This is a genomic window from Azospirillum brasilense (assembly GCF_007827815.1).
Classification (GTDB): domain Bacteria; phylum Pseudomonadota; class Alphaproteobacteria; order Azospirillales; family Azospirillaceae; genus Azospirillum; species Azospirillum brasilense_C.
The window spans coordinates 1-55,564 of record NZ_VITH01000017.1; the positions used below are offsets into that span (position 1 = coordinate 1).

A 55,564-nucleotide genomic window follows, 5' to 3' on the forward strand; every position below is an offset into this window, starting at 1 on the left:
TACGGGCTGCACGCCCACGTCTTGCCCGCCGCGGTGCAGGCCCGGCACTGGCAACCGGACATCGCCTTTCCGTCGCTCGCCACCACGCCCGGCTACCTCGATCTGGGCTTGCCCTGGATCGGCCCGGCGTTCCGCCCGTGGCGCAACTTCGCCTACGAGTGGGGCGACCGGTGGGACGACCTGTCCGACGTGACCGAGGTTCGGCGCAGCGGTCAGGATTTCGTGGACCGCGGCCCGAAGCGCCGCGTCCTGACCTTTGCGTTCAAGGCGCTGACCGAGCCGGAGGCGAAGGTGGCCATGGCCGAGCTGGGGCGCATCGCCGGCACGTCCGGCCAGGTGCTTTTCATCCAGCAGCCGAACGGCCCCTACCAGGGGCGCCAAGCCATCATCGGGCGCCTCGTCGAGGTGAGCCCGATCACCCAGCCCAACTTCGCCCTTTACGAGCGGGTCTTCCAGATCCGTCAAAGCCTGTGAGGAGGCCCCATGCTCTATGATCGCGTTGAACAGACCTGGAATTTGACCGGGACCGGCCCGCTATCCCTGATCGCGCCGTCCGACGCCAGCCGGCGCAGCTTCGTCCAAGCGGCCGGCAACGGCGCACAGGTCTTCTACTGCATCGAGACGCTCGACCAGACGCAGTACGAATACGGGATCGGCACCTGCACGGCGGGGTCGCCGGACATCCTGACCCGGACGACGGTGCTGCTGTCCAGCAACGCCAACGCGCTGGTCAACTTCCCGGCCGGAACGAAGCGCGTTTTCAGTTGCCTGCCCGCGGCCCGTTCCGGCATCGGCGCGACGCCGCTCACCAGCACATGGGCGGCCGGGCTGTCCGGAAATGGATGGCGCCGCGACCCGCTGGGGAAGATCGTGCAGTGGGGCACCAACTCGTTCACCAATTCCACCCCCTATCAAACGCAGAACATCACCTTTCCAATCCTCTTCCCGGCGGGGCTGTACTGCGTCATCCCGGTTAATGGCGACATCGCAGCCCAGCCAAACATGCTGGTCGGCGTCGCCGAGCGCTCGCAATCGTCTTTCAATATTCGGGCCAGCATCACGGGAATATTTCGGGTCGATTGGGAAGCCCGCGGAATTTAAGGAGGAAGTCCATGTACTATTTCAGCAACGGCGGCTTCTACCACACCGAAGTGCACGGCGACGCCATTCCGGCCGATGTCGTGCCGGTCACCGACGACGAGCACGCGGCGCTGTTTGTCGGCCAAAGCGAGGGCAAGGTAATCGTGGCGGACGCCGACGGGCGCCCGGCCCTGGCCGACCCGCCGCCACCACCCGAACGGACCTTGGACGAGCGGCGCGCGACGGTCGCGGCGGCGGTGGACGCCCTGCGCGACCAGCACATGGCCGAGGGTGCCGAGCATGGCGGCAAGCGCTTTGCCCTGGATGGCACCAGCCGGACCGACCTGGGCGGGATGGCCACCACGGGGGCGCTGGTGCTGATGGGCGCGCTGGACTGGCCTGCGGACTACGCCACCGGTTGGATCGCCCTGGACAACACGCGGCTGCCGCTGCCGACGCCGCAGGACGGCATCGCCCTGGCCGCTGCGGTCGCCGGCCGGTACGCCGCGCTGGTGCAGGCCGCTCGCACCATCAAGGACGCGGTGCTGGCCAGCGACGAACCGGAAGCCATCGACATCACCGCGGGCTGGCCGGAATAGGCCGCGACAACACTCCAGCCCGATCCGTCCGACCCGGCGCCCGCGAGGCGCCTTTTCTATGCCCGCGCCGTGGCGCCGGGCTGCAGGAGACCATCCATGAAGCTGCCCCACGTCGTCGCCCTGGCCGTCATCGGTACCGGCCTCCCCGCCGCGGTCGCCCTGGCCGACGATCCCACCGTCAACGGGCTCATCGGCTCCACCATCCAGGCCCTGACCGGCGCGCATCCCTCCGTGCAGGCCGCCGCTATCCTGTCCGCCGCCGGCCTGCTGGGCTGGCGGATGTGGCTGCAGCGCCCGCAGCCGGCCAGCCATTCGATCGACGAGGTGTTCGCGCTCCTGAACAGCCTGTCGGAGCGGCTGGACGGGCTGCAGCAGCGCATGGACACTCACATCGATCAGCACGACCGACGGGTGGCGTGATGCCGGAGCCGGCCACCCAACCCGACGCCCAGGCGGTCGCCGACAAGGCCCTGGCCGACTGCGAGGGCAGCAAGGACGACGCGCTCCTGCTGCTGGCGCACCTCCTCATCAACGCGTGCCGGGGCATGTGCTCCGGCTTCCAGCGGATCGGGGCGGCTCGGCGGCCTGCCAGCTGACCACCCTCTATCGGTGCCCGGCGCGCCGGCAAAAGAATGGCGGCCACAGAGAGCCGCCAAGGTTCAGCTAATTCCTGCCGTGGATAGCAGATCGCGCGACGGTAGACGCGTCGGCTCTTTAAAACAATTCCAATGAGGAAGTAACCCATGAACACCACGCTCTCCGGCGCGGCCGAAGCCGTGCGCCTGCCCATCGTCGTCGGCGCCGCGCGCCCGCTCGGCCCGAACGACATCGCCGCCGCCGCCGCCGCCCTTGGTGTCGAGGAGGCAGCCTATCGTGCCGTCCTGATCGTGGAGACCGGCGGCCGCAGCGCCTACCGGCCCGACGGCCGCATGCCGATCCTGTTCGAGGCCCACATCGCCTACCGCCTCAATGGCGGCGTGACGGTGCCTGGTCTGGCGGAACGAAGCTGGGACCGCGGCCTCTACTCCAGCACGGCGGCCGGCGAATACGACCGGCTCACCCGGGCCTGCCAGCACCGGGCCATCGGGCCGGCGGTCGCCCTGAAGGCGGCGTCCTGGGGAATGCCGCAGATCCTGGGCAGCAACCATGCCCTCTGCGGTTTCGGCGACGTCGAGAGCTTCGTCCGGGCCATGGCGGACAGCGCCGTCGCCCAACTCGCCGCCTTTAACTCGTTCGTCACGGCGCGCGGTCTGCTGCCGGCCCTGCGGAGCAAGCGCTGGTCCGACTTCGCCCGAGGCTACAACGGGACGGCCTTCGCCGCGAACGCCTACGACGAGAAGCTCGCCGGCGCCTATCAGCGGGTCCGAGGCGCCGCGGGCGACGGCGCGCTGGGGATCGGCGACGTCGGGCCGGACGTGGCCGCCTTGCAGCGGGCGCTCCAGCGCTGTGGCTTCCCAGTCATCGTGGAGGACGGCGACTTCGGCCGGCGGACAGCCAACGCGGTCGAGCAGGTCCAGGCCGTGTACCGGCTGCCGGTTACCGGGCGGGTGGACACGCGGACAGCTATCGCGCTGGGGCTGGTGTGATGAGGTGGTGGGTGATGGGTAAGACAACCGACGAGGGTGGGAGACGGTGACTGGGAATGTTCCGTTTGTAGTCGGACGGGTTCGGTGGGTCCGATGCGGCGGACGCCCCTTGCTGCCCCTCTCGGAAAAGCCTGCATAATCCACATGAGCCCCATCGCGTCGCAACGTGACCGTCTGCATCCTGGAGATGTTAAGGTTAACGTCATCTATTATTTTTTGGTGCCATATAAGGAAGTATTTTGATTCGAGGTAGATATGAGTAAATTAGTGCCCTTATATGGACGCTATAAGCTCAATATACCTTTAAAAGGGGCTCGTTATGGCTTCGCCGCTCAACCCAGTTGGCACGTCAATCGTGGGAACGAACAATAACGACACGCTGACCGGTTCGAGCAGCGACGACATTCTCCTGGGATTGCTGGGGGCTGACCGGCTCGTGGGGGGCGCCGGAAACGATACGCTTCGCGGTGGACTCGGCACCGACGCTATGGATGGTGGTGCAGGCGACGACTGGCTGGTTGTCGCCGATACCTTCCAAGGATCGGAAAACTCCGGCTACGCGGAGTCGTATGTCGGAGGGAGTGGCTACGACGTCATTCTGGCGGCGGGAAATCTTGCCAACTCCACAATGGAGGGGATTGAAGAGATTCAGCACTTCGGAGGCAATCTCATTCTGCCTTCGACCCTGCCGTCTGAGCTTCGTCTTGTCCGTCCTTTTAAGGCGGAAACTGTCGAAGCGATCACGGTCGGCTACGGAACCGACGGCATCACTGACCTGTCCCAAGTGACGGTGGAGCGGATTCGGGAAATCAGGGTCGCAGGCAAGGGCGTGATGGGCACGGCCGGTGCGGACCTGATCATGAATTACAGCACCGACACGGGGCCGACCCTGCAGGGCGGCGCCGGGAACGACACGGTTTTCAGCAGCTTCAGCGGAAGCGGCGGCCGCGAGATCCTGCTCGACGGTGGCGACGGCGACGATCTTATCGTGCACTTCGCCGGTGGGGCCCCCACCGTCCAGGGGACGATTGTCGGTGGAGCCGGTTACGACACGCTGTTCCTGAACACCGGAACGTTCCTCGGGACCGTCAGCGGCGTCGAGGAAGCTTTGGGAAGCCTGTCGCTGACGCCTGCCGAGTTCGCCAACATCCCCCTTTACCGCGGAAGTTCGAGTTTCGACCGGCTGACGCTGGCGTCCGCCGGGTCTGCGGACTTCAGCGCGGTAACCTTGAAGTCGATTGAGGAAATTGCCGGTAGCAATGGAAACGACACCATCATCGGTTCTGCAGGGGCCGACTCGATCAACGGGGGGCGGGGCGCGGACTTGCTGCAGGGGGGCAACGGTGACGACAGCTTGGTCGGAGGCGGCGGAAGCGACACGCTGGACGGCGGAGAAGGAATTGACACCGCGGTGTTCCCGCAAACTCTGGAAATCGTACCGGGCACTCGCCGCTACCAGATCACAGTGTCCGGATCGGATGTGATTGTCACCGGAGCGGACAGCTCAGGCAACAACAGCGTCGTGACGCTGCGCAATATCGAACGCCTGCAATTCAGGAATGACATCTACGATCTGAACCTGCAGCTCCTCGGCTCGGCACAGACGCTAACGGGCACCGGACTGTCGGAAACGCTGACAGGTGGCGCGTTTTCCGACGTTCTGCACAGCAACGGCGGAAACGATTCCCTGATCGGGGGAGACGGCGACGACACACTCAATGGACACGTCGGAAACGATACGTTGATCGGTGGCGCCGGCAACGACCGCTTGGCGGATTACCCCGGCGGCCTGCTGGGTGGCGGCATCAACCTGCTGGATGGGGGAGCCGGCGACGACATCTTTGAGCTATCCGGAAAGTCGACGGATTTGCCGGACACCGTGCGAGGCGGATCCGGCTATGATGTGCTGATAATAAACGGTGGCTATGCCTCCCACGTGATTGTCGAGGATGTGGAGGAACTGCAACTTTCCGCCAATCAGTTTGTCAGGATGTCGCCTGATGTCATCAATGGCTTCTCGGCGATTATCAGTGCCCGCTCCTCTGGCTACATCCAGCCGATTAGCACGATTGAGCTTGCCCAGGCGGGATTGGTGGATCTGTCGGGCAAGACGGTCCTGCTCGGCACTCTGCGGGGCTCGGGGCTTGCCGATACTCTGATTGCGCCCTCCACCGGAGGAGTCACACTGGATGGGGCGGAAGGCAACGATACCCTCACCGGTGGCGAAGGCAACGACACACTGATTGGCGGGTTCGGGACCGACTCCCTGTCGGGCGGGGCCGGCGATGACCGGTTCATTCTCACGTTTCGCGATGCTGGTTTGGCGGAAACCATCGAAGGCGGATCTGGACACGATGTCCTTAGCCTCTTCGGTGGTGACGACCCTGTCGACAAGTTGCCGTCGGGGACCGCCGATGACTTCTCGCACCTCACTGTCGGCGCGGTGGAGGAATTGTGGATTGGCAGCGACGCCTACGGCGGCAACATCAGCCTGTTGCTGCACCCGGACACCTTAGGCAACTTTGTCCGGTTTGTGGATGCAACGCAGGAGGTGAACAACAACGACTACACGCCGATCACCCTGCGCTTTTCAGCCTCCGGCACCCTCGACCTGTCAGGGACGGAATTGCTGGGTGATTTCCGCTTCGTCGGGGCAGCAGGCGCCGACACCATCACCGGGTCCACAGGCTCGGACATCCTGAGTGGCGGTTCCGGTGACGACCGCTTTGCTGGTGGAGGTGGGCGGGATTCGCTGAGCGGCGATTCCGGTGACGATCGCCTGGAGGGCGGCGACGGCGATGACACGCTGCTCGGCGGCGCCGGCAATGACACGCTGGTCGGCGGCAGCGGCACCGACGTGGCGGTGTTCAATGGTGCCTATGCCAACTATGAAATCACGCGCGATGGCGGCACGCTCACGGTACGCGACAAGATTGGGAGCAACGGCACCGACACCCTATCCGGCATCGAGCAGCTTACCTTCAGTGACCGTACAATCGCAGCCCCGACCGGGCCGGCTCCGCGGCTGGACTTTGACGGGAACGGTCGTGCGGACCTTGTGTGGCAGAACGCACAGGGCGGCCTGACGCTGTGGTCGATGAACGGGGCGCAGGCGACGGCGACCTTCATGGGCGACGCCGGTTCCACCGACTGGCGGCCGGCCGGCTTCAAGGACTTCTCCGGCGACGGCAAGGCGGACATCCTGTGGCGCTCGCAGTCGGCGGGCATCATGTCGCTGTGGACGATGGACGGCCAGGGCGGCGTGGCGGCGGTCAGCGCGGTCGGCGATCCCGGCTCGACCGACTGGCAGGTGGCGGCCACCCAGGACTTCACCGGCGACGGCCAGACCGACATCCTGTGGCGCTCCGCCTCGCAGGGCATCATGTCGCTGTGGACGATGAACGGCACGAGCGTGGCGGCGGTCAGCGCGGTCGGCGATCCGGGGTCCACCGACTGGCAGATCGCCGCGGTGGAGGACTTCTCCGGCGACGGCCGGCCGGACATCCTGTGGCGCTCGGCCTCGCAGGGCAACATGTCGCTGTGGACGATGAACGGCACCCAGGTGTCCAAGGTCAGCGTGGTCGGCGACCCCGGCTCGCTCGACTGGCAGATCGCCGGCACCGCCGACTTCACCGGCGACGGCCAGACCGACATCCTGTGGCGCTCGCAGAGCACCGGCACGATGTCGCTGTGGGAGATGCACGGCACCGACGTCTTCAAGGTGCAGCCCGTCGGCGACCCCGGCTCGACCGACTGGCAGATCGCCAAGCTCGACGACTTCACCGGCGACGGCCAGACCGACATTCTCTGGCGCTCGCAGAGCAGTGGGACGCTGTCCCTGTGGAGCATGAACGGTATCACCGTCCAGTCCGCACAAATGATGGATGCCGCACCTCAGCAGGGTTGGAGCTTGCTCTAAAGGTGCCCTGCAGGGACTGGTCTCATTAAGTTAGATCCCGGTCCCCGACAAGAAGCGTCCGAACACGTAGTTGATAAAGGCCGTCCCAAACCGAGCGACCTTCCTCACTTCAAGCCGCCCGGCATCCCGCCCGGCGGCTTTCCCTTTTTCCTGTGCCCCTATACCCGAGATCCTCAGCCCCAAGCTGGTCCGCCATCCAGTTCGGGCGCGGGATCTACGCTACGGTGAATGGTGTCATGAAGGAACTCGACGGACTCAAGAAGCGCCGGGCGGCGGAGAAGGCGATGTTCGAGGCCGACTGATTTTTGGACGGATATCGCGTTGGGGGTGGCGTGTCAGAAGGCCGGCAGTTCGACAAGCGATAGTGCTCAGCGGTACGGCGCGTGATAGAAAATTGAGCCTACCTCGTGCGAGATGAGAATGAGAACGCCTCCAGCTTTTGTAGCTTCCCGAAACGTCTTTTTCGGGCTGATGTCACTACTCTCCATTGTGGCTCTGACTGCACCGGCGGCTGCGGAACCGGCCTACGGTTTCGCACCAGGGGACACACTGCCGATCTTCACATTCCACGGCGAGGACGGTGTGCGTCACACAACGGCGGAGTTTCGTGGCAAGTGGTTCCTTTTCAAGCGGGGAGCCGAATGGTGCATGCCGTGCATCGGAGAGCGGCCATCGGTCGAGAGCTTCATGAAGGCCCACCCTGATGTGCCTGTCGTAATGATCGTTTCCCCGCGTCCCAGCGAGACCGACCTGGAAGGGGCGTTCCAACGCGACCTGAACTATCAGCGGCGTAAGGGGCTGCGTACGGACTACATTGCCGTGTCTGACAGCCGCGACCCAGCACCCCGCGACCTTCCATCGCCGAAGTCCGTCACCGACCTCCCGTTGACTGTCGTCGTCGATCCGCAGGGCGTTATCGCCGCGTTGTGGACCAGCACGTACCAATACCAACGCCACTTCATGAGGCATGGGATCGTCGGCAAGGCTGAACCAGAGTTCCGGGACTACGTCGAGGCTTTGCTTTCGTGTAAGGGAGCTAAAGGGGTGGCTGTAACCTCCACGGCGCTGGAGATTGCGAAGTCGTTCGACGCTTCCTGTTCATGACGTAGGGCCGCCTCGACCACCAGTCCAGCATCGCCGGTCAGCCCCGTAAACCCCGCCCGCCCGGACCTCCGCGGCGGGCTTTTCCTTTTCCGGAGTCCCCATGACCGAACTCCTCAGCCCGAAGCTGGTCCGCCGCCAGTACGGCAAAGCCTCCTGGGCAGGTGCCGCGCGCCAGATCGCACTGAAATGAATAGCAGCCTACGGGAAGTAAGCTGCCACCCATATTGGACCAGCAATCTGATTATGGTGCGCGGCTCAAAACTAACCTCCGCACCGGTTGATCATCCTGTTTCGCTCAATCACGGTCGCTACAAAATTTGCAGCAATCTGCATGGCGAGAGTTCAACACGTCACAGGCTGTGCAACACCATAATTCAGATGGATCGAACGGGATGGTGTTTGTAACCGGATTAATCCCAGCCAAGCTGAGAAGGGTTTTAGGTTTATTATTGTCGTTCGGATGCTTATTGCTCATCGTATTATCTCCTATAACTGCTCGCAACATTACGAGCACTTGCCCCGAAGACATATAAAATCGTTTTTGTCAATAGCTATCGTGCAATCTCGGAAAGCCGCGCCCCAGCTTCAATCCAACAGCGCGTTCCAGGCATCCCACCCATCAGGGCTGAGCCGCCACCGGCCCGGCCCATCGCCGGGCGTGATCAGTCCGCGGTCGTGGCACTCCACCACAAGCCACTCCGGTGCCGCGCAGGGAGCGTCCGCGCTCTGCGTGTAGACTTCCCCAGTGCCGGGATCGGCCGTCAGCAGGAGCATGATCTGATCCTGTGTCAGGTATCCCTGGACCATAAGCCTGCTGCTGTACTGGGGCTTGGGCATGCCGGGCTCCATGACCTGCGCGCCCGGTCAGGATGCGCCTGACGCGCCACCCTGACAATCACCCCGCCGCCCGGCCCCGCCGAGGCGGCTTTTTTCATGCCCGAAGGAGGGGCATCCCCATGCTGCCACTGCTCATCCCCATCATCTCCGCCCTGGCCCCGGTGCTTCTGCCCGAGGTCGCCAAGGCCGCCCTTGGCTCCGGCGACGGCCGGCAGTCGTTCGGCGAAGATGCGGCGCGGGCACTCGACAACGGCGCAACGGAACCGGCGAACCTGAAGGTCGAGTTGGCCGACCCGGTCCTGCCACGGCAGGTCGCCGAGGTGGCGACTGTAACGACTGTGGACGCGGCGTGACGGACGCCGACACACTGGGCAGACCGCCACAGCGGCGCGAACGCGCACAGCCACAACAACACGATCATGGGCGACAGTGACGTGATCAACGGCGAGACCGGGCGGGAGCAGGGACAGCAGCGATTTGGACAAGGAAATCAGAGCACTCAGAGAGGGATGCCGTTCCCTCTATGTGCTCACTGCCGCCGATAAGTGCACTGAGGCTGCACCGAAAACGCGGAAGGACCAGTTCCAGGTGCCGCCTGACACACCTCTCCACTGGCAAAAGGGCTTTCGCCGCAAGCCACTGATCTGTTTATCATGTGAAATGAGCCAGATGGTTCAACTCGTTTTGAATGCGTAAGGAATACTCGGGCTTACACCGCGGGGGTGAAATCCTTTTTCCCGTTTTCTCTAGTAGCAATTTTCGATATTGATGTCCGTAATGACAGTTTTCATAGGGGAGGCGGAAATGCGGTTATTGGCGTTAAGTGTCGCTCTTATGACGCTTTGTACTCCAAAGTTGTTGTGTGCTCAATCAGAAGAAACGACAGACAAAATCTCGCGTGGCATCATGGTCATCCGTGAGTTTTGCGGAACGCAAGGTAATAAATCAAGCCAAAGAGAATTCGTTGGGAAGCTCGAGGGCGGGATAACGCTCAGGAAAATTCCTGGAATTTCCGGTGGCGGCGACTTGAAATACACAGATCAGGAGGCTGAAGGGCTCGCTGGTGCATTGTTTAAGGAACTTACTGATAACGCTACCTCATTGAGCAAGACACAGATAGAGTGCATGAGCCCATTTATATCACGGATTTTAGACGCGATTCTCGGCCCAGCGTCGCGCTCTGATCCCCCTCCTGAGAAAGATCTGAGTTCGTATGAAGTGCCGAATAAAGAAGCATTGTGCAAGAGAATGAATGAGGTGGTAATTTCCTACCGATCTTCATTTCGGACGATAATGATGGGTGAGGGAAATTTCCCTGGGCAGTACAAATCGAAGGTAATTTTACCGAATACACAATGGTGTGCGGTATTTACTCATCCTTTCCGCTATTATTCATGTTCTATATTTTATAACGAGAAAAATAATCACAATGCAGAACTAAAAGAAAAAGCTTACCGTAAAGCAGTTGGGGAATGCCTTGGGAAAAATTGGGCTAGTTCCGATATCGTATCAAACGGTAACGGTGGACGTTCAGGGGCGTTTCAAGGAAATGGCAATGACCCAAAGGTGGAAATTCGCAGCTCAAAAGACAAAGATGGAAATGATCTAGTAATCTATGTCCAACCTCCTGGTTGATATCAGGCAGTTCTAGGGCCTTTTGACATTCATGTGACGAAGGGGGATTCCCGCGACCCGCGGAATCTGGTTCAAGGCTGCCAAACAGGAGGTGGCCTTGGATCGATGGGTGCTGCGGGATGATCAATGGGAGCGGATCGTCCCCCTTCTGCCCGGAAAGGCCGGCGATCCCGGCCGGTCGGGGGTGAACAACCGCCTGTTTGTCGAAGCCGTGCTCTGGATCGTGCGGGCGGGAGCCCCTTGGCGGGACCTTCCCGCCTCATTCGGCTGCTGGAACTCGGTGTTCCAACGCTTCCGCCGATGGGCCAAGGCCGGCGTCTTCGACAAGGTGTTCACAGCCTTATCGGGCGATGCGGACTTCGAGTACGCGATCATCGACGGAACCATTGTCCGGGTGCACCAGCACGGTACCGGCGCAAGGGGGGGACTCAGACTCAGGCCATCGGCCGCTCCCGCGGCGGCTTGACGACCAAGATCCTGGCCGTGGTCGATGCGCCGGGCAACTTTGGGCGCTTCATCCTGCTGCCGGGCCAGCGGCATGACAGCGTCGGCGTCGAGCCGGTGTTGGAAGGCATCGAGTTCTCCGCCTTGCTGGCCGACAAAGCCTTCGACAGCAACGCCATCCGCGCTTTGGTCGCCGAGCGTGAGGCGGTCGCCGTCATCCCTTCGAAAGCCGACCGCTCCGCGCCCATCCCTCACGACACCGAGATGTACAAATGGCGTCACTTGGTCGAGAACTTCTTTTGCAAGATCAAGGAGTTCCGCCGCATCGCCACCCGCTATGACCGCTCCGCCACCAACTTCATGGCCGCCGTCCACATCGTGGCAACCGTCGCCTACTGGTTATGAGTCCGGACCCTAAACTCCGTTCTCACTTTCAGGTATAGGAGACCGCGGCGGGGGCGAGTGCCCTCTGTGCGGAATTCTCCTGGGTAACGGAATTTAGTCCAGAACACAACCATAAGCATTTTCCTAAAGGCTATGCAGTGGCTTGGCCAACTCACGGCACTGCTTCCAGCATCTCCGCCACGTCGATCAGCCGGGCTGACCCGCCGCCCGATAGCGGCCTTCCCGCGGCTACGTGATGCGCCGCACGAGCGCTGTGCTCATCGAGCCGCCGACCTGCTGGGCGTGGCCGGGTTGGTTTATGGCGCGCTGTGCGACCACCGGGCGCCCGCTACGGCCTGATCCGCCGCAGTCTTTATCTCCATCAAGGAATCCACCATGAGCGCCATATTCCCGGCGCGCACCGTCGCGCCTGGCTTCCGCCTTGTCGAAACCCTGCCGCTGGGCACCAGCACGCTCACCCCTGAGCTTGACGCTGCGCGTGGCCGTCTCTGCGGTGAGCTGGTTGCCCGCGGCGTGACGCCGATCCTGTGCGAGTCCTGGCCGGACCTGCAGGCGCTGAACGCCCGGCACCGCGATAGCTGGTTCCCACTCCTTCCTAAGCCCGCCAGTGCCCCGGCCTTCTGGGTTGGAGCTGCGGATGCCGGCGGGGATATCATCGCCACGCAAGGCGCCGTGTTTCTGGACTGCGCGGCGTCCAGCTTTGGCGAGAGACTGGCCGATCTGTCAGCGTTTCATGACGGCACGCCGCCGGAAGGGGAATGGTCCTTTTGCGCCAGCGAGGCCGCCCACGACGCCCGCGGGCGCGTGGCGTTCGTCGTGGCGGGATGGGTGCGCCCTGATTGGCGCGGGCGCGGCTTGTTCCACCCGATGGCGTTCCTGGCTCGGCTGCTGGCATGGGAGCGGTGGGGCGTGAACTGGTGGTGCGGCTTAGTCGATCCTGAGACGGTGCCGATATGGAATGGCCGCGGAGCTGGCCGGCGGCGGTTGGAGCCGCGCCCGACGATCCTGTACGAGCAAAAGGACGCGGGGCGGTTGCCGCTGCATCTGCTGCGGTTTTCCCGCCCCGGCGTCGTTCTCGATATGGAGGCGCTTCGGAAGACCCCTGGTGGAGCTTAGGCCGCGAGGCAGGACAGGACGGCGCGGCGCCCGGAGTCCTGCCAGCCGTATAGGGCGTGCGTGTAGACCTTCTGATCCGCGGAAAGCCCTGTGATCGTCACCTGATTGAATAGAGGCTCCCCGCCTTCGATGGCTTCCCGATATTGCGGCCCGATGCCTTCGGTGATGGCGTGGTGCGGGTCGTCCAGATCGGGCTTACCGATCTGCTGACGCGCCCATGCGCGCCCGAGAAATTCGACGGTTGGCGCCCCGATGTAGCGGAACAACAATGGGCTGTTCGGTCCGTCCGATGCGAGGAAGGTGCAGCGCACCAAAAGGCCCGTTCCCTTCAGGAAGGAGAAAATAGACGGGGAAAGGGTTTTCTGGGTTCGGCATTCATTAACAATCCAGGACTGCCAATCTGCGGCGGCATGGATCGGGCGCCGTTCAATGGTCACGTCTTTCGAGGAAGCGGGGCGCCGTGCGCCCCGGTCCTGGTTCGGGAAGGAGATGACGGACATCAGGCGGCTTCCTTCTTGTAGGCGTCGGCCATCGCGGCATAGATCGCGCGGGCCTGCTGTATGTCGATCCCGGCGGCGGCAGCGCCGGCCTCCAGCATGTTCACGGTGGGCGCCGTGGGGAGGGAAAGAGCCTTCTCCGCTTCACCCTGGAAGGCCGTGATGGTGTCCGCGAAGGCGTCCGGCTGCTGGGTGGGGGCCGGCGCCGCAATGTTCAGACGCGAACCACATTCAAGGTGCTGGATCAGCTTCCAGAGCATTCCCCCGCCGGAACAAGCAAACTGGTATCCGTTTTCCAGCGGTTCGCCGTAGAACAGGGCGCGGTCAACCTGAAGGGTTTCCTCGGTGTCATGGAGGATCAGCTTCAGGTGGGCGGCCATCCCTGCGGCGGTCTGCGGCATAAGGGACTCGATCCTGTCCCATGCCCCATACTTCGCATCGCAGACGGCTTCAAACCGTGGGTCCTTCTCGTCTCCGATGTCTTCGATCTGCCGATAGGCGTCCACGAACGTTCGGTACACCGAGAGGAGTTCCGCGTCCGGGTCAGCGAAAACGACGGCACCGCAGGTCAGGCGTTGCGCCCCTTCCAGGGCCGTGCGAATGAACTGCGGAAGCAACCCTTCCGTCCGACCATGGGAAATGTAGCTGTAGACGCAGCCCTCAACCTCATAAGTAAAGAACCGCAGCTTGGCCGCAACCCCCTCAGTCGTGTGGGCCGGGAGCTCCGCTATTGTGTTGATAAGGCGGTTGTACTCCGTAACAACTTCATCAGGAACATCGTCCTCAACGGTAGTGTCGTTCATCTCGTCGTAGATCTGCTGAGCACGAGCGGCGGAGGACAGAAGTTCCGCGTCGGGGGCGACCGTGGCGCCCTGCGCGACCAGTAGAACGGAGCGGTTTGCCTGCTTGATCAAGAAGGCGCTCCTGGCCTCCATGACCGCGGCGACGGTCGAATAGGCTCCCTGAAGAAGGCGGAGTTTGTCGGCGGTATCCAGGGTGATCGGGGCGACATCTTCGTCCTCGTCATCGCGGGCGTACCGGATTACGGCCAACGCATCGCGCAGGGTGGCCGGCGGTTGGGCAGCGGCAGCGGCGTCCCGAAAGCGCTTGCAGATGACGGAGAAATCGGCTTCCGGCTCTCCATCGCCCAAGATTGACTCATACCCATACTTGGCGATGTGGGCAGCCTCGTCAGACGAGTAGCGCTCGTATGCATCCGCGAACGGCGCGGTGCTGTCCAGCAGCAGCGCACGGAGCGTTTCCATGGAGGTGCGGGGGCATGAAGGGGTGTGCTGGGCCATGACTTGCCTCTGCGGCGTGTGGTCGCTGCTCCTTCCCGCATCGTCGTGCGGCGCTTCGCCGACATGGTCTTGGAGCGGGAAGAGGAAGGTATCGGGCATGCTCGCCTCCGTGATGGGGATGGAATGGAGTGGAGCGTCCCGAGGGCGTGCCCCGGTTAGGGGCTTCCCTGCCTCATGCGCTCGCTGGGCCAAACGTTGGAACGGATAGTTTTCGGCGCGAGTCGTGCTCTCGTGGTCGCCGGAACGTTCGTTCACGTGTGAAAGCGGCAACTCGGCAGTATGGCGGTGCTGGTCGCCGGCAAGGTTCAGGTGTTCACGCCCGGTGGGCGCGTTGGAGAGTTCCATGCCTGTTTTCTCTGGTTAGGCGCTGCCGCGTTTCGCGGTGGTCAGGCGCGTGCCGTTCAGAAAGGGCCTTCCCGACGGCTTTGTATTGGTGTGGGCTTCACACCACTTCTTCGAGCTTCAGGACGCCGTGGCAGCTTCGCCGTGGCCGTCCTGCCGGTTCTCCTTCAGCGCAGCACGGATCAGGGACGAGATGTCCCCCAGCGCATCCCGGATCGGGGTGGGCGTCGAGTGCAGGGCCTTGCGGTCGGCAAGGATGGAGTCCAGCTTGTCGGCGACGTCGCCCAACAGCAGCGCGAACCGCTCCACCTGGGGCGTGGGGGTGACGAGCGACATGGGGGCGACCTCTTCGGCGTGGGTGGCGGTGGCGCAGATGCCGGCTTCGGCGAGCGCGTTTTCCAGGTCCACGACATGCGGGTTGGTCGCGCCGTCCCGGTCCCGGAGGACCTGGGCGATCTTGGCGAGCTGGCGCAGGACCAGCGGCATCGCCGCGACCATGCCGGCCAGTTCCGCCCGGCGCGGGCCGGTGACGCTGACTGTGCCAAACCCGTCGAAGGCAACGGCAGCGTGGTCGGCTTTGTGGATGGTGACCGGGCGCGGCGGGATGGCGCCGGCCTGGGTGGCGTTGAACATCGCGGTCATGGCGTGTCGGTCCTCCTGCAAATCAGGCGCCTGAGGCGATCAGGACCGGAAGGGGCGCCCATTAAGCGTTGCGTTGTACCTTCCGATAGGTACAATGTATCGACGTAGGGGGTATCTCGTCAATACATAATCGCAATGCATAGGTACAGGGTACACACGCATGATCACGGGCACCCAAATTCGAATGGCGAGAGCTGCCCTCCAGTGGGGTGTGCGTGACCTCGCTAAGCAGGCTGGGGTGACGCCGAACACAATCAGCAGAATCGAGGGAGGCGGCGACGCGCTTACTGGGACGATGGGGAAAATCCAGTCGGCTTTGGAGGCTGCCGGGGTCGAGTTCATCCCCTCCGGCACTTACCAGGGGGAAGGCGGACTGGGCGTGCGGCTCAAGGAGCAGGCGCAGGGGTAGGTTTGCGCCACGGCAATGCACACAGGGCCTAAGTGTTTCCTACCCGGCAAGTTGGCAGGATGGAAACACTTATAGAATTGGCGCAAGTTGCTCGAAGGGAAACGCTTATGAGCCGCGGGCCGGGGCGCATTCAGCGGGGGATCGAGTCGGCAATCGACGCAGATCCGGACAACGCCTTCACGACCGAAGACCTGTGCGAACTCGTCTACCCAGGGGTAGAGGCTGAGAAAAAGCACTGCGTGGCCGTCCTTCGGGCGATGCGGGGGGTTGCCGAGCGGCGCGGGTTAGCGCTCTGGCGCTCTGAGCGAGTTGGGGGGACGCTGATCCTGCTCAATCCTCTCAACGTGGTGTCCTATGCGATGGCGCGGCTGAAGGGCGATTTTGCGTACCACTATCGCTACAAGTTCATTCCCGGTGGTGGCTGGAAGGAAGCGCAGTTACGGTCGCTTCTGGCGCCCGGTGGGCGAAACCACAAAGACATCATTCCCGGTGGGGCATGGCACATCCAAGTGGAGGTGGAGCGCGCCAGACGATCCGGTGATGGGGCTGGGGTGCAGCAATTGGCTGACGAACCTAACCGTAGCATTGAGAAGCAACTGAAGGTTCTGAGGGGGTAAATGATCTACCAAAGGTGGTGAAGAGGCCCGGAGCCTCAGGAAACAGCCTCCTTTCCGACTCTTGCTGTTGCCGATGTGTATCATAGCGTTTGCTGTGCGTGTCTGACGGTCACAAACTGTTTAGATTTTCTCTTCACACTCTCCCCGGTGGCGCTTAATGGAAAGCGCTCTCTTAAAATACGTAGACGTATTCACTGGGGGAAATCAATGATCCGTCCTCTCGTCGCGCTGGTCGCGCTTCTGGGAACATCTGCCTGCGCCTCGATTACCGCAGGTACAACCCAATCCGTGGAGGTCAATACGCCTCCGAAGGGTGGGGCCGAATGCAAGCTGGCGAACGAGAAGGGGTCGTGGACGGTGCCGAAGACGCCCGGTTCCACCACCGTCACCAAGGCTTACGGTGACCTTACCGTGTCGTGCCAGCATCCAGACGGATCGAAGGGCTCGTCTGCTGTTCAATCCTCCACGGCGGGCGCGGCATTCGGCAACATCCTTGCCGGTGGTATAATCGGAGCAGCGGTCGATATGGGATCTGGAGCAGCTTACGTTTACCCGTCCTCCGTCAGCGTGGCTATGACCCCGCCGGAGCAGCCTGTCGCGCCAACTCCCGATCCGGTAGCCCTCCAGCCAGCCCGACTCGCCAAAGACGATGCGGAACGCATGTTGCGAGATCTGGCCGACCTGAAGGCGAAAAAGCTCATCACCGAGGCTGACTATCGCGAACGCTCGCAGGTGATCCTGGCGAAGATGTAATCGCGGCGCGGCTGGGCCATCGCTCAGCCACTAAGCCCGCGTGGTTGAGGTGAGGGAGGGGGACGAGGGATGGCGTGGGTATCGGCGTCTCGGGACGTCATAGGAGAACCGATCGTTGTCCGGTTCGATGGGCTGGATGCGGATCGGCACGAGATCGAGTTATCGGCTCTTGGCGAGTCCTTGAAAGGAATATCGCGGGTTGTTGGTGTCGCTGCCAATTTCGCCGCAACGGACAAATTCGTTCAGCACAAAGACGCCCTGTCGGTCCGTGTGATCACCCGCGCGCCAGAAGCCAAATGTTTTGAGGTCATGGTGTGGGTGAAATGGGCCGCGGAGCAGCCCTTAATTTCCGGGACACTAGCCACTCTCCTTGCGACTCTGATAACCTATATCATTGCCAGAGCCGCCAGACAGCGGGAAGAGATGAGGCAGCTACGCGGCGCGCTGGAAACAGCCATCAAGGAATTGGGCCACCGCGATCAGCCTGTTGTGGACAGGCTGCTGACTACCATCGACAAGATGGCGGAGGCGCTCAAGCCTGCTGTGAAGCAGGCCGTAGCTCCTGTTGGCGAGACGGCTGGGAGGCTGTCAATCGGCGACGCTGCTGGGCGGCAGGTTGCTGTGGTCGGGCCCGCTGAAAAGCAGGCCATTATGGCAGACGAGCCCATTGAGGTTACAGACGAACAGACGTATCACGTTCTCATCACAGAATTGGACATGGAAACCGGTGGGTGCAAAGTGGCACTTGCAGACGAGCCGGAGGCTCGCTATGCCGGAAAAATCACTGATCCGGCGTTCTCTATTCCAAATAATCCGTACGCGCTCGCCATGGCGGCTCGCCAACCAATATCGGTCAAGGGGAAAGCGACGATAAAGGACGGAGCAATCGACCGGCTTTTCATCAGCGACACCGCTTGACCAGCACGCGAAATCACGTCACCAGGGCGCCTTCGGGCGCCCTTCGCGTTTCCGGGCTAGGGCATCCATTCGATCTCGAACCGAACCCACCCCTTCATCCCACAATGGGCGCAGCGGAGAAGCGGCGCAAGTCGGCGCAGGTTCGCATCCGGCCCAGCGCTGGCAGCCATGGCAAATGGATCAGCCCTGGCCTTATGCTGACACGCCTCACAGACGACCGTTAGCGCGGCCACCGGGCGCACGAGGTCACGCAGACGGATCGTGTAGAAGGGCAGGACGGTTCCGTTGTTCTTGCTGCGTTCTCCCATGGCTGTGAGGATGGGGCTGCCATAGCCAGGGGTCAAGCGCCGCTCTGTCCATTCCCCATCCGAGGCTGAGCGGCGACAAAATAGCCCCGAGTCGTGACTGCGCCGGAGGGGATAGCCCCACCCCCATGCACCATACTGATGCAGCCGGCTTGTATGTGCCCGGCGCGGAGCAAGTTTATGTCAGCGACAATCGTCGCTCAAGCCGGAAGCCCGAGTCGTCTCCCTGGAACAAAAAATGAACGCGGGGTCGTCGCCGTGTTGCATCCACGTTGCACGGAATTTTTGGCAAGGCTTGTAAGCCGTTGATTTCTCAGTGAATCGGTTTGCAACCCCTTGCAACACAAAACCCCGCCGTTGGGCGGGGTTAAGTACCTGAATTCTCAGGGAATTAGGTGGCTGGGGCGCCAGGATTCGAACCTGGGAATGGCGGTACCAAAAACCGCTGCCTTACCGCTTGGCGACGCCCCAACCGAACGGCGCGATCAGCGCCGGAAGGGTCGGGACCATAAGCGGAAACCCGACCCGATTGCAACAGCTTCGTTGACCCTTACCGCCCCTCCCGACGCCACGCCATCAGCAGCGCGCCCAGCGCCAGCGCCAGCACCGCGGCCACCGGCAGCAACGGCACCTCGGACACCCCCGTCACCGTGAAATCGCCGTTGGCGCGCAGGCCGATCCAGTCGTTGCCGGTCTGCGCCCGGTCGGGGCGGGTGCGGCGCACGTCGATGCCGGGGCGCACGCCGCCCTCGGTGTCGGAAATCCAATGCACGCCGCCGCCGGTCTCCTCGGCGACGCCCGACAGGCGGTCGCCGGTGGAGCGCACGTCGGCCAGTTCCGGCGGGTTGACGGCGCCCACCACGGCCAGGGCGGTGCGCTCGCCGTCGGTGATGCGGTAGATGCCCGGCTCGCCGGCGACCACGGTGGCGCTGGCGCGGCCGGTGCGGTCCTCGGTCATCTCCAGAGTCCGGGTCTCGTCGGACGGGGTGGTGAGGGTGATGCTGCGCGGGTCGGGCTCCAGGGAGCGACGCTCCACCGTGATGCGGTTGCCGTCCACATGGGCGCGCAGGTCGTTCTCCTCCAGTTCCGGCTCCTTCATCAGCCAGTGGGCGAGACGGCGCAGAAGCTCGGCCTGCGGGCCGCCGCCCTCGAAGCCGCGGCTCCACAGCCACATCTGGTCGGACGCCAATTGCGCCACCCGGCCCTTGCCGACGCGGTCGAGGATCAGCAGCGGCCGGTCGTCGGCGCCGTTCATCACCACCGCGCCGTTGCCCGGCACGACCTCCACCTGATGGAACCAGCGGCCCCAGCTCGGCTCGCCGTCCGGGCGGTCGCCGGGCAGGCCGGCGGTCACCGGATGGCGGCGGCCGACCTCCGTCACGGTCGGCTTGAAGGGGCGGTCGATGGCCTGACCGGTCGGCTCCGCCGGCATCACCTGGCCCAGCGGCGTGCGGAACAGCGACAGCGGGGTGGCGTAGCCCTGGCCGGACGCCTCCAGCAGGGCGCCGCCCTTCTGCACGTACTCGGCTATGTTCTCCAGATACATCTGCGGCAGCACGCCGCGCCGGCGGTAGCGGTCGAAGATGATCAGGTCGAACTCGTCCAGCTTGATCTCGAAAAGCTCGCGGATCGGGAAGGCGATCAGCGACAGCTCGCGGATCGGCGTGCCGTCCTGCTTTTCCGGCGGGCGCAGGATGGTGAAGTGGACGAGATCGACCGACGGGTCGGCCTTCAGCAGGTTGCGCCACGTCCGCTCCCCGGCGTGCGGCTCGCCGGACACCAGCAGGACGCGCAGGCGGTCGCGCACCCCGTTCACCACCACGGCGGTGCGGTTGTTGGCGAGCGTCAGCTCCTGCCGCGCCGCCTCGACCTCCATCTCCAGCACGTTCTGGCCGCCGTGATTCACCGGCAGCTCCATGTGGAAGTCCTGGCCGACGGGCACGCGGATGGTGCGCGGCGGCCCGCCGTCCTGGCGCAGGGTCACCGCCGCGTCGGCCGACTGGCGGCGCGGCATGTCGTCGACCCGGATGGTCAGCTCCACCGGCTTGCCGACGAGGCCGTAGGCCGGCGCCTGGACGATGGCCAGACGGCGGTCGCCCTCGTCGCGGTTGCCGGTCAGCAGCGTGTGCACCGGGCCGATCTCGGCCAGCCGGGCGAGGTTCTCCGGGACGTCGTGGACCTGCCCGTCGGTGATCAGCACAGCCCCGGCCATGCGGCGGCGCGGCACGTCGGCCATGGCCCGGTTCAGCGCGTCGAACAGGTGCGTCTCGTTGATGGCGGAGGCGCCGGATTCCGCGTCCCCGGCGCGGACCACCCGCAGCTCGAGATCGTCGAAGGCCTTCAGCCGCTCGGTCAGGCGCTCCAGTTCAGCCTCGGCGCGGGCGCGGCGGTCGCCGATGTTCTGGCTGGGCGAGGCGTCGAGCACGACCACCGCCACGTCCTTGATCGGCTCCCGCTTCTCCTGCACCAGCGACGGGTTGATCAGGGCGAGCGCCAGCACCGCCACCGCCAGAGCGCGCAGCCAGACGCCGCGCGCCCGGCGGACGACGGCCAGCGCCAGGATCGCCAGCGCCACCACGAACAGCGGCACCAGGAAAATCCAGGGCAGCAGCGGCGCCAGAGCGATGGAGGTTCCGTCAAGCAGGGTCACTGGCCGAGCCTCTCAAGGATCGCGGGCACATGGACCTGATCGGCCTTGTAGTTGCCGGTCAGCGCGTACATGACGAGGTTGACGCCGAAGCGGTAGGCCATCTCGCGCTGCCGCTCCCCTCCGGGGACGACGGCGTAGAGCGGTTGGCCGTTGCGGTTCGCCGCCCAGGCGGCGGCCCAGTCGTTGCCGCCGATCAGGACCGGGGACACGCCGTCGTTGGCGCGGCCCTCGCGCGCTTCGATCCACAGATTGCCGCCGTTGTAGCGGCCGGGGAAGTCGTTCAGCAGGTAGAAGGACTTGGTCAGCACATGGTCGGGCGGCACCAGGGCCAGCGGCGGGATGTCCAGCCCCTGCACCATGCCCTGGAGCGCCTGGTTGCCGCCGACTGCCCCCGCCGACTGGTCGCGCGTGTCGAACAGGATGGTGCCGCCGTTGCGCATGTACTCGTTCAGCCGGGCGCGGGCGTGGTCGCTGAGCGCGCGTTGCCCGCCGGACACCGGCCAGTAGAGCAGGGGGTAGAAGGCCAGCTCGTCGCTTTCCGGATCGACGCCCACCGCCCCGGCGGCCTCCACCGCGGTGCGGCGGGTCAGCACGTCCACGAGGCTTTCCAGCCCGGCGCGCGAGGTGTCGTCCACCGCGCCGTTCCCGGTGCGCACATAGGCGAGGTAGGTCTCCGCCGTCACCTTGGTCGATTGCGCGTCGTCGGCACGGGCGGGGGACCAGGGCGTCGCGGCCATGGGGAGCGCCGCACCCAGCGTCAGCAGGACCGCCGCGGTGGCCCCGGCGCGGCGGCGCTTGCCGCCGAACCCCTTGCCGCCGAAGCGCCAGCCGCCGAGCAGGCCGCGCAGCATCAGGGCGATCAGCAGGTCGATCATGGCGAGCGACAGGGCGATGCCGAGCAGCGCCGGCTTCAGCGCCACCTCGCCCCGCGTGCCGTAGGGGCCGCGGGCGACGCCGCCGGGCATGGCGCCCAGCGGCTCGATCCGCGTCAGCGTGGCGGTCAGGTTGAGGGCGCGGCGGGCCTCCTCGGTGCCGTAAAAGCCCGGCGGGTGGCGCGGGCCGAGCACGTCGGCCCCGGCGTCCCCGGCGATGGGGAAGGCGGCGGCCGGCGGCGGCACCAGCCGGCCGAAGCCGTCCAGCACCTCCAGCGGCTCCAGCGTGCCGCCATGGGCGCCCCCGGCGACGCCGCCGCTCAGCGTCACCAGACGGCGCAGCATGTCGACGAACAGGCCGGACATCGGCAGGTTGGACCATTCCGGGCTGGCGGTGGTGTGGACGAGCACGATGTAGCCGTCTCCGCGCTTCTCCGAGGTGACCAGAGGGGTGCCGTCCTGGAGCCGCGCCCAGGTGCGGTCGGCGAGGTCCAGCGCCGGCTCGGCCAGCACCTGCCGCGAAACGGCGACGTCGTCGGGGATGTGCAGGCCGGCGAAGGGACTGCGGCCGTCGAAGGGCTGGAGCTTCGCCGGCTCCGACCAGGACAGGGCGCCGCCCAGCGCCCGGTCGCCCAGCCGCAGGCGCACCGGGACCAGACGGTCGGGATTCTGGGCCAGCCGCGGCCCGGCGAAGCGCAGCAGCACGCCGCCCTTGCGCACCCAGTCCTCGATGGTCTGGGCCTCCTGCCCGGTCAGGGCGCCGATGTCCGACAGGACGAGCACGGCGAGGTCGCGCTTGAGAAGCTCGTCCGGCTCGCCGCGGCGCACCTCGTTGTAAGGGGCCAGCGCCCGTTCCAGATAGTGCAGGTCGGACAGCAGCGGCTGGTTCTCGCCATTGGCGCGGCCCGAGGCCAATCCGACCGGGCGGCGGCGCCAGCGCTCGTCGAGCAGGACGGTGGCCCCGGCGGTGGTGTCGTTCTCCACGCGCAGGCTGGCGGCGTCGTTGCGCAACTCCGCCGGCACCTCGAAGCGCACCTCGCGGGTGAGCTGCCCGGCGTCGAAGGCGACGGGCTGGCGGGTCAGCAGGCGGCCGTCGGCCCCGGACAGGCGCACGGTGACGCTTTCCGGGCGGGAGGCATCGGCGCGCACCACGCGGGCCGTCAGACCGGCGCCCTCCGACGACGGCGGGAGCAGCAGGTGGGGTGGCTTCTCCGCGGAATCGTCGAGGATCTCCAAGGAGCCCATGCGCTGCAGCGTCTCGGCGAGGCCGCGGGCGGTGCGGTCGCCGATGCCGTCCGACAGCCAGACGGTGTGGGCGGAGCCGCGCGCGGCGAGGCCGCGCACCGCCTCAAGCGCGCTGGCGCGGTCGGTCGGCCAGGGGTGTGGCTCCAGCGCCTGGATCAGGCGGCGGGCTTCCGAGGCGGGCAGGGGCGGGCTGGCCTTCACCGCCTCGCCCCCGGCGGGACGGGCGGTCGGCAGCAGGACGACCGGGCGGTTCTGCCGCTCCGCCTGCGACACCAACTCCTCCATGGCGGCGCGGCGGCCCGTCCAGTCGCGGCCCGACGCCCAGCCGTTGTCGACCAGAAGCAGCAGCGGACCGCTGCCCGGAAGGGCAGCGCGCGGGTTCAGCAGCGGCCCGGCCAGCGCCAGGATCAGCAGCGCGGCGACGATCAGGCGCAGGATCAGCAGCCACAGCGGGGTGCGGGCGGGAGTCTCCTCGCGCGCCGTCAGGTCGCGCAGCAGCCGGATGGCGGGGAAGCGCACCACCCGCGGGGCCGGCGGTGTGACGCGCAGCAGCCACCACAACACCGGCAGGACGGCCAGGGCGGCCAGCACCCACGGAACGGCAAAGGCGATCGGTCCGAAACCCAGCATCGGCGTCTACGCTGTTGGAGGATGGGGAATGGCGGGCGAGGCGATTGCCCCCTCCCTAACCCTCCCCCGCTTCGCAGGGGAGGGGATTTTGCGTACTGGCCCTCCCCTGCGAAGCGGGGGAGGGAGGGACCCGCGAAGCGGGAGGGTGGTGCCAATACGCCGCCCCACCTAAACCGCCTCGCGCGCCAGGGCGCCCCACAGCCCGAGCAGGGCGGTCTGGGGCGGCCGGTCGGTGCGGTGGACGGCGTAGGTCCAGCCGGCGGTGCGGGCGAGCGCGTCCAAGCCGTCCTGGTGGGCGCGCAGCCGCTCCAGGTAGGTCTCGCGCACCGCCTCGACCCGCGGGACCAGCAATTCCTCCTCGCCCTCGAAGCCTTCGAACTCGACGCGGCCCTCGTAGGGCAAGGTCTCCTCCGCCGGGTCGAGGATCTGCAGCAGATGGCCGCGCACGCCGCGTCCGGTGAGCGCCGCCACGGTGGCGTGGATCTCCGGCAGCGGCGACAGCAGGTCGCCGACCAGGACCACCTGGGCGTGGCGCGGCAGCGGTTCGGGCCGCGGCAGCGCGTCGGGGGAATGGGCGTTGCGCGGGTCGGTCATCTGACCGGCCATGCGGTTGAGGGCGAACTTGCCATGGTCCGGGCGCTGGCCGGAGTTGAGCAGGCCCACCCGCTCGCCGCCGCGCACCAGCAGGACGGCGGTGGCGAGGGTCAGCAGGTCGGCGCGCTCCCGCTTGGTCGGCAAGCCGTTTACCGAGCGGTAGTCCATGGAGGGCGAGCGGTCGCGCCACAGCCAGACGGTCTGGGCTGCCTCCCACTCGTTCTCGCGCACATAGACGGGCTGAGTCTTGCCGGACTGCCGCCAGTCGATCATCTGCGGCGAATCGCCCGGTTGGTAGCGGCGGAACTGCCAGAAGGTCTCGCCCAGCCCGACGCGGCGCCGCCCGTGCACGCCCTGCGCCACCGTGGAGGCGACGCGCTCCGCCGCGACCAGAAGCGGCGGCAGGGTGGCGGCCAGCCCCTCCGCGCGCTGCTGTGCCCGCAGGGTGGTGGCGCCGAGGGCCCCACGGTCGGATGTCGAAGAGGCCATCGGCGGGTCCTTACGACAGCGGGGCGCAGAGGCGGTTGATGATGTCGTCCAGCGTGATCCCGTCCGCCCGCGCCGCGAAGTTCAGCGCCATGCGGTGGCGCAGCACGGGCTTCGCCAGGGCCACCACGTCGTCCAGCGACGGCGCCAGCCGCCCGTCCAGCACCGCGCGGGCGCGGGCGGCGAGCATCAGCGCCTGACTGGCGCGCGGGCCGGGGCCCCAGGCGACGTGGCGCTGCACCTCCGGCAGGTCGGTCGCCTCCGGACGGCCCCGCCGCACGAGGTCGAGGATGCCGTCGACGACGCCCTCACTGACCGGCACGCGGCGGACCAGCCGTTGCGCCACCTGGAGGTCGGCGGGGGAGAGCACCGTCACCGCCTGCTCGTCCAGTGAGCCGGTGGTGGCGATCATCATCCGCCGCTCGGCGTCGCGGTCCGGGTAATCGACGTCGATCTGCATCAGGAAGCGGTCGAGCTGGGCTTCCGGCAGCGGGTAAGTGCCCTCCTGCTCCAGCGGGTTCTGGGTGGCCAGCACGTGGAAGGGCTGGGGCAGGGCGTGGTACTGGCCGGCGACCGACACGCGCCGCTCCTGCATCGCCTGGAGCAGGGCGGACTGGGTGCGCGGGCTGGCGCGGTTGATCTCGTCGGCCATCAGGAGCTGGCTGAACACCGGCCCCGGAAGGAAGCGGAAGGAGCGGCGGCCCTGCTCGTTCTCCTCCAGCACCTCCGACCCCAGGATGTCGGCGGGCATCAGGTCGGGCGTGCACTGGATGCGCTTCTCGGCGAGGCCCAGCACGGTGCCCAACGTCTCGACCAGCCGCGTCTTGGCGAGGCCCGGCACGCCGATCAGCAGCACGTGGCCGCCGGCCAGGAGCGTGATGAGGGTGAGGTCGACGACCTCCTGCTGGCCGAAGATGATCCGGCCGATGCGGTCGCGGACGTGGGTCAGCCGGCCGCCCAGCGCCTCGATCTCCGCCATGAGCTGGTGCGGGTTCTCGCCGGCGGGAAAGCTCTGACTCGGGTTAGCGGCGTCGGTTGCGCTCACGTCTCTGCTCCCGTTAAGACCATGCACTCGGTGGGCAATCCTGTCCGCCCCATCATGACAGCGGGGGTCGAAACAGCCATCGTGGCAAATCCGCCAGTCCGGACCTATGTGACGAGTATGGCGAAATTACGTTGCGCGGCCAGTTCCCTCTGTGCCCCTCAGGCCCGAAAAAGACGAGAAGGCTAGCGATGAAGGTCGGCAATGACGGGGCGAATGACAAGCGCCCAAATGATACGCGCTCCGGCGGAGCGAGTGGCGACAGCCTCCCCCCCGCGCTGCCCCTGACCGCGCGGGAACAGCGGTTCGACATCCGCATCGCCCGCGACGGCACTTGGTTCCATGAGGGCGACCCGATCCGGCGGATCGAACTGGTCAAGCTGTTCGCCACCGTCCTGCGGCGGGACGAGGCCGGCGACTTCTGGTTGGTCACCCCGGTCGAACGCGGGCGGATCGTTGTCGAGGACACGCCGTTCGTCGCCGTGGAAATGGCCGCAAGCGGACATGGAGACGAACAGGTCCTGTCATTCCGTACAAATTTAGACGAATGGGTTGAATGCGGCCCCAATCATCCAATTCGGGTCGTCCACAATCCTGAAAATGGCGAGCCGACGCCCTATATCCTCATAAGAACCGGGCTCGAAGCGCGAATTCTCCGGCCGGTCTACTACGAATTGGTGGACCGGGCCGATACGCGCGGCCATGATGGTGAGGCTGAGGTGGGGGTATGGAGCAAGAAGGTCTTCTTCGCGCTGGGCAGGCTGCCTGGCGGGTGAGTCTCGATGAGGTCCGCAAGCGCTTTCCGGGAAGCGCCGCCGCCGATCTGCGCCCGGTCAAGGTGCGTGGCGACCATGATCTGAATCCCGGTTTCGAACCCTCGCAGGGCAAGCTGCGGGAGGCCGCCGTCCTGGTGCCGCTGGTCGACCGTCCGGAGGAGCTGACGGTCATCTTCACCCAGCGCACCGCCAACCTGACCGCCCATGCCGGGCAGATCAGCTTCCCCGGCGGGCGGATGGAGAGCGACGACCGCGACCCGGAGGACACCGCCCTGCGCGAGACCGAGGAGGAGATCGGGCTGGGGCGCGACCACATCGAGGTGCTGGGACGGCTCGACACCTATGTGACGCGCACCGGCTTCCGGGTGACTCCGGTGGTCGGGCTGGTGCGCCCGCCCTTCCAGGTGACTCCCGACCCGACCGAGGTGGCGGAGGTGTTCGAGGTGCCGCTGGCCGCCATCCTCGACCCGACCAACCCGCAGCGCCACAGCCGCGAATTCCAGGGCGCGCAACGCTATTTCTACGCCTTCCCTTACCAGCAGCGCTTCATCTGGGGGGCGACGGCGGGCATGCTGGTGAATCTCTGCGACGTCCTGCGCGCCGAGGGGCTGGGCGAGGGGCTGGGGTGCGACGGCCTGGGGACCGATCGCCGGGGCGACCGGCCCGCCGGCGGACCATCATAAGGCGGGCGGCGCGGTGCTGCGGATCTTCCTGACGGTCATCCTGCCGCTGGTCCTGCCCACGGCCGGTTACGCCCTGTATGTGCTGGTCGTCGAGCGCCGCCGCCGCGAGGCGGAGGAGGCGCACACCCCGGCGCCGTGGTGGGCGACGGCGCCCTGGCCCTGGCTGGTCTTCGCCGGGGTGGTGGCGATGGCGGTGACATTGGGCTCCGTCGCCCTGACCAGCGGGGTGGCGCCCCACACGCCCTACGCCCCGGCCCATGTCGAAGACGGGCGGGTGGTCGGCGGTGGGGCGTCTGGCAATTGAGCGTCTCTGGCAATTGAGTGCCTTGCGGGCTAGCCTGCCGCCATGACCGTCAACGCCCGCATCGCTCCCCAGCCCTGGATGACCGCGCCCGAGACGCGCGCCGTGTTCGACGCCCTGGCCGCCGGAGGGGCGGACGCCCGCTTCGTCGGCGGCTGCGTGCGCGATGCGTGGCTGGGCCGCAAGGTCAAGGACATCGACATCGCCACGCACGCGCCGCCGGAACGGGTGATGGCGCTGCTGAAGGCCACGGGCATCGGCGCCATCCCCACCGGGATCGAGCACGGCACCATCACCGCCGTGGTCGGGAAGGCCCATTACGAGATCACCACGCTGCGCCGCGACGTCGAGACCTTCGGGCGCCACGCCCGCGTCGAGTTCACCGACGACTGGCGGGAGGACGCGGCCCGGCGCGACCTGACCATGAACGCGCTGAGCTGCACGCTGGACGGCTGCGTCTACGACCCCTTCGGGGGGCTGGCGGACATGGCCGCCGGGCGGGTGCGCTTCGTCGGCGACCCGCGCCAGCGCATCGAGGAGGACGTGCTGCGCCTGCTGCGCTTCTTCCGCTTCCACGCCCATTACGGGCGCGGCGCGCCGGATGAGGCGGCGCTGGCCGCTTGCGCGGAGATGGCCCCCTGCCTGCCCACTTTGTCCGGGGAACGGGTGCGGGGCGAACTGTCCCGCCTGCTGGCGGCGCCCGACCCGGCGTCGGCCTGGGCGTTGATGATCCGGCTCGGCGTGATGGCGCACCTGTTGCCGGACGCCGTGCGCACCGCCCGGCTCGACGGTCTGGTGCGGCTGGAGCACGATCTGGACGAGCCGCCCGAGGCGGTGCGCCGCTTCGCCGCCGTGCTGGACGCCGATCGGGCGGGAGCGCTGGCCGTGGCGCATACTTTGCGCCTGTCCAACGCCGACCGCGATCGCCTCGCCGCCCTGACCGAGCCGCCGATGGCGGTAGCTCCCTACGATGGTCCGGTGAAGCGGCGGCAGGCGCTCTACCGGCTGGGCGACGCCGGACTGTACCGCGATCTCGTGCTGCTGGCGGCGGTGGACGCTCCCGGCCCGATGACGCTCGACGCGGTGAAGGCGGCGCTGGCGACCGCCGAGGATCTGCCGTCCCTGGTCCTTCCCATCGCCGGGCGCGACCTGCTGGCCATGGGGATGCCGCGGGGCCCGGCGGTGGGCGCGCTGCTGAAGCAGGTCGAGGCGTGGTGGATCGCCGAGGATTTCCGGCCGGGACGGGACGAGTGTTTGGCGGAGGCAAAAAGGCGGTTGGGCAAACCCTCTCCCGCCCCGGGAGAGGGTGCCCGCGCAGCGGGCGGGTGAGGGTGCCGGCAAAGATCAACGCACTATTCTCGGCGGTACCCTCACCCTCCCGCCGCTTTGCGGCGGGTCCCTCCCTCTCCCGGGGCGGGAGAGGGGATTATAAAGGTTACGGCCACTTCACCTCGGGCGGCATGCTCATGAGGATGGCCTCGGTGTTGCCGCCGGTCTTCAGGCCGAAGGTCGTCCCGCGGTCGTAAAGCAGGTTGAACTCGACGTAGCGGCCGCGGCGGATCAGCTGGTGCTCGCGCTGCTCCGGGGTCCAGGGCCGGTTCATGTGGCGGCGGACGAGGGCGGGGAAGACCTCCAGGAAGGCCAGCCCGACGTCGCGGGTGAAGGCGAAGTCGGCCTCCCAGGTCCCGGAATCCAGATTGTCGTAGAAGATGCCGCCGACGCCGCGCGCCTCGCCCCGGTGCGGCAGGAAGAAGTAGCGGTCGCACCACTCCTTGTAACGCGCGTAGCAGGTCGGGTCGTGGCGGTCGCAGGCGTCGCGGAAGGCGGCGTGGAAGTCGGCGGTGTCCCGATCGTCCGGCACCATCGGGGTCAGGTCGGCGCCGCCGCCGAACCAGCCGAGGCTGGTCACGATGTGGCGCGTGTTCATGTGGGTGGCCGGAACCAGGGGCGAGCGCATGTGCGCGACGAGGCTGATCCCCGACGCCCAGAACCGCCCGTCCTCCGCGGCACCGGGGATGTTGGCGCGGAACTCCGGGCTGAAGGTGCCATGCACCGTCGAGACGTTGACCCCCACCTTCTCGAACACGCGGCCGCGCATCACCGACATCACGCCGCCGCCGCCCTCGCCGCCGCCATGGTCGGGGCGCTGCCAGGGCTTGCGCTCGAAACGGCCCGCCGGCAGGTCGGCATGGGTGCCGGTCAGCTCGTCCTCGATCCGCTCGAACTCGGCGCAGATGCGGTCGCGCAGTTCGGCGAACCAAGCGCTGGCCTGGGCCTGACGGGCGGTTCTGATGTCCATGGCGTCGGTGGGGGAGGTGGTCATGGGCGGGCGTCCGGCGTCGGTCAGGGCGAAGGGTGGGGCAGGGGGGCGTGCAAGGGGCTCGGCCATGCGGCCGTCTGCCGCAGCGCTTCACCCAACACCATCGCGGCACTCAGCGCAACATTCAGCGACCGGGCAGGCGGCATCAGGGGGATGACCAGCCGGGCGTCGGCGGCCTCGTGCACCTCGTCGGGCACTCCGGCGCTCTCGCGACCGACCATGATCCGGTCGTCCGGGGCGAAGGCGAACCCGGTGTAGGGAACGGCGCCGCGGGTGGTCAGCAGCACCAGCCGCCCGGACTGCGGCAGTGCTTGGTAGGCCGCCCAGGAGCTGTGCCGGACCAAGGCCAGCTGGTCGATGTAGTCCATGCCGGCGCGCCGCAGCTTGCGGTCGTCCAGAACGAAGCCGCAGGGCTCGATCAAGTCCAGCGGCACCCCGAGTCCCGCCGCCAGACGCATCAGAGTCCCGGCGTTCTGGGGAATGTCCGGTTCGAAGAGAACGAGGCGCATGAAATTCCCTTTTGGTTCAGCGAAGTCTAATGGTGCACCGCAAAGCGCGACAAGTTGTCCCGATGACAAAACCTTTTCAAGGCGTTGCCGCGACTGTATACCGCACCCCGGATACCCGGGACATACAACCCCGGTCGACGCGGCGCGCACCCACCCACCCAGTGAGCGGACATGCCCGTCAAGTCGTGATAAACACTGGTCCACGTGTCATAGGGCGCTTCGGCGCGCCGCGTATGCCTTGAGGAGATTAACGCTTATGGCTCAGACCACGCATCCGCCCGGGACGGGTGGCCACGCGGCCTCCGGCGGCGAGGGGGCTTCCCGCCGTGATTTTCTCTACCTCGCCACCGGTGCCGTGGGTGCCATTGGTGTCGCGTCGGCCGTCTGGCCGTTCATCGACAGCATGAACCCGGCCGCCGACACCCTCGCGCTGGCTTCGATCGACGTGGATCTGGCCCCGGTCCAGGAAGGCCAGGCGATCACCGTCACCTGGCGCGGCAAGCCGGTCTTCGTCCGCCACCGCACCGCGAAGGAGATCGAGGAGGCCCGCACCGTCAACCTCGGCGACCTGCGCGACCCGGCCGCCGACGACGCCCGCGTCAAGAAGCCGGAATGGCTGATCGTCGTCGGCATCTGTACGCACTTGGGCTGCGTGCCGCTGGGCCAGAAGCCGACCGATCCGCGCGGCGACTACGACGGCTGGTTCTGCCCGTGCCACGGCTCGCACTACGACACCGCAGGGCGCATCCGCAAGGGTCCCGCCCCGGCCAACCTCGTCGTTCCGCAGTACGCTTTCACGAGCGACACCGCGGTCCGGCTCGGCTAAGCGGCCCTTAAGGTTCTGGAGACCCCAAGATGGCTCAGGCTCACGCCCCCCAGTTCAAAAATCCCGTCGTGAAGTGGATCGACAGCCGCCTGCCGATCTTCACGATGCTGGACCATGAGTACAACCAGTATCCGATGCCCCGGAACGTCAACTATCTGTGGGCGTTCGGTGCCATCGCCGGCATCATGCTGGTCATCATGATCGCCACCGGCCTCGTGCTGGCGATGCAGTATGCGGCCAACACGCACATCGCCTTCGAGTCGGTCGAGCGCATCATGCGCGACGTCAACTACGGCTGGCTGCTGCGCTACGTCCACGCCAACGGCGCGTCGATGTTCTTCATCGCCGTCTACATCCACATGTTCCGCGGTCTCTACTACGGCTCCTACAAGGCGCCGCGCGAGATCCTGTGGATCCTCGGCGTGTTCATCCTGCTGGCCATGATGGCGACCGCCTTCATGGGCTACGTGCTGCCGTGGGGCCAGATGAGCTTCTGGGGCGCCACCGTCATCACGAACCTGTTCTCGGCCTTCCCGCTGGTCGGCGACCCGATCGTGACCTGGCTGTGGGGCGGCTTCTCGGTCGACAACCCGACGCTGAACCGCTTCTTCGCGCTGCACTTCCTGCTGCCGTTCGTGCTGCTGGGTCTGGTCGTCCTCCACACCGCCGCCCTGCACGTCTCCGGCTCCAACAACCCGCTGGGCATCGACGCCAAGGGCCCGCAGGACACCGTGCCGTTCAACCCGTACGTCACGGTCAAGGACGGCTTCGCGGTCGTCGTGTTCCTGATCTTCTACGCGGGCTTCGTCTTCTTCGCCCCGAACTACCTCGGCCACCCGGACAACTACATCCCGGCCAACCCGCTGGTCACCCCGGCGCACATCGTTCCGGAATGGTACTTCCTGCCGTTCTACGCGATCCTGCGCGCGATCCCGGACAAGCTGGGCGGCGTGCTCGCCATGTTCGGCGCCATCGCGGTGCTGGCGGCCCTGCCGTGGCTCGACACCTCCAAGGTGCGCAGCTGCAAGTTCCGTCCGATCTACCGCCAGTTCTTCTGGATCCTGGCCATCGACGCCCTGGTTCTGGGCTACGCCGGCGCGATGCCCGCGGAAGGCGTGTGGCTGCTGGTCGCCCGCATCGGCACGGCCTACTACTTCTTCCATTTCCTGATCCTGCTGCCGCTGCTGGGCAAGCTGGAGCGTCCGCTGCCGCTCCCCGCCAGCATCTGCGAACCGGTTCTGAAGGGCGGTGGCCGCGTTGCCGCCGGCGCCCACGCCAAGCCCATGGAGAAGGCATAATGCGCTCTCTGAAGTCTGCCATCCTCTCCGCGGCCGTCGCCCTGGGTCTGGCCGGCGCCGCGCAGGCGTCGGAAGCGGTGCACATTCCCAAGCAGGAGTGGTCGCACAGCGGCGTGTTCGGCACCATCGACAAGGCCTCGGCGCAGCGCGGCTTCCAGATCTACAAGGAAGTCTGCTCGACCTGCCACTCGGCCAAGCTGGTCCCGATCCGCACGCTCGCCGGCATCGGCTTCAACGAGGACGAGCTGAAGGCGATCGCCGCCGGCTATGAGGTCCAGGCCGGTCCGAACGACGCGGGCGAGATGTTCATGCGTCCGGGCATCCCGGCCGACCGCTTCCCGTCGCCGTTCCCCAACGACAACGCCGCCCGCGCCGCCAACAACGGCGCCCTGCCGCCGGACCTGTCGCTGATGGCGAAGGCCCGCGTCGGCGGCGAGGACTACCTCTACGCCTTCCTGACCGGCTTCGAGGAGAACCCGCCGGAAGGCGTGACCCTGATGCCGGGCATGAACTACAACAAGTACTTCCCGGGTCATCAGGTGGGCATGCCCAACATCCTGATGCCGGACGGCGTGACCTACGCCGACGGCACCCCGGCGACGGTGCAGCAGCAGGCCCACGACATCAGCACCTTCCTGACCTTCATCGCCGAGCCGCACATGGATGCGCGCAAGCAGATGGGCGTGAAGGTGATCCTGTTCCTGATCGTGCTGGCCGGCCTGATGTACGCCACCAAGCGCAAGCTGTGGAGCACCCTGCACTGAGCCGTGTCCCGGCCCGGTGTGGATGATTGAAGACTGGACAGGGCGCCTTCGGGCGCCCTGTTCTTTTGTGGCCGAGGCTTTTACCGACGACCCCATTTCCAGGCGAAGGTGGTGCAGATGACCGACAGTCTGATCGACGAGATCGTGGATTTCTGGTTCGACGAGGCGACGAAGCCCTACTGGTTCCGCCAGTCCGACAGCTTCGACCGGGCGGTGCGCGACACGCTGCTTCCCCATCACGAGGCGGCGGCGGCGGGCCGCTACGATCACTGGCTGGAGGATGTGGACGGTTGCCTGGCTCTTTGCGTCCTGCTGGACCAGGTGCCGCGCAACGTCTTCCGCGGTTCCCCGCGGGCCTTCGCGACCGACGGCAAGGCGCTGGCGGTGGCCCGCCACGTGGTGGAGCAGGGCTACGACCTGGAATGCAGCGGGGACGAGCGGATCTTCCTTTACCTGCCGTTCGAGCATCAGGAGGACATGGATTGCCAGGATCTGTCCTGCACCCTGTTCCGGGAGCGGGTCGGCGATCCGGAGGTCGTGGATTACGCCGAGCGCCACCGCGCGGTCATCGCGCGCTTCGGCCGCTTCCCGCACCGCAACGCCGCGCTTGGCCGCGCGACGACGCCGGAGGAGGAGGCGTTTCTCAAGGAACCAGGCTCGTCCTTCTGACGGCCCCGCCATCCTGGACCCGCGGCTCCAGCCAGCGCTTCAGCGCGGCCAGCAGCTCGGGACGGCGCACGGGCTTGGGCACATAGTCGTTCATGCCGGCGGACACGCAGCGCTCGCGGTCCTCGGCGAAGCCGTGGGCGGTGACCGCGATGATCGGCACTCCGGCGCGGGGGCCGGTCAGCGCCCGGATCGCCCGGGTCGCGGCGATGCCATCCACCTCGGGCATGGCGACGTCCATCAGCACGGCGTCGTAGGGCGTTTGCGCCGTGGCGACGGTGGCGATGGCCTCCGCCCCGCCGTCGGCGGTGTCCACGGTGAAGCCGGCCTTGCGCATCAGCGCCGCCGTCAGCAGCCGGTTGGTCGGGCTGTCGTCCACCACCAGCAGGCGGCCGCCGTGCGCCATGGACCAGGCGATCAACCGGTCCTCCGCGGGCGAAAGCCGCAAGGACGAGGAGCCCGACGCGGCGCTCGGTGCCGGCCCGGTGTCGGAGGACTCGTCCGACGGTCGGTGCAAAATGGTGTGGTCCACGACGAGCCTTTGGCATTTTGCAATTCAATTTGCGCCGGACCGCCGCAGACTCTCGGTTTCCCGAGGGGATAAGATGGCCGGCAGGCTCAACCAAGCAAGCAACGGGCCAGTTGGTTACGAGATCGAACTTTTCCCGCCACCCGCGATCGGGGGAATGCGGGAACGCCAGCGTGGAGAGGTTATGATGGGATTGGTTGATCGGCTCTGGGTGGCGTTCGCGGCCCTGAACGGTGCGGTTGCGGTGGGTGCCGGCGCTTATGCCAGCCACGGGCTGGCCGGCGATCCGCGCGCGCAGGAGCTGTTCCGGTTGGCCGGACAGTATCAGATGTGGCACGCGCTGGCCCTGGTCGCCCTGGTCGCTCTGCTGCGCACCGCCGATGGCCCGGCGCGCCTGGCGCTGCGCCTGTCGGGCTGGCTGTTCGTGGCGGGAATTCTGCTCTTCAGCGGAACGCTCTACGCGACCGCCACCAGCGGCCCGCTGCCCTTCGCCATGACCGCCCCGACCGGCGGCAGCGCCTTCATCGTGGGCTGGCTGGTGCTGGCCCTGGCGGTTCTGCTGTTCGGGCGGCGCTTCCTCGGGCGGGTCTGAAACGAGAAGGGCGGCGCTCAGGCCGGGGCGCTGCTCGTTTCCTCGGCGGAGGTCGGCGACCCCTCGTCCTTCTTGCGGGTGACGGGTGCGCAGAACAGCTCATGGAGAGTCGCCATGATGGTCTGCGCCTCGTGACCGTTCAGCGAATAATAGATGTTCTGGGCGGCGCGGCGCGTCCGCACCAGCTTGTCGCGGCGCAGGCGCGCCAGATGCTGGGACAGGGCCGATTGGCTGAGGTCGACCAGCTCCTCCAACTCGCCGACCGACTTCTCGCCTTCGGTCAGGTAGCACAGGATGAGCAGGCGGCGCTCGTTGCTCATGGCTTTGAGCAGCGTGCTGGCCCGCCGTGCGTTGCTCTGCAGATCGGCAATGTTCATGAAACGACCGTTTCTGTCGGCGCCAAGCAACAGCGAACCGTTGCGCCCAACCCTTGCGCCGCAGCACCGCCGTTTATCGTTCGTGTTCAATCATATGGAAGAGTGTACCGCGCTGTCTACCCGTGGATGTCCCGTAGTCGAAAGAATGTTCCCCGTTCCGTGAAATCACCGTTCGTCGGGTTGGCGACCTTCAACGGGTTGAAGCCGCGCGCGCCGCCGTTCTAGACTCGCCGCCTCGAATCGTTGCGGCGGTGCCCAAAGGCGCCCAAAGGAGTGCAAGGAACGATGGCCGACCAGACGCTCGACGCCAAGGGGCTGCAATGCCCGTTGCCGGTGCTGCGCGCGCGCAAGGCGCTGAAGACGGTGCCGCCCGGATCGACGCTGACCGTCGAGGCGACCGACCCCAGCGCGCCCAAGGATTTCGCCGCCTTCTGCGAAGCCACCGGCAACCGGCTGGCCTCCAGCGTGGAGGAGGGGGGCGTCTACCGCTTCGTGATCGAACGCTGCGCTTGACGTCGCGCAAAGAGGACACGCCTGCACGCCCGCCGCGAAAAAGGGGTGGGGACGGCGGTTGGGGGATGTGACGATAAGCCCCGCAATCATCCTGTACTTTCATTAGCGATCCGGGAAGAATGGGTGCAGGGAAATGCCTCGAACACGAACGAAAAAGACAGAAAAGCATGTTCACCACCCTGTTCACCCACGCCGCCTGCCTGGACCACGACACAGGGCTGGGCCATCCGGAGTGCGCCGACCGGCTTCGTGCGGTTCTGGCGGCTCTTGAGACCGAAGAATTCTACATGCTCGAACGGCAGGAGGCGCCGCTCGCCACCCTTGAGCAGCTGTCGCGCGCACACCCGCGGGAACATGTCGAGCGTATCCTCGCCCTGGTGCCGGAGCTGGAGCATGCGGGAATCGACGCGGACACGGTGATGTCTCCAGGTTCGGGCGAGGCCGCGCTGCGCGCCGCCGGCGCGGTGGTCGCGGCGGTGGACGCGGTGGCGTCGGGCCATTCGCGCAACGCCTTCTGCGCCGTGCGCCCGCCGGGGCATCACGCCGAATACGAAAAGGCCATGGGCTTCTGTCTGTTCAACAACGCCGCGGTCGGCGCCTATCACGCGCGGGCGGCGCACGGGCTGCAGCGGGTGGCGGTGATGGATTTCGACGTCCACCACGGCAACGGCACGCAGGACATCTTCCAGCGCGACCCGGACCTGCTCTACTGCTCGACCCATCAGTCGCCGCTCTATCCCGGCACGGGCGACGCGGGGGAGAAGGGCGAGTATGGCAACTGCGTCAACGCGCCGCTCGCCGCCATGTCCGGCTCGCCGGAGTTCCGGCACGCGATGACCCACATCATCCTGCCGGCCATCGACCATTTCAAACCGGACCTGCTGATCATCTCGGCCGGGTTCGACGCCCATTCGCGCGACCCGCTGGCCGGGCTTCACCTGACCGACGACGACTTCGCCTGGGCCACGCGCAAGCTGGGCGATCTGGCCCGCACCCATTGCGGGGCGCGCATCGTGTCGGTGCTGGAGGGCGGCTACAACCTGCGCGCCCTGGCCACGGCCACCGCGGCGCACGTGCGCGAATTGATGTATTGCTGAGCTTTCTGATTCTCCCGGCCGATTCTTCCGGCTAGGCCCGTGGTGGGAGCGTGATACGCCCGCCGCGGGCCTTGCGCATTTGGGGGCTGAGCCATAATTTCGGTTTTCGGTCCCATCGCGGGCACCCCATCGTATGGATCATTCGCCGGATGGATCATGGCTGACGCAGCTCACATACCCCCCGACATCGCCGCCCTCAGCTTCGAGGACGCGCTGGCCGAGCTGGAGCGCATCGTGCGCCAGCTCGAAGACGGGCGCGGCAAGCTCGACGACGCGATCTCCTCCTACGAGCGCGGCACCGCGCTGAAGCGGCATTGCGAGGCGAAGCTGCGCGAGGCCCAGGCCAAGATCGACCGCATCACCGTTGCCGCCGACGGCACCCTCGGCACCGAACCCGCCCGGATCGACTGACGTGCAGACCGACCTCAAGACAGCCATGGCCGACATGGCGGCGGATGTGGAGCGTGCGATCCTGCACCTCCTGCCGACGACCGACCTTCCCGAATCGCGTGTGCTGGAGGCGATGCGCTACGGCTGCCTGAACGGCGGCAAGCGTCTGCGCCCCTTCCTGGTGTGCCAGTCCGCGGCGCTGTTCGGCGTCAACCCGGACTGCGCGCTGCGCGTCGCCGTGGCGGTGGAGTTCGTCCACAGCTACTCGCTGGTCCACGACGACCTGCCGGCGATGGACGACGGCGATCTGCGCCGCGGACAGCCGACCGTGCACCGCAAGTTCGACGAGGCGACGGCGATCCTGGCCGGCGACGGGCTGCTGACCTACGCCTTCGAGGTGCTGGCCGACCCGGCGACCCACGAAGACCCGAACGTGCGCTGCCAGCTCGTGGCGGCGCTGGCCAAGGCGGCCGGGCCGCACGGCATGGTCGGCGGCCAGATGCTCGACCTGATCGCCGAGCATGAGACCTTCGACCTCGGCACGACGACGCGGCTCCAGCGCATGAAGACCGGCGACATGATCGCCTTTTCCTGCGAGGCCGGCGGCATCCTGGGCAAGGCCCCGCCGCCGCAGCGCCTTGCGCTGCGCGCCTACGCCCACGACCTCGGGCTGGCCTTCCAGATCGTCGACGACCTGCTGGACATCGAGGGGACGGAAGCCGAGACCGGCAAGTCGGTCGGTCGCGACGCGCAGGCCGGAAAGGCGACCTTCGTGTCCATCCTCGGGCAGGACCGTGCCCGCTCGCAGGCCGCCATGCTGGCCGTCCAGGCCAAGGCGCACCTGGAGATCTTCGACGGGCGCGCCGATATCCTCAAAGCGGTCGCCGACTTCGTCGTCGCGCGGCGGACCTGAACGGAGGACGTTTCCAACGTGACCCTCAACGACAAGACGCCGCTTCTCGACCTCGTCCGCACCCCCGCCGACCTGCGCGCGCTCAAGCCCGAGCAGCTCCGGCAGGTGGCCGACGAGCTGCGGACCGAGACCATCAGCGCGGTGTCGGTGACCGGCGGTCATCTGGGCGCCGGGCTGGGGGTGGTCGAGCTGACCGTCGCCCTGCATTACGTGTTCCAGACCCCCGCCGACCGGCTGATCTGGGACGTCGGGCATCAGTGCTACCCGCACAAGATCCTGACCGGGCGCCGCGACCGCATCCGCACCCTGCGCACCGGCGGCGGCCTGTCGGGCTTCACCAACCGGTCGGAGAGCGAGTACGACCCGTTCGGTGCCGGCCACAGCTCCACCTCCATCTCGGCGGGGCTGGGCATGGCGGTGGCGCGCGACCAGCTGGGCCGCGACAACCATGTGGTCGCCGTGATCGGCGACGGCGCGATGAGCGCCGGCATGGCCTACGAGGCGATGAACAACGCCGGCTCGGCGAACAGCAAGCTGATCGTCATCCTCAACGACAACGACATGTCCATCGCGCCGCCGGTCGGCGCGATGAGCGCGTACCTGTCGCGGCTGATCTCGTCGAAGCCCTATCTCAGCCTGCGCCATCTGGCCAAGGACATCGCGGAGCAGCTGCCGCGTCCGCTGCGCACGGCGGCGCGCCGGGCGGAGGAATACGCCCGCGGCATGGTCACCGGCGGCACGCTGTTCGAGGAGATGGGGTTCTACTACATCGGCCCGATCGACGGGCACAATCTGGACCACCTGCTGCCGGTCCTGCAGAACGTGCGCGACGCCGACGACCATAAGCCGGTCCTGATCCACGTCGTCACCAAGAAGGGCAAGGGCTACGGCCCCGCCGAGGCTTCGGCCGACAAGCTGCACGCGGTCGCCAAGTTCGACGTCGTCACCGGCGCCCAGTCCAAGCCCAAGTCCAACGCCCCGACCTACACCCGCGTCTTCGCCAATGCCCTGATCGCCGAGGCGGAGCGCGACCCCAGCGTGCTCGGCATCACCGCGGCCATGCCCTCGGGCACCGGGCTCGACCTGTTCGGGCAGCGCTTCCCAGACCGCTGCTTCGACGTCGGCATCGCCGAGCAGCACGCGGTGACCTTCGCCGCCGGGCTGGCGACCGAGGGCTTCAAGCCCTTCTGCGCGATCTATTCGACCTTCCTGCAGCGCGCCTACGACCAGGTGGTGCACGACGTGGTGCTGCAGCGCCTGCCGGTGCGTTTCGCGCTCGACCGCGCCGGTCTGGTCGGGGCGGACGGGGCGACCCACGCGGGGGCCTTCGACGTGGCCTATCTCGGCTGCCTGCCCGACATCGTGCTGATGGCGGCGGCGGACGAGCTGGAGCTGATGCACATGGTGGCGACCAGCGCCGCCATCGACGACCGCGCCTCGGCGCTGCGCTACCCGCGCGGCGAGGGGGTGGGGCTGGAGCTGCCGGAGCGCGGCGAGGTTCTGCCCATCGGCAAGGGCCGCATCCTCCAGGAAGGCACCAAGGTCGCGATCCTCAGCTACGGCACGCGTCTGGCCGAGGCGCGCAAGGCGGCGGCGGAACTTGGTGCCCGCGGCCTGTCGACGACGGTGGCCGACGCGCGCTTCGCCAAGCCGCTGGACGAGGAACTGGTGCGCCGTCTGGCGTTGGAGCATGAGGTGCTGATCACCATCGAGGAGGGCTCGGTCGGCGGCTTCGGCAGCTTCGTGCTGCAGCATCTGGCGATGGCCGGCCTGCTGGACGGCGGGCTGAAGATCCGCCCGATGGTCCTGCCCGATCGCTTCCTCGACCATGACAGCCCGGCCAAGCAGTATGAGGACGCCGGTCTCGCCGCGCGCCACATCGTCGCCACGGCGCTGCAGGCTCTGGGGATCGAGGCAACGGCGGTGCGGGCCTGAGTCCGTAGGAAAAGCGTCGCCGCCCGGCCCTGACTCCAACCCTGGACGAAGGAGCTAATGCCATTAGCCTAAGGTTGGGCGAGGCGCTTTCTCTGGTGCGGATGGGACCGCTGTCTTACAATTCGAAAACAATAGATAATTAACGTATCCGGCGGGACTGGGTGTTGTCGAACATGCCTCAGGTGTTTGCAGCGGGTGCTGGGCGCGCATCCGACGAAAACGGCGCTTCGGCTCAGGATGGTCCGGGGATGTTCCGGTCCATCGTTGAGTCGTCTTCAACGCCGACCGCCGTGATCGACGGAGCGTCCTTGCGTTGTCTTTACGCCAACGCCACCATGCGCGCCCTGGGTCTGGAAAAAGGGCATCCGCTGGCGGACCGCTTCCCGGAGGCCACCGCCGAGCGCGTCGTCGAGGCGCAGGGCAGCGGCGAGACGGTTCGCCTGCGGATCACCGGGCCGGACGAGGTGTCCTGGAACCTGGATCTGGCCGCGCTCGACGGCGGGCCGTCTCTGCTGGCCACGCTGCGTCCCGCGGAATCCGAATCGACCGAGACCGCCCACCACCACGCGCGGGAGGTCAGCCACCGGGTCAAGAACACGCTCCAGCTCGTCTCCAGCCTGCTGACGCTCCAGACCCTGTCGGCCAAGGACCCGGACATGCGCCGCGCCTTCCAGGAGGCGTGCAGCCGCATCGGCACGGTGACCCAGGCGCACCAGCGCGTCCACGCCGCCGCCCGCGGCAGCCTCGTCGATTTCGGGGCCTATCTGAACGACGCCTGCCGGGAGATGGAAAGCCACTTCGCCGTGGGCGGGCCGGAGCGCCGCATCGCCGTGACGGTGCAGACGGCGATGCTGCCGGTGGACACCGTGATCCCGCTCGCCCTCATCGTCAACGAGCTGCTCGGCAACGCCACCAAATACGCCTATGCGGCGGGCAGCCCGGGGGAGATCGAGGTCAGCCTCGTGCCGCGCGAGGAGGGAGGGCGGCGCCTGACCGTCGCCGACCACGGGCGCGGCCTGCCGCCGGGATTCGAGGTCGCGCGGGCCGACTCGCTGGGCATGAAGGTGGCGCGGGCCTTCGCCGGCCAGCTGAAGGGAAAGCTGCGCGCGGAGCCGAACGGCCCGGGCACGCGCTTCGTCCTCGACCTGCCTTTCTGACCGTCCGCCGCCGTTGACGGCTCATCGCCTCTTGCCGAACGCCGCGTCCTGCGCCATGCATCCACCCTTGTCGACGGGAGAGGTGTGAGATGGCGCGGGTGCGTGCGGATGTGACGCTGGTGGAGCGCGGGCTGGCCGAAAGCCGGGCCAAGGCGCAGGCGTTGATCCTGGCCGGGCTGGTCTACTCCGACACCAAGCGCATCGACAAGGCCGGCGACACGATCGCCGAGGACGCCCCGCTGTCGGTGAAGGGGCAGGACCATCCCTGGGTGTCGCGCGGCGGGCTGAAGCTGGTCAAGGGGCTGGACGTCTTCGGCATCGACCCCACCGGCCTGACCGCCATCGACGTGGGCGCCTCGACCGGCGGTTTCACCGACGTCCTGCTGAGCCGCGGCGCCGCCAAGGTCTACGCCGTGGACGTCGGGCATGGGCAGCTCGCGTGGAAGCTGCGCAACGACCCGCGCGTGGTCGTCCTTGAGAAGACCAACGCCCGCCACCTGACCAGTGCCGAGATTCCCGATCCCGTCGGCGTCGTGGTGTGCGACGCCAGCTTCATCGGGCTGGAGGTCGTGCTTCCCGCCGCCCTGTCCCTGGCCGTGCCGGGCGCCCGCCTCGTCGCCCTCATCAAGCCGCAGTTCGAGGTCGGCAAGGGCCGGGTCGGGAAGGGCGGGGTGGTGCGCGAGCCGGAACTGCACCAGGAGGTCTGCGACCGCATCCGCGGGTGGCTCGACGCCCTGCCGGGGTGGCGCGTTCTGGACATCACCGAAAGCCCGATCACCGGCCCCGAAGGAAACAAGGAGTTCCTGATCGGGGCGGTGAAGGACCTCTGATCCGGATGGAACCGTAAACCGTTGCGGGACCGCCCCTGCGTCGCACCTTGAGGACAGCGGCCTCCTCCTTCAGCCGCTAACCCGGCGGTTGTGCTCCGGTGCCGATTGCTGCTCGAACAGGCGGCGGTACAGACCGGACGGGCGGTGCAGCAGGGCGGCGTGGGTTCCCTCCTCGACGACGCGACCCTGGTGGAAGACCAGGATGCGGTCCAGGCTGCGGACGGTGGACAGGCGGTGGGCGATGACGAGGGCCGTGCGGCCCTGCATCAGCCGTTCCATCGCCTCCTGGATCAGCGCCTCCGATTCCGAATCCAGGCTGGAGGTCGCCTCGTCGAGGATCAGGACCGGCGCGTCGGCCAGGAAGGCGCGGGCCAGCGCCACCCGCTGACGCTCGCCGCCGGACAGCTTGACGCCGCGCTCGCCGACCAGCGTTGCGTAGCCCTTGGGCAGGCGCGTGATGAAGTCGTGCGCGTTGGCCAGCCGGGCCGCCCGCTCGATCTCCGCCGGCGTTGCCCCAGGGCGGCCATAGGCGATGTTCTCCGCCAGCGAGCGGTGGAACAGGATCGGTTCCTGCGGGACGATGGCGATCTGCGAGCGCAGCGAGGTCTGTGTCGCCCCCGCCACGTCCTGCCCGTCGATCCGGACCTGCCCCCCGGTCACGTCGTACAGCCGTTGGATCAGCTTCACGAACGTGGTCTTGCCCGAGCCCGACGGCCCGACCAGCCCGATCCGCTCGCCCGGCCGGATCGTCACCGACAGGTCGCGGTAGAGCGGCGTCGTGTGCCCGCCATACTGGAAGGTGACGCGGTCGAAGCGCACCTCGCCGGCCGTGATGCGCAGGGGCACGGCGTCCGGCCGGTCCTCCACCCCCAGCGGTTCGGCGTGGATGTCCACCAACTCCTCCATCTCGTTGATCGAGCGCTGGAGATGATTGATGTGCATGCCGATGTCGCGCAGATAGCCATGGACCACGAAATAGGTCGTCAACACATAGGCGACGTCGCCGGGCGTCGCCTGCCCCCGCCACCACAGCCACAGGGCGGTCGCCACCACGGCGCTGCGGATCAGCAGCAGGACGGCGAGCTGGGCCGTGCTGTGGCGGGTGTGGCGGGTCCAGGTGCGGCTGGTCCGGCGGCTCCATTTTCCGACCACCTGGGCCAGCCGCTCGTCCTCGCGCGGCTCGGCGCCGAACGCCTTCACCACCGCGTTGCAGCCGATGGCGTCGGCCAGCGTGCCGCCGAGCCGCGTGTCCCAGGCGTTGGACAGCCGCGCCGCCGGGGCGATGTAAAGCGTTGCGAAGAGCACGGTCAGCCCAATGTAGACCGCCGTTCCCAGAGCGATGACGAGCCCCATCACCGGCCATTGCAGACCGAGCAGCAGCATCGTTCCCGCCAGCACGACCAGCGATGGCCACAGCGCCAGCAGCAGCGTGTCGTTCAGCGTGTCGAGCGCCCACATGCCGCGCGTGATCTTGCGGACGATGGAGCCGGCGAAGCTGTTGGCGTGCCAGTCGGTCGAGAAGCGCTGGACGCGATGAAAGCTGTCCTGGCCAACGTCGGCCATGATGCGCAGCGTCAACGGGATGACGGCGCTCCAGGCGATGTGGCGCAGCACGACCATGCCGGCGCCGAGTCCGACCATGGCGGCGAAGGCGCCGACGGCGGCGTCGCGCGCCGTCGCACGGTCGTCCGGCAGAAGGGCCAGCGCATCGACCAGACGGCCGGCGAACAGCGGCATGAAGACGTCGGCCAGCGTCGCCAGCGCGATGGTGCCGGCGATCAAGGCCACCAAGGGCTTCCGGCGGCTCCAGTGACGGAAGGTGAAGGCAAGAACGGCGCGGATCGCGCCCGTTCGGCCGGTGCGTTTCAAAACAGCCATAACTCAGTCCGGCGCAGGAACGCGCCGTCTCCACGGCGGGCGGACCATGACGCGGCCATGGCTATGGCGCGATCAGGGCCGGGCGGCGCCGTCCGATGAATGGGAAAAATCGATGACCGTTGCCGGGCCAAAAAGCCCGCGATCGACCCTTGCGGTTGGGCGACCTAACGGTTGACCGGTGCGGGAGATGTCAGCAAGCAGATCGTACGCATGCAGCCTCCCAACTTTCAGAAATAAAACCGGACCGTTTGGATAACAGGCTTTGCGGAGCGCGCCAATACGCCTTTTGTAATAGTTGGGCTGCGCCGTCGGACTGCACCCCCGGACCGCGTCACGAGCGTCGGAGGGGAACCCTTTGCACAGCAAAGGGTTGATGTCGCGCTACGGGTCGCGTCAATCGGGCATGGTGGTAGCGGTGAACAGCGGGATTTTCCCGATTTCTCCCGTTGGCCAACGAAACGGCAGGCGAGCATCTGTCCCACCCGACCCGTAGCTTTTCCCTTTCCGGCCGGCATGCTCGCGGCGACAGGGCCGAAGCGAAGGCGGGTCGCGACGCCGGCCTCCGCGACCGGCCGGCTCAGGCCCTTGCTGTCTTCCGTTCGCGCACGATCGAGCTGAAGCAGGATCGCACCAGGTCGCGATCGTGCTTCAGCTCGATCGGACGGAGTGTGAACAGGACGCTCGCCATCGCCTGGTAGAATTGCATGTAGGACCAGTTCAGCCCGGCGCCGAGGACGGCGCCGGTGATGGGAACGGCCTGCAGCGCGACCTTCGGCACCACCGCGCCGGTGTAGCGGACGGCGACACGGGTGATGACGTCGGCCAGTTCCATGGTGCCCATGCGGGTGGCCAAACCGACGGCGCCGACACGGGTGGCGAAGAACGCGAGGTCCGCGTCATCGTCCTCGTCGAGCGGTCCCCCGTAGGCGAACGCCTCCAGGCAGGTGGCCTGCACGTCGACATCATCGAGGTTCGCGCCTTTCGAGCGGGCGACGTCGGCGATCGACCGCAGGATGGTGACCGTGGTGACCGGCAGCTCCACCAGCACCGCCGGCAAGCCGAAGAATCCGCTGACGCCACCGGACACGGCGGCCAGCGCGCCGTACCACCGGCTCGACGCCTCGCGTCCGGCCTCCTTGTCCATCCCGCTCAGCGCTGCCTGCTGCGCGTACTCCAGCGCCTCCCGCACCTTGTCGGTCACCACCTGCTTGAAGCCTTCCGGCAGTCTGTCGAGACCCTGCTCGATGGTGCTCCCCAGGGTCGTCATCAGGGTGATCAGCGCGCCCTGCGCGGCGAGATACTCGTCAGCCGCGCGGACCAGGGTGTCGTACTCATCGTCGCTGAGCAGAGCGCAGGCGTTGGTCTGGCGGGCAAGCATGGCGCCTTGCGGCATCGTACATCCTCCACACGATCGGGGGTGTTGGACAACGACGCGATCCCGCACCGGGTTCCGCCATCATAGCCGGACCGGACGTCTCCTGCTCGCCGCCCGCCGCTGCGCGCCGCCGACCGGTGCAACGGAACCTCGCGGGCCGTGGGTTCGTCCCCCTCGGCCCGCGAGAGCGCTTCGTCATACTGATGGTGCCCCGCTCAATTCCGTTCGGTGTCGGCGACGAAGGGACCAGCGGGAGTGGGGCGCGTCGTTCACCGTCCGCCGATCACCGTACGCCGATGTGCTCCTTCAACAACGCGTTCACCGTGCCGGCGGCCTCCATCTGCACCATGTGGCCGGCGTTCGGAATGACCTCCGCACGGGCGTTGGAGCCGAGCGCCGTCGCGTGCGCCGCGGGGATGATGCGGTCCTGCCCGCCCCACACCACCAGCGTGGGCTTGCCCGCGGCGGCCACCGCCCCGTGCAGGACACCGGCCTGGGCGCCGCCGTCGAACAGGGCCGCGGACAGCGCCCGCAGCGCGCCGTCCACGCCGTCCAGGCGCTTGTACTTCAGGACGTCCTCGGTCATCTGGCGGCTGACGAGGCCGGGGTCGGCGAACAGGGTCTCCAGCACCGGCTTCAGGTCGCGCCGTCCCGTGGCCGCGATGAAGCCCTGGATGTAGGCGTGGTTGATCTCCGGCCCCAGACCGGCCGAGGCGATGAGGGACAGCGACGCCACGCGGTCCGGCGCGTCGAGCGCCGTCCGCATCGACACCGCCCCGCCCATGGAATGGCCGACCAGATGGGCCGGGCCGATGCCCACCGTGTCCATGAAGCCGCGCAGGGCCGCCGACAGGCCGGCCAGCGTCGGGTCGGCCACCGCTTTGGTGGACTGGCCGTGGCCCGGCAGGTCCAGCGCATAGACCGTGGCGCCCTCGGCGAGCGCATCGATGGTGAACAGCCAGTTGTCGAGATCGCCGCCGAAGCCGTGGACCAGCAGCACCGTCGGCCCGCCGTCACCACGCTTGGCGTAACGGAGCGTGCCGGCCGGCGTCTCGGTGAAGAGGTAGCGGGGGGCGGCCTCCGCCTCCGCGCCGTCGTCGCCCTTGGGCACGGCGTAGCCGGCGACGAAGGCGTCCACCTCGGTTTCCGGCACGTCGGGATCGGCCAGCACGGCGATCAGCGCCTTCACCGGATAGACGTTCCCCGGTTCGGCCAGCACGCGGCGCAGCGTGCCGGCCTCGCCGGCCTCCACCACGTTGGTGATCTTGTCGGTCTCGACCTCCAGCAGATCGTCGCCGACGGCGATGGTCGATCCCGGCTGCTTCAGCCAGCCGGTGATCTTGCCCTCCGACATGGACAGGCCCCACTTCGGCATGACGATGGGCTTGATGCGCTCATTCTGCATGAACCGTGCTCCAGATCAGGCCGCGATGGGTCAGGCCGCGATGCTGCGCGGCGAGGTGCCGGTGGGCGACAGCGTCCGCCGCGCCGCCTCGGCGATGGATGGCGCGTTCGGGATGTAGAGGTCCTCCAACACCGGGGAGAAGGGCACCGGCACGTGCGGCGCCGTCACCATCTGCACGCCGGCCTTCAGCGCGCCGAAGGCGTTCTGGCCGACGAAGGCGGCGACGTCCGACGCGATGCTGCAGCGCGGATGCGCCTCGTCCACCACCACCAGCCGGCCGGTGCGCTCCACGCTGTCGATGATGGTGTCCCAGTCGATGGGCGACAGGGTGCGCAGGTCGACGACCTCCGCCTCCACCCTGTCCCTGGCGAGCGCCTCCGCGGCCTCCATGGCGCGGTGGACGGTCAGGCCGTAGCTGACGATGGTCACGTCGCCGCCGTCGCGCAGCACGTTCGCCTCGCCGAAGGGGATGGCGTAGGATTCCGCCGGCACGTCGCATTCCAGGCCGTACAGATTCTTGTGCTCGCAGAAGATCACCGGGTCGTTGTCGCGGATCGACTGGATCAGCAGGCCCTTGGCGTCGTAGGCGTTGGACGGGCAGACCACCTTCACGCCCGGGATGTGGGTGAAGACCGGGGTCAGCATCTGCGAATGCTGGGCCGCCGCGCGGAAGCCGGCGCCGACCATGGCGCGGATGACCACCGGCGTTTCCGCCTTGCCGCCGAACATGTAGCGGAACTTGGCCGCCTGGTTGAAGATCTGGTCGAAGCAGACGCCCATGAAGTCGATGAACATCAGCTCCGCCACCGGGCGCAGCCCGCAGGTCGCCGCCCCGATGGCCGCTCCGACATAGGCGGATTCCGACAGCGGCGTGTCCATCAGCCGGTCGCCGTGCTTGGCGTACAGCCCCTTGGTGACGCCCAGCACACCGCCCCAGGCGTCATCCTCGCCGGGTGATCCGGTGCCGCCCACGATGTCCTCGCCCATGACGACCACGCTCGGGTCGCGGGTCATCTCCAGGTCCAGCGCTTCGTTGATCGCCTGCTTCATGCTGATTTTGCGCGCCATGATGCGTTCCTCCGTTTCGCAGGCTGGTCAGTAGGAGACGTAGACGTCGGTCAACAGGTCGGCCGGGCCGGGCAGCGGGGCGGCCTTGGCCGAGCGGACGGCGTCCTCGATCAGCTCCGTCGCCTCCTTGTCGATGGCCTCCAGCTCGGCGCGGGAGACGACGCCGGCCTCGATCACGCGCTCGGCGAACATCCTGATGCAGTCGCGGCTGGCGCGGATCGCCTCCACCTCGCCCTTCGCCCGGTAGGTCTGGGCGTCGCCTTCGAAATGGCCGAAGAAGCGGACCATGTTGCATTCCAGCAGCGCCGGCCCGCCGCCCTCGCGCGCCCGCCGGATGATCTCTCCGGCCGCCTCGTACACGGCGAAGAAGTCGGTGCCGTCCACCGTGACGCCCGGCAGGCCGAAGCCGCTGGCCCGGTCGATGTAGGAGTCCACCGCCACCGCCCAGTTGCGGGACGTGGATTCGGCGTAGCCGTTGTTCTCCACCACGAAGATGGCCGGCAGGTTCCACACCGCGGCGAGGTTCAGGCTTTCCAGGAAGGTGCCCTGGTTGGACGCGCCGTCGCCGACGAAGCTGATGCCGACCCCGCCGTCGCCGCGCACCTTGGCGGCCAGCGCCGCGCCGCAGGCCAGCGGGGCGCCGGCTCCGAGAATCCCGTTCGCGCCCATCATGCCCTTGGACAGGTCCGCGATGTGCATCGACCCGCCCTTGCCCCGGCAGGCGCCGGTGGAACGGCCGTAGATCTCCGCCATCATCTCGTGCACGTCCACGCCCTTGGCGATGCAGTGGCCGTGGCCGCGGTGGGTGGAGGCGATGCGGTCGCTGTCCTTCAGGTGCATCATGATGCCGGCGGCGCTGGCCTCCTCGCCGGCGTAGAGATGCACGAAACCGGGGATGTCCCCCTTGGCGAAGTCGATGTGCAGCCGCTCCTCGAACTCGCGGATCGTCCGCATGATCCGGTAGGCTTTCAGCAGGTCGTCGCGGCTCAAGGGAAACGGTCCCTGGGAAGCAAGATCGTCGGTCACGGTGTTTCTCCCCTTTTTGGTTTCGAGAGGGCTGGTTTTTAAAGGGCGGCCTTGGAAAGCGTGGCCGGGGCGGGCGCGGGGACGCCGGCCAGCAGCCGGTTCTGGGCGGCGAACCGCATGCAGCCGCCCACGTCGACGGTGCGGAAGGCGTCGTCCCGCAACGTCAGGGACACGCGGTCGCGCGCCGAGAAGGAGACCTCGCGCTCGCCATCCAGCGCGATGGAGCCTGCCTTCACCTCCGGCACGAAGGGCACGCCGGCCGGCATGCGGCGCCAGTCGGTGACGCCGACCGCGGTGACCATCCCCGGCGCGATGGGCGCGCGCAACTCGGTCCGGTAGGTGCCGGCCTGCCGCTGCGCGGGTGTGGCGAGGCGGACCATCAGCCCGCCGCTCTCGTCGCGGGCGACCGGTTCCAGCAGGCCGGCGATGGCGGACATGCCGATCACCTCCGGATCGGCGAAGGTCACGAACAGCTCCCGGAAATTCTCCGTCCGGTAAAGCGCGCGGGCGCCGATGTAGCGCTCCGTCACCAGCGCCACGTCCACCAGCGCGATCTCCCGCACATCGCCGCCGTTGACGCAGACGTCGATGCGCTTGTTCATGGAAAAGGCGATGGGGGCGGGCACTTGGCCGGTCACGGCCAGACCGGTCGCCAGCCCGGTGATGGTCGGCTCCCGGTGTTCGGGGAAGGCGTTGTTGGTGCCGGTGGAGATGCCGGCGATCGGCACGTCGCCGCAATGGGTCGCCACGGCGCGGTGCGTGCCGTCGCCGCCGAGCACGACGATGGCGGCCACGCCGGCCTGCCGCATGGCCGCGGCGGCCCGATGGGTGTCGGCCACGGTGCCGGTCACCGGCATGTCCACGAGGTGGATGGCGGGATAGGGCGCGTCGCCGTGCGCGCGGGCGCGGGCGACGCCGCGCTCCACATGGCCGCGGATGCCGCCCTGTTCCGGCATCATCAGGACGTTGCTCACCCCGCAGGCGCGGAGCGCGGCCAGGACGCGCAGGACGATGTTCGCCCGATCCGTGATCTGCAGGCTCGCCGCGTTGGCGACGACCCGGCGTATGTCACGGGCGGAGACTGGATTGGCGATGATGCCGACAACGGGAACCACGCTGCAGTCCCTCCCAGCTTCTGCGTCGGTGAGCGCGTTGCAGGGGGCGTGCCACTTTGTTTGTGGTGCGGATTGTCTCCGGAATCGCGGAACTTCGGTCGGGTGGGGCGGGGTGGTGTTGCACGACCCGCCCCAGGCGGGTGCCACAGGTGTTGCATCGGTGGAGCGCCCACCCCGGAGGGGGGAAGGGTGTCAGGCCCGATGCGGCGCCACGATCCCATGGCGGCGCATCTGACGGTGGACGGTCGAGCGGTCCACGCCCAGGTCGCGCGCCACCGCCGACACGTTCCAGTGCTGCCGGCGCAGCGCCTCGCGCAGGCGGCCGGCCTGATCGTCCCCCGCCGTGGGGGAGGACGATGGCAGGGCGTCGGCCGGCCAAGCCTCGAACTCGCCGCTGCGATGGACCGGGTCGGGCAGGTCGTCCAGCGCGATCATTCCATCCGCGCAGACGGCGCAGGCGTAGTCGAGCACGTTCACCAGTTCCCGCACGTTGCCGGGCCAGCTGTGGGCGCGCAACGCCGCCAGCGCCGGAGCGGTGATGGCGAAGCCGATGCCCTCGCGGTCCACCCGCTCGGCCAGCAGGCGGTCGATCAGCCAGTCGAGGTCGCCGCGCTGGCGCAACGGCGGCAGGGTGAAGACGGCGCCGTTCAGGCGGAAATACAGGTCGTCGCGGAAGGCGCCGGCCTTCACGAGGTCGACCAGATTGCGGTGCGTCGCCGCGATCACGCGCACGTCCACCGACACGGCCCTGGTCCGGCCGACCGGAGTCACCTCCCGCTCCGCCAGCACGCGCAGCAGCCGGGTCTGCGAGGACAGCGGCATGTCGCCGATCTCGTCCAGGAACAGGGTGCCGCCGTCCGCCTCCAGCACCAGCCCTTTCTTGCCGCGCGCCGCCGCGCCGGTGAAGGAGCCGGCCTCGTGCCCGAACAGCTCGCTTTCGATCAGGGATTCCGGCAGGGCGGCGCAGTTCACGGCGACGAAGGGCTTTCCGGCGCGGACGCTGGCCCGGTGCAGAGCCTTGGCGAAATGCTCCTTGCCGGTTCCGGTCTCGCCGTGGATCAGCAGGCTCATGCGCGTGTTCACCAGCTTCGCGGCCCGCACCAGCATGGACGTCAGGGCGGGATCGCCGCCCGACACGGCCTGGAGGGGCGCCGGCAGGTTCGTTTCCTCGACGGGGCGCGGGCGCGGCACGGTGATGGCCGGCGGCGGCATCGCCTGGGCGAAGAGGGGGGTGCCGCAGCGCTTCAGCCGCAGCGTGCGCTGGTCGGACGGCATGGACCGCACGAACCGCAGGAGGTCGTCGACCTCCGCGTCGAAGACGTCGGAGAAGGACCGGCCGAGCAGCGGCGCGGCGCCGGTCTCGCCCTGGGTCAGCACCCGGCGGGCGCGGTTGTTGAAACCGATGATCCGGCCGGCGCCGTCCAGCGCGACGACCAGATCCGGATCGACCTCCGCGAACTCCTGCGAGGAGGAGAGCTTGACCACCCAGTCCCGCCGGAAGTTGTTGTAGAGATTGGCCGTTTCGATCTTGTGCGCGTAGCCGCGGACCATCTGCAACGCCAGATGCTGGCTGATCTTCGGCTCCGGCGAGCGCAGGGCGGAGATGTCCAGCACCGCCGCCAACTCCCCGCCGCTGTCGTAGACGGGGGAGGCCGTGCAGGTCAGGCCGATGTGGGTGGCGTCGAAATGGTCGGTCTGGTGGACGGTCAGCGGCTCGCCCGTCGCGATGCAGGTGCCGACGGCGCAGGTGCCGGCGCGCCCCTCGTTCCAGTCGGCCCCCAGATACAGCCCGGCGTGGCGCAGGTGGTCGTCGAAGGTCGGGTCACCGATGAAATCCACGGTGATGCCGTTGCTGTCGGTCAGCAGCAGCACATAGCCCATGCCCGCCACCTGCCGGTACAGCGCCTCCAGCCCGAAGCGGGCCATGCGCAGGAACTCGTCCATCGCGTCGCGGTGCACGCGCAGACGCTCGTTCGGCAGAATGTAGGCCTCGCGCGCGACGGCCGGGTCGAGCTTGTGGTCGGCCACGCAGCGGCGCCAGGACTCCTGGATGATCGAGTCACGCCTGGACCCAACCCCTTCGGAGACTCGCAGCAGCTCGTCGATGTGCGCCGTCCGCGCGCTGTCCATCGTCGATCCTCCCCGATCGGCCTTGCCAAGTCGGTCTTGCCAAAATCGGTCTTGCCAAAACCGGCTTCGATTGGTTTGGCAAACCAACATTTTGGCCGCGATGGTACCAACGCGCTCGGGCTTGGCGCAACGTGTGCAAAAGCATCATTCGAGGGCGGACAAATGCGGGGGCGAGACGCGCGTGCCCCGGAAACCCCCGCCGCGTCCATCAAAGGGCGCGCCCCCCCTTCGCTCCAACCCCCTTCGCTCCAACCATGGCGGGCGCGGACACCTTCACGGTCTCAGGTCAGCGGATCGGGCCGGTCCTACAAGCGGTCGTGGGCCACGCGGAACCAATGCTCCGCGTGCTGGCGGCAGGTTTCGGCTTCGACGGCATCGCCGGCCCGCTCGGCGTCGTCGGCGCGGGCCAGCCACTGGGCGTGCTTCTGCTGGGCGGAGCCGTTCACCTTCGGTTGGGTGTGCGCCGGGGCTCCGGAAGCGGTCTGCCGCCGGGCCGGCTTGCCGATCCGCGGTTGCCGACGGGCCCGATCACCCGCCGGATTGTCAAAAGGCATGAAGGTCGATCCTTGGATGGTCAGCGGACCGCGAACAGGAGCGAAGGATCATCCCCGAACGCTCAATCCTGGTTTTCTCTCGTCACGCTGGAAAACGCTCGGAAAGCTTCGGTCACATCATTCATGACCTGCGGGAAGAACGCAACGCGGCCGGCGAGCGGACCCTCGCTGATCGCGGTGGGGCGGGGGAGCGGGCGCGGCAGGGGCAGCGGCTTGCCGGGGTCCCGTTCGTCGGCACGGGGCGGTTCGTAGAAGTGGAGGGCGAGTTGGCCGTTGGGCTCGGCGGCGTAAGGCAGGCCGGGCTCGGTCCGGCGTTCCGCGCCGGGAAAGACATACTGATCGCCCTGGGCGGTCCTTTCCGTCAGCGGCATCCAAGACACCCCTTCGCCCGTTGAAGCCCCGCTCAACCTATCAGCATTCCGCCGGTCCGCTCCAGCGAATACGGTGTACGGTCGATTGCGGAGCGCCGCGCGCCGGCGGCGGGGCTGTCCGCCCTGCCACCGGTGTGGGGCGGGGGGCAGGTCAGACCGTCGGGATCGTTCCGCCGTCGATGACATGCTCCGCGCCGTGGATCGCGGACGCGCGGTCCGAGGCCAGGAAGGCGATGAGTTCCGCGACCTCCTCAGGCCGGGCCGGGCGCCCGAGCGGGATGCCCCCAAGCGCGTCCAGAACGCTTTGCCGCGCGGTCTCGGGTGTTCCGCCGGTGCTGGCCGCGATGCGGGCCATCAGCGCGTCGGCGGCCTCCGTGTAGATCCACCCCGGCGAGACGACGTTCACCCGCACCCCCTTGGGGCCGACTTCCTTCGACAGCGCCTTGCTGTAGGTCGTCAGCGCCGCTTTGGCGGCCGCATAGGCGGTGGTGGAATCATGGAGCGGCAGCCGGTGCTGGATGGATGAGACGTGGATGACCGCGCCGTTGCCGCGGCTGATCATCGGCGGAAGCAGGGCTCGATCGAGCCGCACCGCGGCGAACAGGTTCAGGTCAAGCTCGGTCCGCCAATGATCGTCCGTCAGCGCGGCGAAGCCGCCGCCGGGGGATGCGGAGCCCCCCAGGACATGCACGAGCACGTCGACGCCGCCAAGGATGTCCATGGCCGCCTCCGCGAGCGTCCGGACGCCTTCCGGAGTGGTCAGGTCCGCTTCCACCAACCGTGCGCCCGCCGGATCGCCGGCACCGTGGCGCGCCGCCGTCAGGACTTGGGCCCCGCCCGCGACGAATCTCTGGACGGTCGCCCGGCCGGTGCCCTTGGTTCCGCCGGTGACAACGACACGGCGCCCCTGGAACTCGAGGGGATCGATGCGGGCGGCCATCACGCGATCGCCAGAGCGACGATCGCCCCGTCCTCGAGCTGGAAGCGGAAGGTGAAGCGGATCGGGCTTCCCTTGAAATCGCCCGAGGTCACGCCGTCCACCGCGATCCGGCCATCCTCGTCGCGCCAGGACTCGGGGGTGAAGATCGCCCGGCTGCCGAGGATCGCCGTGCGGATCCAGGTCTTGAGCTGTTCGCGTCCTTCATGCCGGCCGCCATCGTCGAGGACGACCGCCTGCGGTGCGAAGGACGCGAGCATGCCGTCGGCGTCGAGACGGGCATTGGCCGCGACATAGTTGGCGACCGCCGCGGGCAGGTCAACCAGGGGAAGATCATGGGCCATGGGCTCTCTCCGGGAATGTGTTGCGAGGGAGAGAGGGTGCTATTAAGCTTTCCGGATGACAAGAACCGACGAAAAAGTAAGGTACTTACCGGAAGGTAAGCGTGCGTCCTACACGGCGCGGTCGGCGGCCCAGAGCGTGCAGAACGTGCTCCGGGTCCTGGAGGGCCGGTGGAAGCTGGTGATCCTGTTCCAGCTGTTCGGCGGTCAGGTGCGGCGCTTCTCCGATCTTGAGAGGGCCATCCCCGGCATTTCCCAGAAGATGCTGATCCAGCAGCTTCGCCAGCTCGAAAACGACGGCGTGGTCGGGCGCATCGTTCATCATCAGGTCCCGCCGAAGGTCGAGTATCACCTGACGGAGTGGGGCCAGTCCCTGTGCCCGGCGCTTGACGCGCTGCTGGTCTGGGCGGAGGGCGCCCCCGCCGGCCTTCGGTCGCAACTCATCCAGGAAGGGCAGGAGGGCGACGCGCAAAAGCCGGAAGCCGACGCCACATAGTGGGCGCCGGTCCCGGACGTCGCCTCGTCCGGCCGAAGCCTCCATCCCCAGGCGGACTCGGCCGTCAGACGCTCGAGGCCGTCCAGGCGGTGCTGCCGTGCTGGGTGGAGCGCTGACCGCCCGTCGCCACGGCACGGCTGACGATCTCGCCGTCGAGATTGATGAAATAGTCCGCGGTGCGCACGAGTTGCTCCGGCGTCAGGCCGTTGGCCCTCAGCTCCTCCCACATCTTGGCCATCTCATGTTCCGGCCGGCCGAGATAGGAGTCGGTGATGCGGTCCATCAGCTTCTGCTGGTCGGCCGTCACATAGGGCATGTAGCCGCGGTCGTTGACGGGCAGCGCCATCTGGAACGCCGGCGGGTC

General features: G+C 67.3%; 55 protein-coding genes, 1 tRNA gene and 2 pseudogenes (1 of these 58 cut by a window edge). 32 read left to right on the top strand and 26 right to left on the bottom strand.

Features of this window, described 5'->3' with window-relative positions:
- From FBZ83_RS26330 to FBZ83_RS26365, 8 genes and pseudogenes are all read left to right on the top strand, one after another.
- A pseudogene (locus FBZ83_RS26330) lies at positions 1-474 on the top strand (phage head spike fiber domain-containing protein); the annotation flags it as partial.
- A gap of 9 nt (positions 475-483) precedes the next feature.
- On the top strand, positions 484-1,101 hold the full coding sequence (locus FBZ83_RS26335) for a gp53-like domain-containing protein (RefSeq protein ID WP_186466197.1): 618 nt from the start codon (positions 484-486) through the stop codon (positions 1,099-1,101).
- 11 nt (positions 1,102-1,112) lie between these two features.
- A complete protein-coding gene (locus FBZ83_RS26340; RefSeq protein ID WP_145689785.1) occupies positions 1,113-1,679 on the top strand; it encodes a DUF4376 domain-containing protein in 567 nt (188 codons plus the stop codon).
- Positions 1,680-1,775: 96 nt separating this feature from the next.
- A complete protein-coding gene (locus FBZ83_RS26345; protein ID WP_145689786.1) occupies positions 1,776-2,099 on the top strand; it encodes a hypothetical protein in 324 nt (107 codons plus the stop codon).
- Complete coding sequence (locus FBZ83_RS31570) at positions 2,099-2,275, top strand: hypothetical protein (protein WP_186466198.1); 177 nt, start codon at positions 2,099-2,101, stop codon at positions 2,273-2,275. The genes FBZ83_RS26345 and FBZ83_RS31570 overlap by 1 nt, the downstream gene beginning before the upstream one ends.
- Positions 2,276-2,422: 147 nt before the next feature.
- The gene (locus tag FBZ83_RS26350; RefSeq protein ID WP_145689787.1) at positions 2,423-3,265 is read left to right on the top strand and encodes an N-acetylmuramidase domain-containing protein; all 843 of its coding nucleotides are present in this window, start codon (positions 2,423-2,425) and stop codon (positions 3,263-3,265) included.
- Between the two features lie 319 nt (positions 3,266-3,584).
- Positions 3,585-7,184, top strand: coding sequence for an FG-GAP-like repeat-containing protein (locus FBZ83_RS26355; RefSeq protein WP_145689788.1), 3,600 nt, complete (start codon positions 3,585-3,587; stop codon positions 7,182-7,184).
- A gap of 420 nt (positions 7,185-7,604) precedes the next feature.
- Complete coding sequence (locus FBZ83_RS26365; RefSeq protein ID WP_247888484.1) at positions 7,605-8,288, top strand: TlpA family protein disulfide reductase; 684 nt, start codon at positions 7,605-7,607, stop codon at positions 8,286-8,288.
- Between the two features lie 585 nt (positions 8,289-8,873).
- Here the strand turns inward: FBZ83_RS26365 and FBZ83_RS26370 are convergent.
- Both FBZ83_RS26370 and FBZ83_RS26375 read right to left on the bottom strand, forming a co-directional pair.
- Complete coding sequence (locus FBZ83_RS26370) at positions 8,874-9,125, bottom strand: hypothetical protein (RefSeq protein WP_145689789.1); 252 nt, start codon at positions 9,123-9,125, stop codon at positions 8,874-8,876.
- A gap of 191 nt (positions 9,126-9,316) precedes the next feature.
- Positions 9,317-9,619, bottom strand: a pseudogene (locus FBZ83_RS26375) (transposase family protein); the annotation flags it as partial.
- A gap of 310 nt (positions 9,620-9,929) precedes the next feature.
- Between FBZ83_RS26375 and FBZ83_RS26380 the strand changes: the two are divergent.
- The 3 genes from FBZ83_RS26380 to FBZ83_RS26390 all read left to right on the top strand — a co-directional run bounded on the left by FBZ83_RS26380 (position 9,930) and on the right by FBZ83_RS26390 (position 12,725).
- The gene (locus FBZ83_RS26380; RefSeq protein ID WP_145689790.1) at positions 9,930-10,760 is read left to right on the top strand and encodes a hypothetical protein; all 831 of its coding nucleotides are present in this window, start codon (positions 9,930-9,932) and stop codon (positions 10,758-10,760) included.
- Between the two features lie 97 nt (positions 10,761-10,857).
- Positions 10,858-11,609, top strand: a protein-coding gene (locus FBZ83_RS26385; RefSeq protein WP_247888485.1) for an IS5 family transposase whose coding sequence is annotated in 2 segments (ribosomal slippage) — positions 10,858-11,179 and positions 11,179-11,609 — 753 coding nt in all. Because the reading frame shifts where the segments join, the coding sequence is not laid out codon by codon here.
- A 375-nt stretch (positions 11,610-11,984) separates the two neighbouring features.
- Complete coding sequence (locus FBZ83_RS26390) at positions 11,985-12,725, top strand: hypothetical protein (protein WP_145689791.1); 741 nt, start codon at positions 11,985-11,987, stop codon at positions 12,723-12,725.
- Here FBZ83_RS26390 and FBZ83_RS26395 read toward each other — a convergent pair.
- The 3 genes from FBZ83_RS26395 to FBZ83_RS26405 form a co-directional block, all read right to left on the bottom strand.
- Positions 12,722-13,225 carry a hypothetical protein gene (locus tag FBZ83_RS26395; RefSeq protein ID WP_145689792.1) on the bottom strand — a complete coding sequence of 168 codons (504 nt, stop codon included), beginning with the start codon at positions 13,223-13,225 and terminating at the stop codon, positions 12,722-12,724. The two genes, FBZ83_RS26390 and FBZ83_RS26395, sit on opposite strands and share 4 nt — an antisense overlap.
- Positions 13,225-14,868: a hypothetical protein gene (locus tag FBZ83_RS26400; protein WP_211101701.1), complete on the bottom strand. Its 1,644-nt coding sequence runs from the start codon at positions 14,866-14,868 to the stop codon at positions 13,225-13,227. Before FBZ83_RS26400 ends, FBZ83_RS26395 begins: the two co-directional genes overlap by 1 nt.
- A gap of 117 nt (positions 14,869-14,985) precedes the next feature.
- Positions 14,986-15,507, bottom strand: coding sequence for a hypothetical protein (locus FBZ83_RS26405; RefSeq protein ID WP_145689794.1), 522 nt, complete (start codon positions 15,505-15,507; stop codon positions 14,986-14,988).
- Positions 15,508-15,667: 160 nt separating this feature from the next.
- Here FBZ83_RS26405 and FBZ83_RS26410 point away from each other — a divergent pair, with 160 nt between their 5' ends.
- The 4 genes from FBZ83_RS26410 to FBZ83_RS26425 all read left to right on the top strand — a co-directional run bounded on the left by FBZ83_RS26410 (position 15,668) and on the right by FBZ83_RS26425 (position 18,204).
- A complete protein-coding gene (locus tag FBZ83_RS26410; RefSeq protein WP_282186913.1) occupies positions 15,668-15,916 on the top strand; it encodes a helix-turn-helix domain-containing protein in 249 nt (82 codons plus the stop codon).
- Between the two features lie 107 nt (positions 15,917-16,023).
- Positions 16,024-16,533, top strand: coding sequence for a hypothetical protein (locus FBZ83_RS26415; protein WP_145689795.1), 510 nt, complete (start codon positions 16,024-16,026; stop codon positions 16,531-16,533).
- 207 nt (positions 16,534-16,740) lie between these two features.
- Complete coding sequence (locus tag FBZ83_RS26420; RefSeq protein WP_145689796.1) at positions 16,741-17,286, top strand: hypothetical protein; 546 nt, start codon at positions 16,741-16,743, stop codon at positions 17,284-17,286.
- A gap of 69 nt (positions 17,287-17,355) precedes the next feature.
- Positions 17,356-18,204 (top strand): hypothetical protein, encoded by an 849-nt coding sequence (locus tag FBZ83_RS26425; RefSeq protein WP_145689797.1) that lies wholly within the window; start codon positions 17,356-17,358, stop codon positions 18,202-18,204.
- A gap of 701 nt (positions 18,205-18,905) precedes the next feature.
- Here FBZ83_RS26425 and FBZ83_RS26430 read toward each other — a convergent pair.
- The 5 genes from FBZ83_RS26430 to FBZ83_RS26450 all read right to left on the bottom strand — a co-directional run bounded on the left by FBZ83_RS26430 (position 18,906) and on the right by FBZ83_RS26450 (position 26,031).
- A tRNA-Gln gene (locus FBZ83_RS26430) sits at positions 18,906-18,980 on the bottom strand.
- Positions 18,981-19,059: 79 nt separating this feature from the next.
- Entirely contained in the window at positions 19,060-21,159 is a 2,100-nt protein-coding gene (locus FBZ83_RS26435) for a glutamine amidotransferase (RefSeq protein ID WP_145689798.1), read from the bottom strand.
- Positions 21,156-23,906 (bottom strand): DUF4159 domain-containing protein, encoded by a 2,751-nt coding sequence (locus FBZ83_RS26440; RefSeq protein WP_145689799.1) that lies wholly within the window; start codon positions 23,904-23,906, stop codon positions 21,156-21,158. Before FBZ83_RS26440 ends, FBZ83_RS26435 begins: the two co-directional genes overlap by 4 nt.
- Before the next feature lie 168 nt (positions 23,907-24,074).
- Entirely contained in the window at positions 24,075-24,989 is a 915-nt protein-coding gene (locus FBZ83_RS26445; protein ID WP_145689800.1) for a DUF58 domain-containing protein, read from the bottom strand.
- A gap of 10 nt (positions 24,990-24,999) precedes the next feature.
- Positions 25,000-26,031, bottom strand: a complete 1,032-nt coding sequence (locus tag FBZ83_RS26450; RefSeq protein WP_200479883.1) for an AAA family ATPase — start codon at positions 26,029-26,031, stop codon at positions 25,000-25,002.
- A 188-nt stretch (positions 26,032-26,219) separates the two neighbouring features.
- On the opposite strand from FBZ83_RS26450, the gene FBZ83_RS26455 reads away from it, so the two are divergent.
- Genes FBZ83_RS26455 through FBZ83_RS26470 form a run of 4 tightly spaced genes read left to right on the top strand, consistent with a single transcriptional unit; the run spans position 26,220 to position 29,117 of the window.
- Positions 26,220-26,804: a DUF1285 domain-containing protein gene (locus tag FBZ83_RS26455; RefSeq protein ID WP_145689801.1), complete on the top strand. Its 585-nt coding sequence runs from the start codon at positions 26,220-26,222 to the stop codon at positions 26,802-26,804.
- Positions 26,801-27,487: a CoA pyrophosphatase gene (locus FBZ83_RS26460; RefSeq protein WP_145689802.1), complete on the top strand. Its 687-nt coding sequence runs from the start codon at positions 26,801-26,803 to the stop codon at positions 27,485-27,487. The genes FBZ83_RS26455 and FBZ83_RS26460 overlap by 4 nt, the downstream gene beginning before the upstream one ends.
- Before the next feature lie 13 nt (positions 27,488-27,500).
- Positions 27,501-27,791, top strand: a complete 291-nt coding sequence (locus FBZ83_RS26465) for a DUF6111 family protein (RefSeq protein ID WP_145689803.1) — start codon at positions 27,501-27,503, stop codon at positions 27,789-27,791.
- Positions 27,792-27,833: 42 nt separating this feature from the next.
- Positions 27,834-29,117 (top strand): CCA tRNA nucleotidyltransferase, encoded by a 1,284-nt coding sequence (locus FBZ83_RS26470; RefSeq protein ID WP_145689804.1) that lies wholly within the window; start codon positions 27,834-27,836, stop codon positions 29,115-29,117.
- Positions 29,118-29,223: 106 nt separating this feature from the next.
- Here FBZ83_RS26470 and hemF read toward each other — a convergent pair whose 3' ends face one another.
- Together hemF and FBZ83_RS26480 are read right to left on the bottom strand one after the other, a co-directional pair.
- A complete protein-coding gene (hemF, locus tag FBZ83_RS26475; RefSeq protein WP_186466199.1) occupies positions 29,224-30,111 on the bottom strand; it encodes an oxygen-dependent coproporphyrinogen oxidase in 888 nt (295 codons plus the stop codon).
- 20 nt (positions 30,112-30,131) lie between these two features.
- Entirely contained in the window at positions 30,132-30,617 is a 486-nt protein-coding gene (locus tag FBZ83_RS26480) for a tRNA (cytidine(34)-2'-O)-methyltransferase (RefSeq protein WP_145689805.1), read from the bottom strand.
- 256 nt (positions 30,618-30,873) lie between these two features.
- Between FBZ83_RS26480 and petA the strand changes: the two genes are divergently transcribed.
- The 4 genes from petA to FBZ83_RS26500 all read left to right on the top strand — a co-directional run bounded on the left by petA (position 30,874) and on the right by FBZ83_RS26500 (position 34,174).
- Positions 30,874-31,443, top strand: a complete 570-nt coding sequence (gene petA, locus FBZ83_RS26485; RefSeq protein ID WP_145679343.1) for a ubiquinol-cytochrome c reductase iron-sulfur subunit — start codon at positions 30,874-30,876, stop codon at positions 31,441-31,443.
- A gap of 29 nt (positions 31,444-31,472) precedes the next feature.
- On the top strand, positions 31,473-32,741 hold the full coding sequence (locus FBZ83_RS26490) for a cytochrome b (RefSeq protein ID WP_137105363.1): 1,269 nt from the start codon (positions 31,473-31,475) through the stop codon (positions 32,739-32,741).
- A complete protein-coding gene (locus tag FBZ83_RS26495) occupies positions 32,741-33,505 on the top strand; it encodes a cytochrome c1 (RefSeq protein ID WP_035676897.1) in 765 nt (254 codons plus the stop codon). The genes FBZ83_RS26490 and FBZ83_RS26495 overlap by 1 nt, the downstream gene beginning before the upstream one ends.
- A 117-nt stretch (positions 33,506-33,622) precedes the next feature.
- Complete coding sequence (locus FBZ83_RS26500) at positions 33,623-34,174, top strand: DUF924 family protein (RefSeq protein WP_145689806.1); 552 nt, start codon at positions 33,623-33,625, stop codon at positions 34,172-34,174.
- On the opposite strand, the gene FBZ83_RS26505 is transcribed toward FBZ83_RS26500, so the two are convergent.
- Entirely contained in the window at positions 34,149-34,592 is a 444-nt protein-coding gene (locus FBZ83_RS26505) for a response regulator (protein ID WP_247888486.1), read from the bottom strand. The genes FBZ83_RS26500 and FBZ83_RS26505 overlap by 26 nt on opposite strands.
- Positions 34,593-34,887: 295 nt before the next feature.
- Here FBZ83_RS26505 and FBZ83_RS26510 point away from each other — a divergent pair, with 295 nt between their 5' ends.
- A complete protein-coding gene (locus FBZ83_RS26510; RefSeq protein ID WP_145689807.1) occupies positions 34,888-35,292 on the top strand; it encodes a DUF423 domain-containing protein in 405 nt (134 codons plus the stop codon).
- Positions 35,293-35,309: 17 nt separating this feature from the next.
- Here the strand turns inward: FBZ83_RS26510 and FBZ83_RS26515 are convergent, their stop codons facing one another.
- The gene (locus FBZ83_RS26515) at positions 35,310-35,669 is read right to left on the bottom strand and encodes an ArsR/SmtB family transcription factor (protein ID WP_145689808.1); all 360 of its coding nucleotides are present in this window, start codon (positions 35,667-35,669) and stop codon (positions 35,310-35,312) included.
- A 285-nt stretch (positions 35,670-35,954) separates the two neighbouring features.
- Between FBZ83_RS26515 and FBZ83_RS26525 the strand changes: the two genes are divergently transcribed.
- The 7 genes from FBZ83_RS26525 to FBZ83_RS26555 all read left to right on the top strand — a co-directional run bounded on the left by FBZ83_RS26525 (position 35,955) and on the right by FBZ83_RS26555 (position 42,504).
- Entirely contained in the window at positions 35,955-36,182 is a 228-nt protein-coding gene (locus FBZ83_RS26525; protein ID WP_137105360.1) for a sulfurtransferase TusA family protein, read from the top strand.
- 167 nt (positions 36,183-36,349) lie between these two features.
- Positions 36,350-37,279: a histone deacetylase family protein gene (locus tag FBZ83_RS26530; RefSeq protein ID WP_145689810.1), complete on the top strand. Its 930-nt coding sequence runs from the start codon at positions 36,350-36,352 to the stop codon at positions 37,277-37,279.
- Between the two features lie 156 nt (positions 37,280-37,435).
- Positions 37,436-37,690 carry an exodeoxyribonuclease VII small subunit gene (locus FBZ83_RS26535; RefSeq protein WP_040134280.1) on the top strand — a complete coding sequence of 85 codons (255 nt, stop codon included), beginning with the start codon at positions 37,436-37,438 and terminating at the stop codon, positions 37,688-37,690.
- Positions 37,691-37,715: 25 nt separating this feature from the next.
- A complete protein-coding gene (locus FBZ83_RS26540; protein ID WP_051658404.1) occupies positions 37,716-38,582 on the top strand; it encodes a polyprenyl synthetase family protein in 867 nt (288 codons plus the stop codon).
- 18 nt (positions 38,583-38,600) lie between these two features.
- Positions 38,601-40,517 carry a 1-deoxy-D-xylulose-5-phosphate synthase gene (gene dxs, locus FBZ83_RS26545; protein ID WP_145689811.1) on the top strand — a complete coding sequence of 639 codons (1,917 nt, stop codon included), beginning with the start codon at positions 38,601-38,603 and terminating at the stop codon, positions 40,515-40,517.
- 248 nt (positions 40,518-40,765) lie between these two features.
- The gene (locus FBZ83_RS26550) at positions 40,766-41,674 is read left to right on the top strand and encodes a histidine kinase dimerization/phosphoacceptor domain -containing protein (RefSeq protein ID WP_145689812.1); all 909 of its coding nucleotides are present in this window, start codon (positions 40,766-40,768) and stop codon (positions 41,672-41,674) included.
- 89 nt (positions 41,675-41,763) lie between these two features.
- Positions 41,764-42,504 carry a TlyA family RNA methyltransferase gene (locus FBZ83_RS26555; RefSeq protein WP_145689813.1) on the top strand — a complete coding sequence of 247 codons (741 nt, stop codon included), beginning with the start codon at positions 41,764-41,766 and terminating at the stop codon, positions 42,502-42,504.
- A gap of 69 nt (positions 42,505-42,573) precedes the next feature.
- Here FBZ83_RS26555 and FBZ83_RS26560 read toward each other — a convergent pair whose 3' ends face one another.
- The 11 genes from FBZ83_RS26560 to FBZ83_RS26610 all read right to left on the bottom strand — a co-directional run bounded on the left by FBZ83_RS26560 (position 42,574) and on the right by FBZ83_RS26610 (position 54,707).
- Entirely contained in the window at positions 42,574-44,292 is a 1,719-nt protein-coding gene (locus tag FBZ83_RS26560; protein WP_432612500.1) for an ABC transporter ATP-binding protein, read from the bottom strand.
- Positions 44,293-44,959: 667 nt separating this feature from the next.
- The gene (locus tag FBZ83_RS26565) at positions 44,960-45,775 is read right to left on the bottom strand and encodes an EcsC family protein (RefSeq protein ID WP_145689815.1); all 816 of its coding nucleotides are present in this window, start codon (positions 45,773-45,775) and stop codon (positions 44,960-44,962) included.
- A 265-nt stretch (positions 45,776-46,040) separates the two neighbouring features.
- Positions 46,041-47,162 (bottom strand): acetoin dehydrogenase dihydrolipoyllysine-residue acetyltransferase subunit, encoded by a 1,122-nt coding sequence (locus tag FBZ83_RS26570; protein ID WP_145689816.1) that lies wholly within the window; start codon positions 47,160-47,162, stop codon positions 46,041-46,043.
- A 30-nt stretch (positions 47,163-47,192) separates the two neighbouring features.
- The gene (locus tag FBZ83_RS26575) at positions 47,193-48,230 is read right to left on the bottom strand and encodes an alpha-ketoacid dehydrogenase subunit beta (protein WP_145689817.1); all 1,038 of its coding nucleotides are present in this window, start codon (positions 48,228-48,230) and stop codon (positions 47,193-47,195) included.
- A 27-nt stretch (positions 48,231-48,257) separates the two neighbouring features.
- A complete protein-coding gene (locus tag FBZ83_RS26580; protein ID WP_432612501.1) occupies positions 48,258-49,256 on the bottom strand; it encodes a thiamine pyrophosphate-dependent dehydrogenase E1 component subunit alpha in 999 nt (332 codons plus the stop codon).
- A gap of 38 nt (positions 49,257-49,294) precedes the next feature.
- Positions 49,295-50,371, bottom strand: coding sequence for an ATP-NAD kinase family protein (locus FBZ83_RS26585; protein ID WP_145689818.1), 1,077 nt, complete (start codon positions 50,369-50,371; stop codon positions 49,295-49,297).
- 192 nt (positions 50,372-50,563) lie between these two features.
- Complete coding sequence (locus tag FBZ83_RS26590) at positions 50,564-52,501, bottom strand: sigma-54-dependent Fis family transcriptional regulator (protein WP_145689819.1); 1,938 nt, start codon at positions 52,499-52,501, stop codon at positions 50,564-50,566.
- A gap of 305 nt (positions 52,502-52,806) precedes the next feature.
- On the bottom strand, positions 52,807-53,055 hold the full coding sequence (locus tag FBZ83_RS26595; RefSeq protein WP_145689820.1) for a DUF4167 domain-containing protein: 249 nt from the start codon (positions 53,053-53,055) through the stop codon (positions 52,807-52,809).
- Between the two features lie 62 nt (positions 53,056-53,117).
- Positions 53,118-53,426, bottom strand: a complete 309-nt coding sequence (locus FBZ83_RS26600) for a hypothetical protein (RefSeq protein WP_145689821.1) — start codon at positions 53,424-53,426, stop codon at positions 53,118-53,120.
- 151 nt (positions 53,427-53,577) lie between these two features.
- Positions 53,578-54,366: an SDR family oxidoreductase gene (locus tag FBZ83_RS26605; RefSeq protein WP_145689822.1), complete on the bottom strand. Its 789-nt coding sequence runs from the start codon at positions 54,364-54,366 to the stop codon at positions 53,578-53,580.
- Positions 54,366-54,707, bottom strand: a complete 342-nt coding sequence (locus tag FBZ83_RS26610; protein ID WP_145689823.1) for a nuclear transport factor 2 family protein — start codon at positions 54,705-54,707, stop codon at positions 54,366-54,368. Before FBZ83_RS26610 ends, FBZ83_RS26605 begins: the two co-directional genes overlap by 1 nt.
- Before the next feature lie 136 nt (positions 54,708-54,843).
- On the opposite strand from FBZ83_RS26610, the gene FBZ83_RS26615 reads away from it, so the two are divergent.
- Positions 54,844-55,200 carry a winged helix-turn-helix transcriptional regulator gene (locus tag FBZ83_RS26615; protein WP_200477354.1) on the top strand — a complete coding sequence of 119 codons (357 nt, stop codon included), beginning with the start codon at positions 54,844-54,846 and terminating at the stop codon, positions 55,198-55,200.
- A gap of 64 nt (positions 55,201-55,264) precedes the next feature.
- Here the strand turns inward: FBZ83_RS26615 and FBZ83_RS26620 are convergent, their stop codons facing one another.
- Positions 55,265-55,564 carry the 3' portion of a hypothetical protein gene (locus FBZ83_RS26620; RefSeq protein ID WP_247888487.1) on the bottom strand. It continues 63 nt past the right edge of the window, so 300 of the gene's 363 nt are visible here — the last part of the coding sequence; its start codon lies beyond the right edge, outside the window; its stop codon occupies positions 55,265-55,267.

Excerpts from the sequence above, each read along its gene's own strand:
- FBZ83_RS26515 (WP_145689808.1), bottom strand. The coding sequence starts at position 35,669 with ATGAACATTGCCGATCTGCAGAGCAACGCACGGCGGGCCAGCACGCTG.
- petA (WP_145679343.1), top strand. The coding sequence starts at position 30,874 with ATGGCTCAGACCACGCATCCGCCCGGGACGGGTGGCCACGCGGCCTCC.
- FBZ83_RS26550 (WP_145689812.1), top strand. The coding sequence starts at position 40,766 with ATGTTCCGGTCCATCGTTGAGTCGTCTTCAACGCCGACCGCCGTGATC.
- FBZ83_RS26500 (WP_145689806.1), top strand. The coding sequence starts at position 33,623 with ATGACCGACAGTCTGATCGACGAGATCGTGGATTTCTGGTTCGACGAG.
- FBZ83_RS26340 (WP_145689785.1), top strand. The coding sequence starts at position 1,113 with ATGTACTATTTCAGCAACGGCGGCTTCTACCACACCGAAGTGCACGGC.
- FBZ83_RS26455 (WP_145689801.1), top strand. The coding sequence starts at position 26,220 with ATGAAGGTCGGCAATGACGGGGCGAATGACAAGCGCCCAAATGATACG.
- FBZ83_RS26370 (WP_145689789.1), bottom strand. The coding sequence starts at position 9,125 with ATGCCCAAGCCCCAGTACAGCAGCAGGCTTATGGTCCAGGGATACCTG.
- FBZ83_RS26525 (WP_137105360.1), top strand. The coding sequence starts at position 35,955 with ATGGCCGACCAGACGCTCGACGCCAAGGGGCTGCAATGCCCGTTGCCG.
- FBZ83_RS26595 (WP_145689820.1), bottom strand. The coding sequence starts at position 53,055 with ATGCCTTTTGACAATCCGGCGGGTGATCGGGCCCGTCGGCAACCGCGG.
- FBZ83_RS26390 (WP_145689791.1), top strand. The coding sequence starts at position 11,985 with ATGAGCGCCATATTCCCGGCGCGCACCGTCGCGCCTGGCTTCCGCCTT.
- FBZ83_RS26470 (WP_145689804.1), top strand. The coding sequence starts at position 27,834 with ATGACCGTCAACGCCCGCATCGCTCCCCAGCCCTGGATGACCGCGCCC.
- FBZ83_RS26380 (WP_145689790.1), top strand. The coding sequence starts at position 9,930 with ATGCGGTTATTGGCGTTAAGTGTCGCTCTTATGACGCTTTGTACTCCA.
- FBZ83_RS26480 (WP_145689805.1), bottom strand. The coding sequence starts at position 30,617 with ATGCGCCTCGTTCTCTTCGAACCGGACATTCCCCAGAACGCCGGGACT.
- FBZ83_RS31570 (WP_186466198.1), top strand. The coding sequence starts at position 2,099 with ATGCCGGAGCCGGCCACCCAACCCGACGCCCAGGCGGTCGCCGACAAG.
- FBZ83_RS26425 (WP_145689797.1), top strand. The coding sequence starts at position 17,356 with ATGGCGTGGGTATCGGCGTCTCGGGACGTCATAGGAGAACCGATCGTT.
- FBZ83_RS26575 (WP_145689817.1), bottom strand. The coding sequence starts at position 48,230 with ATGGCGCGCAAAATCAGCATGAAGCAGGCGATCAACGAAGCGCTGGAC.
- FBZ83_RS26540 (WP_051658404.1), top strand. The coding sequence starts at position 37,716 with ATGGCCGACATGGCGGCGGATGTGGAGCGTGCGATCCTGCACCTCCTG.
- FBZ83_RS26335 (WP_186466197.1), top strand. The coding sequence starts at position 484 with ATGCTCTATGATCGCGTTGAACAGACCTGGAATTTGACCGGGACCGGC.
- FBZ83_RS26350 (WP_145689787.1), top strand. The coding sequence starts at position 2,423 with ATGAACACCACGCTCTCCGGCGCGGCCGAAGCCGTGCGCCTGCCCATC.
- FBZ83_RS26415 (WP_145689795.1), top strand. The coding sequence starts at position 16,024 with ATGAGCCGCGGGCCGGGGCGCATTCAGCGGGGGATCGAGTCGGCAATC.
- FBZ83_RS26400 (WP_211101701.1), bottom strand. The coding sequence starts at position 14,868 with ATGGAACTCTCCAACGCGCCCACCGGGCGTGAACACCTGAACCTTGCC.
- FBZ83_RS26490 (WP_137105363.1), top strand. The coding sequence starts at position 31,473 with ATGGCTCAGGCTCACGCCCCCCAGTTCAAAAATCCCGTCGTGAAGTGG.
- FBZ83_RS26345 (WP_145689786.1), top strand. The coding sequence starts at position 1,776 with ATGAAGCTGCCCCACGTCGTCGCCCTGGCCGTCATCGGTACCGGCCTC.
- FBZ83_RS26610 (WP_145689823.1), bottom strand. The coding sequence starts at position 54,707 with ATGGCCCATGATCTTCCCCTGGTTGACCTGCCCGCGGCGGTCGCCAAC.
- FBZ83_RS26535 (WP_040134280.1), top strand. The coding sequence starts at position 37,436 with ATGGCTGACGCAGCTCACATACCCCCCGACATCGCCGCCCTCAGCTTC.
- FBZ83_RS26410 (WP_282186913.1), top strand. The coding sequence starts at position 15,668 with ATGATCACGGGCACCCAAATTCGAATGGCGAGAGCTGCCCTCCAGTGG.
- FBZ83_RS26365 (WP_247888484.1), top strand. The coding sequence starts at position 7,605 with ATGAGAACGCCTCCAGCTTTTGTAGCTTCCCGAAACGTCTTTTTCGGG.
- FBZ83_RS26405 (WP_145689794.1), bottom strand. The coding sequence starts at position 15,507 with ATGACCGCGATGTTCAACGCCACCCAGGCCGGCGCCATCCCGCCGCGC.
- FBZ83_RS26510 (WP_145689807.1), top strand. The coding sequence starts at position 34,888 with ATGGGATTGGTTGATCGGCTCTGGGTGGCGTTCGCGGCCCTGAACGGT.
- FBZ83_RS26555 (WP_145689813.1), top strand. The coding sequence starts at position 41,764 with ATGGCGCGGGTGCGTGCGGATGTGACGCTGGTGGAGCGCGGGCTGGCC.
- FBZ83_RS26530 (WP_145689810.1), top strand. The coding sequence starts at position 36,350 with ATGTTCACCACCCTGTTCACCCACGCCGCCTGCCTGGACCACGACACA.
- FBZ83_RS26600 (WP_145689821.1), bottom strand. The coding sequence starts at position 53,426 with ATGCCGCTGACGGAAAGGACCGCCCAGGGCGATCAGTATGTCTTTCCC.
- FBZ83_RS26420 (WP_145689796.1), top strand. The coding sequence starts at position 16,741 with ATGATCCGTCCTCTCGTCGCGCTGGTCGCGCTTCTGGGAACATCTGCC.
- FBZ83_RS26395 (WP_145689792.1), bottom strand. The coding sequence starts at position 13,225 with ATGTCCGTCATCTCCTTCCCGAACCAGGACCGGGGCGCACGGCGCCCC.
- FBZ83_RS26355 (WP_145689788.1), top strand. The coding sequence starts at position 3,585 with ATGGCTTCGCCGCTCAACCCAGTTGGCACGTCAATCGTGGGAACGAAC.
- FBZ83_RS26495 (WP_035676897.1), top strand. The coding sequence starts at position 32,741 with ATGCGCTCTCTGAAGTCTGCCATCCTCTCCGCGGCCGTCGCCCTGGGT.
- FBZ83_RS26445 (WP_145689800.1), bottom strand. The coding sequence starts at position 24,989 with ATGGCCTCTTCGACATCCGACCGTGGGGCCCTCGGCGCCACCACCCTG.
- FBZ83_RS26570 (WP_145689816.1), bottom strand. The coding sequence starts at position 47,162 with ATGCAGAATGAGCGCATCAAGCCCATCGTCATGCCGAAGTGGGGCCTG.
- hemF (WP_186466199.1), bottom strand. The coding sequence starts at position 30,111 with ATGACCACCTCCCCCACCGACGCCATGGACATCAGAACCGCCCGTCAG.
- FBZ83_RS26590 (WP_145689819.1), bottom strand. The coding sequence starts at position 52,501 with ATGGACAGCGCGCGGACGGCGCACATCGACGAGCTGCTGCGAGTCTCC.
- FBZ83_RS26440 (WP_145689799.1), bottom strand. The coding sequence starts at position 23,906 with ATGCTGGGTTTCGGACCGATCGCCTTTGCCGTTCCGTGGGTGCTGGCC.
- FBZ83_RS26565 (WP_145689815.1), bottom strand. The coding sequence starts at position 45,775 with ATGCCGCAAGGCGCCATGCTTGCCCGCCAGACCAACGCCTGCGCTCTG.
- FBZ83_RS26605 (WP_145689822.1), bottom strand. The coding sequence starts at position 54,366 with ATGGCCGCCCGCATCGATCCCCTCGAGTTCCAGGGGCGCCGTGTCGTT.